Source organism: Limimaricola cinnabarinus (assembly GCF_047631075.1).
GTDB classification, from domain to species: Bacteria; Pseudomonadota; Alphaproteobacteria; order Rhodobacterales; family Rhodobacteraceae; genus Limimaricola; species Limimaricola cinnabarinus.
In genome coordinates this window covers 55,258-110,674 of sequence record NZ_JBLHYX010000011.1, presented here as the reverse complement: position 1 = coordinate 110,674, position 55,417 = coordinate 55,258, and the positions used below count along the sequence as shown (strand labels likewise).

The window sequence follows — 55,417 nt, the reverse complement described above, 5'->3', positions numbered from 1 at the left end:
AGATGCGCGGCATAGGGCGCCACCTTTGCGCGGCCCGCGCCCGCGCCCGCCTCGGTCAGAAGGCCCGACAATTTGCAGCAGGCCGTCGTCTCCTGGGCCAGCGCCGTCATCTGCGCGGCCCAATCGTCGAAGCTGCCATGGGCGATCTCGGGCTTGGCGCCATGGTCGATCACGCAGCGCAGCGCGGGATGGCGCGCCAGAAGCCGGCGCAGACGTGGCAGGTGCCGGGGCAGCACCAGCGCGTCGAAGGTCAGGTCATGGCGGATCATCGCCTCGAAGGCGGGCGACAGATCGGGGCGCAGCATCCAGTCGTCATCGGCGATGTCCTGGATCATCGGGCGCAGGCCGACCAGCTTGGGATGCGCGGCGAGACGCGCGATCTCGTCGGGCGCATCATGCGCCTCGAAATCGACCCAGCCGACCACGCCGCGCACGAAGGCGGTCTTGGTGGCCAGATCCAGCAGGTATCCGGTTTCGGCCAGCGTCGGTGCCGCCTGCACGAGAACGGTGCCGCCGATCCTGTGGCGCGCGAGATGCGGCTCAAGATCGGACGGGCCGAAATCGCGGTGGATCGGGGCGAGATCCGGCGTCAGCCAGCCATAGTCGCCCCGGTCGAGCCGCCAGAAATGCTGATGCGCGTCGATGATCACCCGATGACGCCCTTCTTGAGGATGATGTTGCCGTAGAGACGGCTCTCGCCCGTTTGCACGATGGCGAAGGCCCTGCGTGCGCGCTCGTAGAAGGCAAAGCGCTCCAACCGGCCCAGCGGCGCAGGGTTGTCCGCCGTCGCCTCGACGATCCGCCCGAACGCCTCCACGACGGGCGGAACGGCGGCCGCATCGCCCACCACCTCCATCACCAGCGCGGGCTCGGCCACGAAGCTGTCGAGCGGCAGCACTTTCAGCACCGCCTCCAGCACCTCGGTGGCCGAGATCCCGTCGAGGCGATGACACCGGGCCCCCAACGCCGTGGCGGGGAAATTGGCGTCGGCGATGACGATATCGTCTCCGTGGCCCATGGCCCGAAGGCTCCACAAAAGATCGGGCGACAGGATCGGGGGGATGTCACGCAGCATGGGGCGTCTCCTCGGGCACGGGCGCATCGGCGCGGATCAACCCCTCGCCCTTCAGGTCGGACCAGAGCGCGGGCGGCACCGGCGTTTGCAGGATCTCGACGTTGCGGCGCACCTCGTCCGCGCTGGAAGCGCCGGGGATCACCGATCTGACCGCCGCATGCGCGAGCGGAAACTGCAGCGCCACGGCGATGAGCGGCGTCGCATGGGCGGTGCAAACCGTCTCGATCCGGCGCACCCGCTCCAGCACCGCCTCGGGCGCTGGCGCATAGTCGTAGCGCGCGCCGGGGGCGGCGCCGATGGCGAGAATGCCCGAGTTGTAGGGCCCGCCCAATATGATCCCGACATCGCGCCTTTCGCAGAGCGGCAGGAAGCTGTCGAGCGCGGTCTGCTCCAGAAGCGTGTAGCGCCCGGCCAGCAGGAAGCCGTCGAACTCCGCCTCGCCCAGAAGCCTCTCGCAGATCTGCCAGGCGTTCACGCCCGCGCCGATCGCCGAAATGCGGCCCGCGTCGCGCAGATCGGTCAGCGCGCGGTAGCCGCCCTCGCTGAAGAGCTGGCGCAGGTTCTCGTCCTCGCCCGCCTGCCCATGCGTGCCCGCGTCGAGATCATGCAGGAACAGCATGTCGATCCGGTCGGTGCCGAGCCGGGCGATGCTGTCCTCGAAGCTGCGCATGATGCCGTCATGGGTGTAGTCGAAGACGATGCGCTTTTGCGGCACGTCGACGAAGGCCTCGGGCGTCACCTCCTCGGGGGCGCAATCGATCAGGAGCCGCCCCACCTTGGTCGAAAGCGTCACCTGATCCGGATCGAAGCGCCGCAGCGCCTCGGCCATCCGCATCTCGGAGCGGCCCAGCCCGTATTGCGGGGCCGTGTCGAAATAGCGGATCCCGGCCGCCCAGGCCGCGTCGAGCGTCTCCTGCGCCGCGCGCTCCTCGATCTTGCGGTAGAGATTGCCCAGGGGCGCCCCGCCGAAGCCCAAGCGCGACAGGTGGACCGGCGAGGGCGTGCGCCCGTTCAGCGGTACGGTGTCCTTGCGTGTCATCATGTCCCTTTCAGCTGGGCCGGAAATATTCGGGGTGGTGAAGTTCGAGCGGTTCGATCCTGTGGATCAGCTGGCGCAGGTGGCGCGACATCGCCGCGCGCGCGGCCTCGGCGTCCCGCGCCTCGATCGCCCGCATGATGGCCCCGTGCTCGTCCAGCGTTTCGGCCGGGCGACCCGCCTCGGGCAGGATCAGCATCCGCGCGCGGCGCAGTTGAAACGACATCTGCCCGACCACGAGCGCCACCTTGGGAAAGCCGGTAAATCCGAGGATCAGCTCGTGAAATTCGAGGTCGGCTTCGAAGAAGCCCTGAAAATCGCCATCCTCGACGAGCAGCCCTTGCAGCTTCAGGTTCCGTGACAGCCGGGCGAGCTGAGCGTCGGTCCGGATCTGCGCGACCCGCGCCACCGCCGCCACCTCCACCGCTTCGCGCAGGAAATTCTCTTCGCGCAGTTCGGTCATCGAAAAGCGCGACACGCGGGTGGCCGATTGCGGAATGATGTCGACAAGCCCGTCAGAGGACAGCCGCCCCAACGCCTCGGCCACGGGCGATCGCGAAACGCCGAGCTGCTCGCACAGCGCGCCCTTGCGCAGCACCGTTCCGGGCGCGAGCGACATGTCGAGGATCGCGTCGCGCAGCGTGACATAGACCCGCTGGCCGAGCGGGCCTTCCATGCCGCCGATATCCAGAGCGGGGTCTGCTTTGGGCATTTCGCACCTCCTAGACTGACATGTTAGTTGACAGATAATTTTAGTAAAGCTAGCAATTTCCCTAACGGAAGCTTTGTTCGCCAGCCAGAGGAGGCGCGACGTGAACCAGCCGCCCAGACTGCTGACCCTCCACCCGCAGGACAATGTCGCGATCGCGCTTGGCGACATCGCGCCCGGGGAGACGCAGGGCGCGCCGCGGCTTCTGCAGCCGGTCGGCCAAGGCCACAAGGTCGCCACAGCACCGATCCGGGCGGGCGAGAACGTGCTGCGCTATGGCCAGATCATCGGTCAGGCCAGGGCCGACATCGCCGTGGGCGAGCATGTCCATGTGCACAACCTGGGCATGGGAGAGCACAGCCGCGACTATGCCCATGCCAGCGAGAACGCGCCCCTCGCCCCGAGCTCCGAGGACCGCAGCTTCATGGGCTATCACCGCGCCGACGGGCGGGTCGGCACGCGCAACTACATCGGCATCCTGACTTCGGTGAACTGCTCGGGCTCGGTCGCCCGCTTCATCGCCGAGGCGGCCGAGACCTCCGGCCTGCTCGACGGTCATGACAACATCGACGGCATCGTGCCGATCACCCATGGCACCGGCTGCGGCATGTCGGGCGAGAACGAGGGCTACGCCACGCTGTTCCGCACGCTGTCGGGCTATGCCCAACACCCCAATTTCGGGGGCATCCTGCTGATCGGTCTGGGTTGCGAGGTGATGCAGATCTCCGATCTCGTCGGCGGGCGTCCGATCCGTGCCGACGGGACGCTGCGCTACATGACGATCCAGCACGAGGGCGGCACCCGCAGGACCATCGAAAAGGGGCTTGAGGAGTTGCGGGGCATCGCAACGCTCGCCAACAAAGCGCGCCGCGCCCCCGCCCCCGTCTCGCATCTCACCGTGGGGATGCAATGCGGCGGATCGGACGGCTATTCGGGCATCACCGCCAACCCCGCGCTCGGCATGGCCTCGGACCTGCTGGTGCGCCATGGCGGCACCACCATCCTGTCGGAAACCTCCGAGATCTACGGCGCCGAGCACCTGCTCACCCGCCGCGCGGCTTCGGTCGAGGTGGGCGAAAAGCTGATCGACCGCATCCGCTGGTGGGAGGATTACACCGCGCGCAACCACGGCGAGATGGACAACAATCCCTCGCCCGGCAACAAGCGCGGCGGGCTGACGACGATCCTCGAAAAATCCCTCGGCGCGGTCGCCAAGAGCGGCAGCGCGCCGCTGACGGAGGTCTATCTCTTCGGCGAGAAGATCGACAAACGCGGCTTCGTCTTCATGGACAGCCCCGGCTTCGACCCCTGCTCGGTCACCGGCCAGATCGCCTCGGGCGCCAACCTCATCGTCTTTACTACCGGGCGCGGCTCGGTCTCGGGCTACATGCCCACGCCCTGCATCAAGATCGCGACCAACTCGGACATGTATCGCCGGATGTCGGAGGATATGGACATCAATTGCGGCGACATCGTCAGCGATGGCGTCGGGCTCGACGAGAAGGGCCGCGAGATTTTCGAGATGCTGATCCGCACCGCCTCCGGCGAGCGGACCCGCAGCGAGACGCTGGGCTTCGGCGGGGTCGAATTCGTGCCATGGCAGATCGGCGCGGTGATGTGAGGCGAAGCATGCGGGGGGAGACGCGATGACGCTGGACGGCAGGATCATGTTGCTCGCAGCAGCGGGTCAGGGCATCGGCGCGGCCAGCGCCTCGGTCCCCGATCCGACGCAGGCGGAACAGGAACTCATCGCCCGCCAGCCGATCGGGTGTCTGGCCATGGTCGAGGATCTGACGCCGACCATCATGCATCTCTTGTCGGACGACAGCCGCTTCGTGACGGGGCAGGCCGCGCCGGTCGATGGAGGCCTCACGATCTGATCGGAACGCCAAGGGTTTGGGAGGGCCTGCGCGGATGAGTTACCTGGTCGAGATGAGGGGGATCGAAAAGCGCTTTCCGGGCGTCCACGCGCTCAGGGGCGTCAATTTCGACCTTCGGGCGGGCGAGGTTCACGCCCTGATGGGCGAGAATGGCGCGGGCAAATCGACGTTGATGAAGATCATGTCGGGCATCTATCCGCGCGACGGCGGCGAGATGTTCGTCGATGGCCGCCCCGCTGCTCCCGACAGCCCGCGCGCCGCCCAAAGGCTGGGGATCGGCATCATCCATCAGGAACTGAGCCTGATGAACGATCTGACGGCGGCGCAGAACGTACTGATCGGGCGCGAGCCGCGCCGCAGCTTCGGGCGGCTCGACGAGGCGGCGCTGAACCGGCGCTGCGAGGAGATCTTTGCCCAGCTTCAGCTCAGGATGGACCCGCGCGCCCCCGTCGGCGCCCAGACCATCGCCCGCCAGCAGCTGATCGAGATCGCCAAGGCGCTGTCCTACGATCCGCGCGTGCTGATCATGGACGAGCCGACGGCCGCGCTCAACGACGCCGAGATCGCCGAGCTGTTTCGCGTGATCGACACCCTCAAAACCAAGGGCGTCGGCATCGTCTACATCAGCCACCGCATGGACGAGATCAAGCGTATCGCCGACCGCGTCACCATCCTGCGCGACGGCGCCCATATCGACACGCTCGACGCCGCCCGGACGCCGCTGTCGCGGATCATCCAGCTGATGGTGGGCCGCGAGGTGACGCAAAGCGCGCCGGTGATCCCCGACACCAGCGCGAGCGCGGTGGCGCTCGAGGTGCGCGGCCTGTCGCGCGGCAAGGAGGTGCGCGACGTCAGCTTTTCGGTGCGCAAGGGCGAGATCCTCGGCTTTGCCGGGCTGATGGGCGCGGGCCGGACCGAGGTGGCGCGGATCATCTTCGGGGCCGATCCACGCGACGCGGGCGAGATCCGCGTCGCGGGCAAGGCGGTCGACATCCGCCACCCGCACGCCGCCGTGCAGGCGGGCATCGGCTATCTGTCCGAGGATCGCAAGCATTTCGGCCTCGCCGTCGACATGAGCGTGCGCGCTAATGTCGCCATGGCCGATCTCGGCCGTTTCACCAACCGCGCGGGTGTGCTCGACGAGGCGGCGATGAAGCGCACGGCGCTCGACTATATCGAACGGCTTGGCATCCGCACCCCCTCGGACGAGCAGGCCGTGCGGCTGCTCTCGGGCGGCAACCAGCAGAAGGTCGTCATCGCCAAGTGGCTTCTGCGCGACTGCGACGTGCTGATCTTCGACGAGCCGACGCGCGGCATCGACGTCGGCGCGAAGTCCGAGATCTATGCGCTGCTCGAAGCGCTGGCCGCGCAGGGCCGCGCGATCATCGTGATCTCGTCCGAACTGCCGGAGGTGATGCGTCTCGCGCACCGCATCGCGGTGATGTGCGAGGGGCGGCTGACCGGCATCCTGCCCGGCGGCGCGGAGACCACCCAGGAACACATCATGGAACTGGCCACGCGGCGCGGATCGGCGCTGACCGGCGCGGAGGAGGCGATATGACCACCCTTTCGACCGATGCCCCCAAATCGGCGCTGTCGCGCCTGCTGATGGCGGTCACGCATCAGAAGCTTCTGGCCTTCGCCAGCCTGATCGTCCTCCTGATCGGCTTCTCGATCGCCTCGCCCAACTTCATGCAGACCTCGAACATGATCGCGATCCTGCAGGCGACGTCGGTCAACGGCGTGCTGGCGATCGCGGTGACGCTGGTGATCATCACCGGCGGCATCGATCTCTCGGTCGGCACCATGATGACCTTCACGGCGGTGATCACCGGCGTGGTGCTGACCTTCCTCGGCCTGCCGCTTCTCTTCGGTGTCATGGCCGCGATCGCGACGGGGGCCTTCTGCGGCTCCTGCTCGGGCACATTCGTGGCCAAGATGAAGATCCCGCCCTTCATCGCCACGCTCGGGATGATGCTGATCCTCAAGGGGCTGAGCCTCGTGATCTCGGGCACGCGGCCGATCTACTTCAACGACACGCCCGGTTTTTCGGAGATCTCGCGCGGCTCGGTTTTGGGCGAGGTGTTTCCCGCCCTGCCGCTGCCCAACGGCGTGCTGATCCTCTTCATCGTCGCCGCCGTGGCGGCCTACATCCTCAACCGCACCGTCCTTGGCCGCTACTGCTTCGCGCTGGGGTCGAACGAGGAATCGGTGCGCCTGTCGGGGGTGAACACCGACCGCTGGAAGATCGCCATCTATGCGCTGGCAGGCGCCATCGTCGGCGTGGCGGGGCTGCTCATCGCCTCGCGGCTCAACTCGGCCCAGCCCGCGCTCGGCCTGGGCTACGAGCTCGAGGCCATCGCCGCGGTGGTGATCGGCGGCACCTCGCTCTCGGGCGGGCGCGGCTCGATCCTGGGCTCCCTCATCGGCGCGCTGATCATGGCGGTGCTGACCAACGGGCTGCGCGTGCTGTCGGTCGCGCAGGAATGGCAGACCGTCGTCACCGGCGCGATCATCATCCTGGCGGTCTATGCCGACATGATGCGCCGCAAGCCGTCCTGAGAGGCGGCGCGATACGACCCCGTCCCGCAACGCGGCCGGGCCAATCACCAACGGAGGAGAACACATCATGCTTTCACGTCGCGCACTCATCGGCGCCCTCGGGCTCACCCTCACCCTCGGCGCGGCCCCCGCCGCCCAGGCCCAGGACGGCGAGGTCTTCATTCCCCTGATCTCCAAGGGTTTCCAGCACCAGTTCTGGCAGGCGGTCAAAACCGGCGCCGATCAGGCAGCCGAGGAGATGGGCGTCCGCATCACCTTTGAAGGCCCCGACAACGAGACCATGGTGGACCGCCAGATCGACATGCTCGCCGCGGCACTGGCCAACAACCCCGGCGCCATCGGCTTTGCCGCCCTCGACAGCCAGGCCGCGATCCCGCTGCTGCGTCAGGCCGACGAGGCGGGCATCCCGGTCATCGCCTTCGACAGCGGCGTCGACAGCGACATCCCCGCCACCACCACCACCACCGACAACGTCGCCGCCGCGAGCCTCGCGGCCGACAAGATGGCCGAGATCATCGGCGGGGCGGGCAAGGTCGCCGTCGTCGCGCATGACCAGACGAGCCGCACCGGTATCGACCGCCGCGACGGCTTCCTGAACCGCATGGAGAGCGAATACCCCGAGATCGAGGTGGTGAGCGTGCAATACGGCGCGGGCGACCAGCTGCAATCGACCGAGGTCGCCAAGGCGATCCTCACCGCCAACCCCGATCTGAACGGCATGTTCGGCACCAACGAAGGCTCCGCCATCGGCATCGTCAACGCCGTGCGCGAGATGGGCACCGACGAGGTGACCGTCATCGGCTACGATTCCGGCAAGGCGCAGACCGACGCGATCCGCAGCGGCGAGATGGCCGGCGCGATCACGCAAAACCCGGTCGGCATCGGCTATGAGACCGTGAAGGCCGCCATCGCCGCGATGAACGGCGAGGAGCTGCCCGAGGTGGTCGACACCGGCTTCTACTACTACGACCAGTCGAACATCGACGACGAAGAGATCCAAGCCGTGCTCTACGACTGATCCCGTTCCTCGCGCGGCCCGCTTCGGGCCGCGCGTCGTTTCCCTCCGTAAGACAATGCCACTGACCGCCCGCGCTTTCGAGGCCCTGATCCTCGTATATGCTTCAAGACGAGTTGCATGTCGCAATCCACGCGAGATAGACGACCGGCATTGCCAACGCCCTTTCGCATGTTAGGAAAAACGGGCAACCGGGGGGGCAAGATGAGCGACGGTGATCAGCGACGTGCGACCATTCAGGATCATGCCGCCTTTCTCGAAGGCAGGCATGATTTTCAGGTCGATATCGAAAGGCTCGCCACGAGCGATCTCGTCGGCACCATCCTTGAGACCGTCATGTTCGCCACGAACAGCCGCTTTGCCGCCGTCGCCCGCGTGACGGAGGATCGCTGGGTCGCCTGCCGGACGGTGGACGAGGTGAATTTCGGCATGTCCGAAGGCGACGAGATCGAGATCGGCTCGACCTTCTGCCGGTCGGTGCGCGAGACTTCGGAGCCGGTGCTCTTCAACGACGTGGCCACCGACGAAACCTATCGCAACCACCCCATCGCGACCGGTTTCGGCATCGTCAGCTATGCCTCGATCCCGATCCGCCGCGCCGATGGCAGCTTTTTCGGGACGCTCTGCGCCATCGACACCGAGCCGCGCGACATCAAGCATCCCCGTGCGGTGGCGATGCTGGAGATGTTCGCGAGGATCATCGGCCAAGGGCTGGAAACCGAGGAGCGCCTGGTCGCGCAGGAGCGGCTCGTCGCGCAGGAGCGCGAGATGGCGCGCATCCAGGAAGAGTTCATCGCCGTCCTCGGCCACGATCTTCGCAATCCAGTGGCCGCGCTCGATGCTGGCCTGCGCCAGCTCGACAAGGAGCCGCAGTCCGAAAAGGCGCGCCGCGTCCTGCCGCTCATGCGCGCTTCGCTGCGGCGGGCTAGCGATCTGATCGACAACATCATGCTGCACGCCAAGGCCCGGCTGGGCGGCGGCATCCGGGCACTCGCCACGCCGGACGCGCCGCTCGCCCAAGCCCTCGCCGAGGTCGTCGAGGAGATCCGCGTTGCGGCGCCCGAACATCGGATCGATCTCGCACTCTCGTTCGACCACCCCCTTTGCTGCGATGCGCCGCGCATCGCGCAGGCGGTCTCGAACCTGTTGTCGAACGCGCTGCGTCACGGCACGCCGGGCCACCCGATCGAGGTCCGGGGCGCCATCCGCGACGGCGAGGCGGTGATCACCGTCGCCAATCATGGCAAGCCGATCCCCGAGGATCTGCGCGAAAAGCTGTTCGAGCCCTACCAGCGCGGTGTCGAGACCCGCGGCGAGGGGTTGGGCCTCGGGCTCTACATCGCCGCCTCCATCGCCGCCGCCCATGGCGGCCGGATCGAGCTGCGCTGCGAAGACGGGATCACCAGCTTCGCGCTTCACCTGCCGATCCTGCCGCCGCCCGGCTGAGCGGCCCCGCCCCCGGCTTCAGGCGTCGAAGCGGATCTGCACCTTGATCGCGCGGCCACGGTCGCCGGCCAGCTCGAACCCCGCGCGGGCCTCGTCGAGCCCGACCGTATGTGTCAGCAGCGGGGCGACGTCGATCCGCCCGGCCCGCATCGCGGCCACGCCTTCGGCGAACTCCTCGTGAAAGCGGAAGGAGCCGCGCAGGTCGAGCTCCTTGGTCGTGACCAGCCCCATCGGCAGCGACATGTCCCCGCCCAACCCAAGCTGCACCACCACCCCGCGCGGGCGCATCGCCGCCAGCGCCGGTGCGATGGCCGCCGCCGCTCCGCTGCACTCGAACAACACGTCGAAGCTGCCCTTGCCTTGGGCATAGCCCGACATCGCCTCGGGGTCGGTGCGGCTGTTGATGGTGACATCGGCGCCGATCCGGCGCGCCGTCCCGAGCGTGAAGTCGCTCAGATCGGTCGCCACGATCTCGCCCGCGCCCGCATGGCGCGCGGCAAGGATCGACAAGAGCCCGATCGGCCCGCAGCCGGTCACCAGAACCCGCTTGCCCAACAGCTCGCCCGCCCGGCGCGCGGCGTGCAGCGTCACCGCCAGCGGCTCGGCCATGGCCGCCTCCTCCGGCGTCAGCCCGTTCGCCGGCACGCATTGCGCGGCATCGGCGACAAGCTCCTGCCGGAACGCGCCCTGAACATGCGGAAACGGCATGGCAGAGCCATAAAAGCGCATGTTCTCGCAATGGTTCAGACGGCCCGCATGACATTGCGCGCAGCCGCCGCAGGGCCGCGAGGGCGAGACGGCGACGAGATCGCCGACCGACAGCCCGCGCACATCCGCGCCGCATTCCACGACCCGGCCCGACACCTCGTGTCCGAGGATCATCGGTTCGCGCAGGCGCACCGCGCCAAAGCCGCCATGCGAGAAATAATGCAGGTCCGAACCGCAGATCCCGCCCCGCGCGATCGCCACGCGGACCTGATCCGCGCCGGGCGTCTCACCGGGCCGCTCCTCGATCCGCAGGTCGCCCGCGGCATGGATGACGACGGCCTTCATCGCACGCACCGGCTTGGGCGGCGCTGGCAGGCTCTGGTCAGGGATATGAACGGCTGGTGCATGGGCCCTCTCCTTGGAATGCGCGGGTGTCCGGATCATCCGGCACGCGGCCGGACCCGGTTCGCCCTAGATTGTCATGGACCATTGTTATCGATAACATGGGTCGCGACAACCCTCATGTCCACATTGTCGGGAGAGCCGGATGACCCAAGACAAAGCCTATCTGGAAACCATGTTCGGCCTGCGCGGCCAACGCGCGCTGATCACCGGCTCCTCGCAGGGGATCGGCCTCGCGCTGGCGCGCGGGCTGGCGCAGGCCGGCGCGCAGGTTGTGCTCAACGGTCGCGACGCGGCGCGGTTGGAGCAGGCCCGCGAGACCCTCGCCGCCGAGCTGCCCGAGGCCGAGATCACCACGCTGGTCTTCGACGCGACCCGCCACGACGATGTGCGTGCCGCGATCGACGGGTTCGAGGCGCGCACGGGCACCATCGACATCCTCGTCAACAATGCGGGTATGCAGCACCGCACCCCGCTCGAGGATTTCCCCGCCGATCGCTTCGAGGCACTGCTGCAGACCAATATCGCCTCGGTCTTTCACGTGGGCCAGGCGGTGGCGCGCCACATGATCGGGCGCGGGCGCGGCAAGATCATCAACATCTGCTCGGTGCAGACCGCCCTCGCCCGTCCCGGCATCGCGCCCTATACCGCGACCAAGGGCGCCGTGGCCAACCTCACGAAAGGCATGGCGACCGACTGGGCCCGGCATGGCCTGCAATGCAATGCCATCGCGCCGGGGTATTTCGACACGCCGCTCAACGCCGCGCTGGTCGCCGATCCGGAGTTCTCCGGCTGGCTCGAAAAGCGCACCCCGGCAGGGCGCTGGGGCAAGGTCGATGAGCTGGTCGGCGCCTGCGTGTTCCTGTCCTCCGGGGCGTCGAGCTTCGTCAACGGCCATGTGCTCTATGTCGACGGCGCGATCAGCGTCTCGCTCTGAGCCGGTCCGACCGCAGGAGCCCGACATGACACCCAAGCCCGCCCGCGGCGCGGCGATCCGGATGGCCGACGTCGCCCGCGCGGTCGGGGTCTCGGCGATGACGGTCTCGCGCGCCTTCAAGGGGGATGAAAGCGTTAACCCGCAGACCCGAGACAGGATCCTGCGAAAGGCCGAAGAGCTGGGCTATGTCTTCGACGCGCGGGCCGCGAACCTGCGCCAGAACCGGACCGGCTTCGTCGCCGTCACCGTGCCGGCGCTCAACAGCGCCAATTTCGCCGAGACCGTTCGCGCGCTGACCGAAGGGCTGGCGCGCGAGGGGCTGCAGATCCTCTTGGCCAACACCGAATACGACCCCGTCGAGGAAGAGGCCGCCATCGCGCAGCTCTTGCGCCGCAAGCCCGAGGCGGTGGTGCTGACCGGCGGCCAGCACACGCCGCGCACGCGGCAGATGCTGGCCGCCTCGGGCCTGCCGATCGTGCAGCTTTGGGATCTGCCCGAGAACCCGCTCAATCATGTCGTGGGCTTTTCCAACGCCGCCTCGATCGGCCTGCTGGTCGAACATCTCGTCGCGCGCGGTCGCCGCCGCATCGGCTTTCTGGGTGGCGATTCCGAACGCGATCCGCGCGGGCGGCAGCGCCGGGCGGGCTTTGTCGCGGCGATGGCGCGCCATGGTCTCGGGGCCGACCGGCTGGCCCCGCTGGGCGAGCCGCCGATCGCCATGGCGGCCGGAGCGCAGGCGCTCGACGCACTGCTTGCGCGATATCCCGACACCGACGCCGTGATCGGTGTCTCGGACCTCGTGGCCTTCGGCGCGTTGGCCGAATGCCAGCGGCGCGGGATCGAGGTGCCCGGCGCGCTGGCGCTGGCGGGGTTCGGCAATTACGAGATCGGCGCGGTCTGCGCGCCGCGCCTGACCACCGTCGATGTCCATGCGGGCCGGATCGGCGCCGAGGCCGCGATGCTGGTGGCGGGGCTTTTGAACGGGCAGGCCGCCCACCCGCCCCGGCGCGTCGTCCTTCCGCCCGAATTGATCATCCGCGAAACCACCCCCGCCTTGCGCTGAGCCCGCCGCATGAAGAGGCCCGCCCCCTTGCCGAGGGGGGCGGGCCTACGCTTGCCACGTTCGGGCGTCTCAGTAGATGGCGATCGCCGGGAACATGATCAGCACCGCGACGGCCAGCGCCTGCATCGCGATGAAGGGCAGGAGCGATTTGAAGATGTCGCCGAGCGAGATGTCGGGCGGCGCCACCGATTTGAGGTAGAAGGCGGCCGGACCGAAGGGCGGCGACAGGAAGCTCATCTGCATGTTCATGCAGAACACCACCCCGAACCAGACCGGATCATAGCCCATCGAGGTGATGATCGGCACGAAGATCGGCATGGTCAAAAGCGCGATCCCGACCCAGTCGAGGAACATGCCCAAGATGAACAGCAGCGCCATCATGAACAGCAGCACGATCACCGGCTCGTCCGAGATGCCCGTGATCATCGCCGAGACGAACTTGATCCCGCCCATCAGGTTGAACACGCCCACCAGCGCGGTCGCGCCGATGCCGATCCATACGATCATGCCCACGGTCTGAAGCGTCTGCAGCGCCGCGGCCTTCATCAGCCCGAAGGTGAACTCGCCCCGGATCATCGTCGAAAGCGTGACGCCCAGCACGCCGACGGCCGAAGCCTCGGTCACGCTTGCGATGCCGCCATAGATCGAGCCCAGCACCCCGATCACCACGAGGATCGGCAGGAACAGCCCCTTGGCGAGACGCAGCTTCTCGGCGGTGGAGGCGCGCGGTCCCTCGACCACCGGGGCCACGGCCGGGTTGATGTAGGCGCGGATCAGCACATAGGCCACGTAAAAGCCCGCCAGCATCAGCCCCGGCACGAAGGCCGCGGTGAACAGATCGCCGATCGAGACGTTGGCGGTCAGGCCATAGATGATCAGCACGATCGAGGGCGGCACCATGGTGCCCAATGCCCCGCCCGCGCAGACCACGCCGATGGCGAGGTTCTTGTCATAGCCGAGCCGCAGCATCTGAGGCAGCGCGATCAGCCCCAGGAGCACCACCTCGCCGCCGATGATCCCCGACATCGCCGCGAGGATGACGGCCACGAGGATCGTCTGGATCGCGATACCGCCCCTGAGCCGCCCGCCGAACAGGCGCATCGCGTCGAACAGGTCGCGCGCGATGCCCGATCGGTCGAGGATCGCGGCCATCAGCACGAACATCGGCACCGAGACGAAGACGAAGGAGGAGACGAAGGAATAGACACGGGAGGTAATCAGCGGCACTGCCATCGGGCCGAACCAGCCCAGGGCGAAGACGAGCGCGACCAGAAGCGTGACATAGGCCAGCGGAATCCCGGTGACGAGCAGCACCAGCAGCATGGCGAACATGAGGCCGGTGGCCCCCTCGATCCCCAGGCCTTGGATGGATCCGAAAAACTCCATCACCGGCGCCCCCGCGCATAATTCACCGCGAGGATCGCGAACTGGACCGTCATGATGCCCAGGACGAGCATGAGAAACACCTTGATCGCGCCCGGATAGACCGGGTCCCAGGCGCTGCCCGAGCGCTCCAACCTGAAATCGCCGGCGGGGGTGAAGGCCGCGCGGCTCACCATGATCCAGGCCGCCCAGGTGAACATCGCCGCCGCGAGACCGCAGACGATGGAGATCACCACGTCGAAGGCGCGACGCAGCTTCGGGCCGAGCTGGTCGTAGATCAGCACCACGCGGATATGGCTGTCTCGCGCGGTGCAGTAGAGCCCGCCGAAGACGAAGGCCACGCCCGACAGGAACACGGTCGTCTCATGCGCCCAGATCGTGGGCCGGTTGAAGAAGTAGCGCAGCACCACCTCCTGGATCAGGATCAGCATGGCGATGATGATGCCGATCGCGAAGACGATGCCGACCCGGTCGATGGCGCGGCCGAGCCAGCCCGCCTCGGGGATGGGCCCGCCTTCGTCTCGGGGCGGCGTGATGTCGGTGTGATCTTCTGTCACTGGCCTTGTCCCTCGTTGTCCAAGTTCTTGCAAAGACGCCCGGACCTGACGGTCCGGGCGTCGGTCGGATATGGCCGGGCGGTGCCGGGCCTACTCGGCGATCAGCCCGTTCTCGGTCAGGTAGCCGGTCAGCGTGTCATAGACCTTCTGCGCGTTCTCGGAGCGCGCGGCGACCTTCTCCCATTCGCCCATGGCGATCTGGCGGAACTTGGCGCGCTCCTCCTCGGACCAGTCATGCACGGTGATCTCGCCAGAGGCCTTCGCCTCCTCGACGGCCTCCTGATCGGCCGCCTTGAGCGAGGAGATCTGGTTCTGGGCGAACTGCTTGACCGACTCCTCCATGATCCCTTGGAGATCCTCGGGCAGCTCGTCCCACTTGCCCTCGTTCATCGACACCTCGACCAGCGGCATCGAGTGGAAGCCCGGATAGACCGGGTGCGAGGCCACGTCGTGCATGCCCTGCGCGTGGTTGACCGAGAACACCGAGTAGTCGGCCGCGTCGATCACGCCCTTGTCGAGAGAGGTGAAGACCTCCGAGCCCGGCAGGTTCACAGGGGCCGCACCCGCGGCGGCAAAGACCTGCTGCACCAGCCCCTCTGGCGCGCGCAGCTTGAGCCCCTTGAGATCGTCGACCCCCTCGAGCGGCACGTTCGACACGAAGGCCTCGAGGCCCGGCGTGCTGACGCCGATGAACTCCAGCCCGTAGGGCGACAGAAGTTCGTCCATCAGCGCGTGGCCGCCGCCCTGCTCGATGAAGTCGAACATCTGCTGCGGATCGCCCCAGGCGCCGACCGGGTTGGCGATCAGGCCGAAGGCCGGGTCCTTGCCCGAGAAATACGAGGTGTCGGTGATGTGCCCGTCGAGGATGCCCGCGGCGATCGCGTCCTGCGTCTCGTTATGTGCGACGATCGAGTCGACCGGCAGCAGCTCGACGCTGACGCGGCCATCGGTCATCTCGCCCACGCTCTCGGCCCACTGCTTTTGCAGTTCGAAGTTGGGGTTGCCCGCCGGGTCCGAAGACTGGAAGCGGAAGCTGTAATCCTGCGCGATCGCGGCACCCGACAGGGTGAGCGCCGCGGCGAGGGTGATGGTGAAGGTCTTGGTCATGGTGTCCTCCTCGGGGTGTGTGTCTGCCCGGACCCATCGGGTCCTCCCTGCAGACGGGATGAAAGTGCGGTGAAGGCCGCCTCGAGCACCTCTTCGGGCGAAGGTGCCACGGAGACGCGGATCGCCCCCTCCTCGGGGGCGGGCGGCTCCAGCGTCGCGAACTGGCTGTCGAGCAGCGAGACCGGCATGTAATGCCCCTCGCGCTGCGCCATGCGCCCGCGCAAAAGCGCGTGATCGCCTTCGAGATAGACGATGGGAAACTCTCCCAGCCGCGCGCGCAGCCGGTCGCGGTACACCTGCTTGAGCGCCGAACAGGCCACGACGGCGAAAGGCTCGGTCGTGGCCATGGTCTCGGCCACGGCGTCGAGCCAGCCCCAGCGCAGCGCGTCGGTCAAAGGCTCGCCGCGCGCCATGGCGGCGACGTTTTCCTCGGGATGCAGATCGTCGGCATCGACATAGACGCCGCCCAGACGCTCCGCGAGGCCGCGTGCCACGGTGCTTTTGCCCGCGCCACTCACGCCCATCACCAGAACCGGTTCCTGTCCTTCGCGCATGCCGCCTCCCTTGTCGCAGCCCGCCTCCCCGGCTACGATGACAGCGCTATCATTAGATGACAGCGCTGTCATCCGTCAAGTGGGGGGATCAAAATGGCGAAACGGGTGACCTTGGCCGAAGTCGCGGCGCAGGCGGGGGTCTCGCCGATCACGGTCAGCCGGGCGCTGCGCCGCCCCGACACGGTGCAGCCCGACACCCGCGCGCGCATCGACGCCGCCGTGGCGGCGCTCGGCTACGTGCCCGACCCCGCCGCCCGCACGCTGGCCACCGGCCGCGCCGACGTGATCGGCGTGTTGATCCCCTCGGCCACCAACGCGGTCTTCACCGACGTGCTCTCCGGGCTTTACGAGGAACTCTCCGAGACCCGCTTCGACGTGCAATACGGCATCACCCGCTACGAGCCCGCGACCGAAGAAAAGCTGCTCGGCGTGTTCCTGCGCCAGCGCCCCGCCGGTCTCATCGTCGCGGGCATCGATCAGACCCCGGCGGCGCGGCGGCTGCTCGAACGCGCCGATTGCCCGGTGGTGCAGGTCATGGAGATCGGCCCCGACCCGGTCGACATGATGGTGGGGTTCTCGCATCACGACGCGGCGGCGGCGGCGACCCGGCACCTGATCGCCCAAGGCTACCGCTGTCCGGGATTTCTCGGCGCGCGGATGGACCCGCGCACGCAACGCCGATTCGCGGGGTTTCGCGCCGAGGCCGAGGCAGCAAGCTGCTTCGAGCCCGAGCGCTGCGAGACGACCGAAACCCCTTCGAGCGTCGGCGTCGGAGCGGCGCTCCTGCGCGCCCTGCTCGCTCGGCGGCCCGAAACGGATGCGGTGTTCTGCAACAATGACGATCTTGCCATGGGCGCGCTGTTCGAGGCGATGCGTCTGGGGCGCACCGTGCCGGACCAACTCGGGATCTGCGGCTTCAACGACCTGGAAATGATGCACGCCGCCGAGCCTGCGCTCACTTCGGTGCGCACCAACCGCTTCGAGATGGGGGTGGAGGCAGCGCGGATGATCCGTGCCCGGCTCGAAGGCCATGACCCCGGCCCGGCGCTGGTCGATCTGGGCGCACGGGTGCAGGCGCGACGCAGCACCGGTGGTCCATGCTGAACCGGCGCGCCCCGAGCAGGGCGCGCCGATGCGGTCTCAGTCGTCGAGCGCGCCCTTGGCTTCGCCCTTGAGGTTCTGGCCGTGACCCTTGAGCTTCTGGGCCTTGCCCTCCTCCTGAAGATCCTTGTTGTCCGTGGCCTCGCCGATCTTGTCCTTGGCAGCGCCGACGGTCTTGTTCGCGGCACCCTTGGCCTTGTCTTCGCTCTCGCTCATGTCGTGATCCTCGCTGATGTGGTGCGGGCGGCGGCCCTTCGGTCTCCTGCCCCGCTTGGACACCAAACGCGCCGCCCAGCCATTCGGTCCATCTCTTTCCGTGCGGTGGCCTCCGCCGTCCACCTCAGCGCGCTGAGGGTCCGCACGTGATCCTGCATTTCACTATCCTGATCGCGAAGATTGCAGTTTTGGCATGCCAAAACTTTGACATGTCAGAATTAGCCGGTTAACGATTGGGATGCACCCGGCGTGGTGTAGAGGGAATCAGGGAGGAGACTTGAAGATGCTGATGAAAACGACGGCGCTGCTCGCCACCATCGCGGCCCCCATCATGGCCCCCGTCGCGGTCCTCGCGCAGGAGGCTTATCCGGACGGCACCATCGAGGTGGTCACGCATTCGGGTGCCGGTGGCGGCACCGACACGACCGCTCGCATGATGATCGCCTCGGTCGCGCCGGTGCTTGACACCGACATGGTCATCGCCAGCCGGCAGGGGGGATCGGGCGCGGTGTCGATGGAGTATCTGGATCGGCAGCCCGCCGACGGTCACTCCATCCTCGTCTGGACCACCGGCCACGCCGTGACCCAGGCCAAGAACGGTGCCAGCGGCGCAGAGGGGCTGATCCCGATCGCGCGCGGCACCAATGATCCGCAGGTGCTGATGACCAAATGCGGCGTCCACGAGGATGCACAGGCCTTCCTCGACGCCCAGAAGCAGGAGTCGATGTCCTACGGCGTTACCCATGTCGCCAATATCGACGACGTCTCGGCCTTCATGTTCGCCAAGGCGGCGGGGCTGGCGCAGCCCGACATCATCCCCTTCGAGGGCGGCGGCGACCTGCTGACCAACCTCGTCGGCGGCAATGTCGATATCGCGGTGCTGAACTACGGCGAGGCGGTGGCCCAGATCGACGCGGGCGAGGTCTGCCCGATGGTCGTGATGGGGTCGGAGCGCCTCGCCACGGCGCCCGACACCCCGACCACCGCCGATCTTGGCATCGACGCCGATTTCGCCACCGTGCGCGGCTTTGCGGTCAAGGAGGGCACGCCCGACGCGGTGGTCGAGCAGATCCGCGCGGCGATGATGGAGGGCATGAAATCGCCCGAATATCTCGAATTCCTCGAAAGCCAAGGCCTCGACGAAAGCTCGGTCGCGGATGCCGAGGTCTGGGGCGCGCAGATGGACACGTCGGTCGCGCGGATGCGCGAGGCGCTGGTCGAGCTGGGCTATATCGACGGCTGAGGCGGCCCGCCGGACGGCCGCCCGGGAGGGGCGGCCGTCGCGGTCCATTCACCCCGGGGGAGGAGCACCGTCATGGGGACCCGACTTTCGACAATCCTGCCGCTGATCGCCTGCGCGCTGATCGCGGGCCTCGCCTATGGCTGGTCCTACACCTTCAAGGACGTGCCGCCGATGCTGATCCGGGGCTTTCAGCCGGGTGCGTTTCCGCGGCTGGTGGCGGGCATCATCATCGCGCTGTCGCTCCTTGGCCTGTGGCACGCGTGTCATGCGGGGGACGATCGGCCCGACGCGCTGCCGCGCGAGTTTCATCTCTCGGTGCTGATGCTCGGTCTGTTCGGCGGGCTGGTGCTGCTCGGCGATTTCCTGTTCGCGCTGATGATCGGCTGCGCCGGTCTCGCATGGTGCTGGGGCGAAAGGCGGGTGCCGGTGCTTCTGGCCCTCGGCCTCGTGGCGCCTGTCGTGGTGGTGCTGTTCTTCGACGCCGCCTTTCAGGTCCGCTTTCCGCGCGGCTTTCTCATCAACCTCTATTACGGGTAGGCGCGACATGGGCGATATCCTCTCGGGGCTTCTGGCCCTTGGCGACCCGAAGCTTCTCTTGCTCATCGTCGCCACGACGCTGGCGGGCACGGTGATCGGGGTTCTGCCGGGGCTCAACGCCACCACCGGCGCGGCGCTGATGCTGCCCTTCACCCTGACCATGGACCCGATTTCGGCCACGGTCGTTCTGGCGACCATCTACGGCTCCGCCACCTTCGCGGGCGCGATCACCGCGATTTTGATCAACACGCCGGGCACCTCGGCCTCGGCCACCACCTGCCTCGACGGTTATCCTCTGGCGCTGCGCGGCGAAGCGGGCCGCGCGCTTGGCGTCGCGACCATCGCCTCGACCTTCGGCGGGCTGGTGTCGATCGGGTTTCTCTTCGTCGCAGCCCCGCTGATGGCGCGGCTCGCCTATGATTTCGGCCCGCCCGAATACTTCGCGCTGACGCTGTTCGGCCTGTCGATGCTGGCGACGATCGGCGGCGGCTCGGCGGTCAGGAACCTGATCGCGGGCGCCTTCGGCGTGCTGCTTGCCACGGTCGGGGTCGACCTGCTCACCGGCGTAGAGCGCTACACCTTCGGCACCCATGCGCTCTATGACGGGATCGGTTTCGTGCCGGTGATGATCGGCATCTTCGGCATCGCCGAGCTCTTGCGCCAATCGACCCAGCTCGACCAAGAGCGTCACCTCGTCGCGATGAGCGCGGTCAAGCTGCCCGGCTGGGCCGACATCCGCCGCATCCGCACCACGGTGCTGCGCTCCACCGGCATCGGCACCTTCATCGGCGTGCTGCCCGCCGAGGGCGCGACCATCGCCTCGATGATCTCCTACAACGAGGCGCGGCGCTGGTCGCCGAACCGCGACAATTTCGGCAATGGCGAGATCGAGGGCATCGCCGCCTCGGAGGCGGCCAACAACGCGGCCATCGGCGGCTCGCTGGTGCCGACGCTGGCGCTCGGCATTCCCGGCAGCCCGACCGCGGCGATCATCCTCGCGGGGCTTCTGACCCAAGGGCTGCAGCCCGGCCCGATGCTTTTCGCCGAGCAGGGCGAGTTCCTCGGCGTGATCTTCGCGGCACTTCTGGTCGCCAACCTCCTGTTCATTGCCGTGGGTCTGGGCGGCGCGCCGATCTTCGCGCGGATCACCACCATCCCGGTGCGCATCCTGTGGCCGCTGGTGTTCCTGTTTTCGATCGTCGGCGCCTATGCGATCCGGCAATCGCAGGTCGACGTGATCATCGCGCTCGCCTTCGGGGTGATCGGCCATCTGATGATCCGCCACGGCTTCTCGGTCGTCTCGCTGGCCATCGGGCTGGTGCTGGGCGCCATGGTCGAACAGCGGCTCGGCCAATCGGTCGCGATGTTTCGCGGCGAATGGTGGATGCTCTTCACCCGGCCCATCGCGCTCACCTTCTTCGCGCTGACCCTGCTCGCGCTTTTTGGCGCGCAGGCCACCCACCTCATCCGCAAGATCACACGAAAGGAGATCGCGTCGTGACCAAGATCACCTCGATCCGCACCCGCGTCTGGCACTGGACCGGGCCGACCGTCCCGCCGCAGGGCAATTTCTGCACCAACGCCTCGGACGCGCTCTACGAGAAGGGCGACGCCATGTCCTCGTTCCGGTTTCACCAATGGCTGACCGTCGAGGTGGAATGCGATGACGGCACCGTCGGCATCGGCAACGCGGCACTGGCCCCCACGGTGGTCAAAAAGGCGATCGACGACTGGTACGCGCCGCTGGTGATCGGCGAGGACCCGTTCGACTATGCCTATATCTGGGAAAAGATGTATCGCCGCACCCATGCCTGGGGCCGCAAGGGCATCGGCATGACCGCGATCTCGGCGATCGACATCGCGATCTGGGACGCGATGGGCAAACTCACCGGCAAACCGGTCTTCAAGCTGTTGGGCGGCCGCACCAAGGAAAAGATCCCGGTCTACTACTCCAAGCTCTATGCCCGCGACATCGCCGCGATGCAGGCTGAGGCCGAAGAGGCCATGGCCCATGGCTACACCGCCTACAAGTCGCGCTTTGGCTATGGCCCCAAGGACGGGATGCCGGGCATGCGCGAGAACCTCAAGCGCGTCGAGGCGCTGCGCGAGGTGATCGGCTGGGACAACGACCTCATGCTCGAATGCTACATGGGCTGGACCCTCGACTACGCCAAGCGGATGCTGCCCAAGCTCGCGAAATACGAGCCGCGCTGGCTCGAGGAGCCGGTGATCGCCGACGACGTGGCGGGCTATGCCGAGCTGAACGCCATGAACATCGTGCCGATCTCGGGCGGCGAACACGAGTTCTCGGTGATGGGCTGCGCCGACCTGTTGCGCCGCGGCGCGGTCAGCGTGCTGCAATACGACACCAACCGCGTGGGCGGCATCACCGCGGCCCAGAAGATCAACGCCATCGCCGAGGCGTTCCAGGTGCCGGTGATCCCGCATGCGGGGCAGATGCACAACTATCACCTGAGCATGGCCAACGCGAACTGCCCCATCGCCGAATACTTCCCGGTCTTCGACGTCGAGGTCGGCAACGAGCTGTTCTACTACATCTTCGAGGGCGACCCGGAGGCGAAGGACGGCTTTTTGCAGCTCGACGACGACATGCCGGGTCTGGGCATCTCGATCAGCGACCGGCATCTCCACAACTTCCGGATCGAGGAGTGAACCCATGAGACCCGAAACCCTGACCGGCGCATGGCCGGTCGCCCCCACCCCCTTCAACGCGGATGGCAGTCTCGATTTGCCGGGCATGTCGCGCGTGCTCGACTGCATTGTCGATCAGGGCGCCGACGGCGTCTGCATCCTCGCCAACTTTTCCGAGCAGTTCCTGATCTCGGACGCGGAGCGCGAGACGCTGACGCGGCATTGCCTCGAACACCTCGCAGGCCGGCTGCCGGTGATCGTCACCATTTCGCACTACGCGACACCTATCGTGGTGGAGCGGGCGCGGCTGGCGCGCGATCTCGGCGCCGTCGCGGTGATGATGATGCCGCCCTATCACGGCGCGCTCCTCAAGGGCACGGCCGAGCAATGCTATGAGCAGTTCGCCCGCGTGGGCGAGGTCGGCATCCCGATCATGCTGCAGGACGCGCCGCTCTCGGGCGTCGATCTGCCGGTGCCGCTCCTGGTGCGGATGGCGCGCGAGATCGAGATGGTGCGGCATTTCAAGATCGAATGCACCGGTGCCGCGACCAAGCTGCGCGCGCTCATCGCCCAAGGCGGCGAGGCGATCGTCAGCCCTCTCGATGGTGAGGAGGGGATCACCATGCTCGCCGATCTCGACGCGGGCGCTTCGGGCACCATGTGTTCGGCGATGATCCCCGAACTGATCCGCGAGGTGGTGACGGCGCATCGCGCGGGCGACCGCGAGGGGGCGGTGGCGGGCTACACCCGCATCCTGCCCGCGATCAACCATGAGAACCGGCAATGCGGCTTTCGCGCCGCCAAGGCGGCGATGGTCGAGGGCGGGGTGATCCGCTCGGAGTTCTGCCGCCACCCGGTGCCGCCGCTCGCGCCCGAGACCCGCGCCGAGTTGATCGGCCTGCTGCGGCCGCTCGACCCCATCGTGCTGAGCTGGGGGCGTTGAAAGGAACACGACCATGACCCAAGAAACCGACCTGTCGAAGAGCCTCGCCGAAATGGCGCCGATCTCGGGTCGCAAGACGCTGTGCGACGAGGTGGCCGAGAGGCTGCGCGAGCTGATCCTTCTGGCCAAGCTCGCCCCCGGCGCCCCGATCCGCGAGCGCGACCTCGCCGAGGCGCTGGGGATCAGCCGCACGCCGCTGCGCGAGGCGTTGCGCATCCTCGAGGCCGAGGAGCTGGTGGTCTATTCGCCGACCCGCCGCCCCTTCGTGGCCGACCCCGACCTCGAGACGCTGGAGCAGAACCTCTCGGTTCTGGGCGCGATCGAAGCGCTGGCCGGCGAGCAGGCCTGCCGCAACGCCACAGATGCCGAGATCGCCGAGATCGAGCGGATCTGCCGGGAGATGGTCGAGGGCTCCGAAACCGACGAGCCGCTCACCTTCTTTCGCCGCGACATGGCCTTTCACGAGGCGATCGTGACCGCCAGCCGCAACCGGCCGCTGGCGCAGACCCAGCGGCAATACAACGCCCGGCTCTGGCGGGCGCGCTTCATCTCGTCGCAGCGCAAGCCGGACCGTTCGCGCACGCTGCGCCAGCACGAGGAGGTGGTCCGCGCCCTCAAGGCGCGCGACGCGGCCGCCACGGCGGCGGCGCTGCGCCATCACCTCGAAACCGCGGTGGAGAACATCGCCAAGACCCGATCCGAACAGGCCGAGGAGGGCCGCGAGACATGACACCCCGTATCGGCATCATCCCCGGCGATCCCAGCGGCATCGGCCCCGAGCTGACCGCGAAGCTCATGGCGGCCGAGGGCGTCCGCGAGGCGGCCGAGATCCTGCTGATCGGCGATCGCTGCGTGTTCGAGCAGGGCATGCGTCAGGCGGGCGCGGAGTACGCCCTCGTGCCGGTGGACCCCGAAACGTGGAACGCGCCCCCGGAGGGCGTCGCGTGGCACGAGACCGAGACCATCGCCGCCTCCGAGATCGAGGTCGCGGTCGAGACCGAGGCCTCGGGCCGCTCGGTGCTGGCGACCTTGGACCGGGCGCTGGAGCTGCTGCAGGCCGGGCGGATCGACGCCCTCGTCTTCGCGCCCTTCAACAAGGCGGCGATGCATCTGGCCGGGCTCAACCATGCCGACGAGCTGCACCACATGGGCGAGCGGCTCGGCGTGAGGGGGTATCTGTCTGAGCTCAACGTGCTCGACGGCATGTGGACCTCGCGCACCACCAGTCACATCGCGCTGCGCGACGTGGCCGATACCATTACCGCCGAACGGCTTGGCGACGCGGTCGAGGTGATCGACCGGACGCTGCGGCGCTCGGGCATTGCGCGCCCGCGCATCTCGGTCGCGGCGCTCAACCCGCATGCGGGCGACGGCGGCAATTTCGGCCGCGAGGAGATCGACGTGCTGCGCCCGGCCATCGAGGCGATGCAGAAGCGGCAGATGCCGGTGGACGGGCCATGGCCCTCGGACACGGTGTTTCTCAAGCTGCGCGACGGCGAGATCGATGCGGTGGTGACCATGTATCACGATCAGGGCCAGATCGCGCTCAAGCTCTTGGGCTTCGAGCGGGGCGTCACGGTGCAGGGTGGGCTGCCCTACCCGGTGACGACACCGGCGCATGGCACCGCCTTCGACATCGCGGGACAGGGCACGGCGCGCGTCGCCGCGATGCGGCAGGCCTTCGACATCGCCTGCGACATGGTTGCCAATTGGCAATGAGCCGGGGCCGCGGCCGGTGAGGCCGCAAAGCCCGCCGGCCGCGCCGCCCTTGGCCCCGCGTCGATCAAGGCGCGATCAGCGCGCCATCAGCGCGCCATCCAGCCGCCATCGACATTAATCACCGCGCCGGTGAGATAGGTCGCGGCGGGCGAGCACAGGAAGGCCACGGTGCCACCGATATCCTCCGGCGCGCCCCAACGCCCGGCCGGGATGCGGTCGAGAATGGCGCGCGACCGCTCGGGGTCGTCGCGAAGCGCCTGCGTGTTCGCCGTGGCGATGTAGCCCGGCGCCACCGCGTTGACGGTGATCGCATGCGGCGCCCATTCATTGGCAAGGATCTTGGTCAGCCCCGCCACGCCATGCTTGGACGCGGTGTAGGAGGGCACGCGGATGCCGCCCTGAAACGACAGCAGCGAGGCGATCGAGACCACCGCGCCGGGGCGGCCCCGCGCGATCAGCTCGCGCCCGAAGGCCTGACAGGTGAAGAACACCGCCTTCATGTTGACGTCGACGACATCGTCCCAATCGGCCTCGGTGAAATCGACGCTCTCGGCGCGGCGGATGGTGCCCGCATTGTTGACGAGGATGTCGAAACCCGCCGCGCCGAACACGTCCCGCGCCGCCATCGGATCGGCGAAATCCAAGGTCAGGCTCTCGGCCGCGCCGCCCGCCGCCGCGATCCGTGCGACCGTCTCGTCGCAGCTGCGCCGTCCGGCGCAGACCACATGCGCGCCCTGCCCCGCCAGCGTCACGGCGATGGCGCTTCCGATCCCGGCATTGGCCCCGGTGACGAGCGCCTTGCGACCTTCGAGCGAGAAGAGGCCCGTCATCGCGTGGCCCCCGTCCATGGCGCGGTCCATGACGCGATCTTCAGGCCGGAAGCCCGGGGCGAGAAAGGGTGATCTGGGCGCATGGGGGCTCTTTTGCGTGCTGCCGACCGGGAGTGCCTTATCGGTGCAGACTTGTTTTATTTGTAAAGAAAGTCAATGATCATCGCTAGATTCGAGCCTCGCCAGGGAAAGAAGTACCTGACTGGCTACCCGGAATATCTCGCAGCCATTGGCAAATCCAATCGGCTCCTTACAAGTGATGACCCATATTCGTCCTCAGATCAGTGCAATACCTGAAAATGGAGGACAGGTTTACGAATCTGTTTACAACATGCCGGATCTGACATATCAATTGCAGGATCGGGATCGGCGGGTCGGAGTGACCGCGGCCCTTTCGGCAACCGGGGAGGCGGCGTTGCAGGACATCTCGGCACCACTGCCCGGAACGGAACCGGCGCCGCGAATGGCGGACCTCCTGACGGGCGCGCGGCTCGATCCGGAGGCCAACATCACCTTTCAGGTCTTCGACATCCTGCGCGAATTGATCGTGACGGTCCGGTTGCGTCCCGGTCAACGCATCTCCGAAAAGGAGATCGCCGCCGCTCTCGGGATCAGCAAGACGCCGGTTCGTGAGGCGCTGATCCGGCTCGACGAGGTGAACCTCGTGCGGATCGTTCCGCAAAGCGGCAGCTATGTCACCCGCATCTGCACCGTCCGCTATGCCACCGCCTGCTTCATCCGGCTGCAGCTCGAGATCGGGGCGGTGCGCGACGTGGCGGCGCGGCCGGACCCGCGGCACCGGATCGGGGATCTCGACGAGATCCTCGCCCGGCAGGCCGAGGCGCTGGCCCGGCAGGATGCGGCCGCGTTCCGCGAGCTTGACGAGAGGTTTCATCGCCAGCTCTTCGTTCTGTCGGGCCATGCCGACGCTTGGGCGACGGCGCGGCGCGCGCAGTTCGATCTCAACCGGGTGCGGCTGATCCGTCGCGGGCATCGGATCGTCGGCGGCCCGCGCGTGCTCGGGGAGCATGCCGCGATCGTCGAGGCGATCCGGGCGCGGGACCCGCAACGCGCCGAAGGCGCGATACGGGCGCATATCGGCGCTCCGGACCGGGAGGTCGGCGCGCTGTTCACCGATGAGAGGTTGCGAGGGCTGATCGAGAGGCCGACCGCCAACTGAGAGGTTTCGTCCGCAAGGCCGGACGTCACGACCCGCGCCGGACCCCGGCGCGGACCCCGCAGGCCATGCCCGCGCGGGACACCCGACATGTGCGACCGGGGAGGCTCGCCGCGCCGGGAAAGATCATTTCGATCGGACCGAGATACGTGAAAGGGAGGACACCATGCGTAGAACGACCTTGGCTTCGGCCATTCTCAGCACGACCTGTCTGGCGGGCGCCGTCGCCGCGAATGAAGACTTCAGGATCACCGAGGAGCCGCTCGAGCTCACGATCCACATGCATTGGGACCGCTCGCAGGGTTATGTCGAAAGCTATCCCGTGGAGCAAAAGGCGCGCGAACTGACCGGCATCCACCTCAGGGAGGCGACGGCGGGCAAGAACACCACCGACACACGCGAGGCGATGAACCTGCTGCTGGCGATGGGCGACATGCCCGACATCGTCGGCAGCCAGCTGATCAAGCAGCCGGTCAACGAATACGGGCCGCAAGGCGCGTTCCTGCCGCTGAACGATCTGATCGAGGAGCACGCGCCGCACATCAAGGCGTTCTTCGACGAGCGCCCCGAGCTGCGTCAGGCGATCTCGGCCTTCGACGGCAACATGTACTACATCCCCTATCTGCCCGACGGCAAATACGGCCGCGCCTGGTTCGTGCGCCAGGACTGGCTTGACGCGCTGGGACTGGAGCGGCCCGACAATGTCGATGAGCTTTACGACACGCTCGTCGCCTTTCGCGACGACGATCCCAACGGCAACGGGCGCAAGGACGAGGTGCCGTTCTTCGTGCGCGACTGGGAGGAGCTCATTCGCCTCGTCACGCTGTGGGACGGCCGCTCCTCGGGCTCGGACACGCCGCATGACTTCATGGTCGATGACGAGGGCCGGGTGGTGCATCCCTATGCGCGCGAGAGCTATCGCACGGGGCTGGCCCATATCGCGCGCTGGTACGAGGAGGGGCTGATCGACAAGGAGGTCTTCACGCGCGGCGTCTCGGCGCGCGATCACCTTCTGGGCGAGAATCTCGGCGGCATGACGCATGACTGGTTCGCCTCGACCTCGGGCTACAACGCGGCACTGGCCGACCGGATCGAAGGCTTCGACTTCGTGCCGATGCTGCCGCCCGAAAGCGTCAGCGGCCGCCGGATCGAGGAGCATCGCCGCATCCCGATCAAGCCCGATGGCTGGGCGATCAGCCATTCCAACGACCACCCCGTCGAGACCATCAAGTATTTCGACTTCTGGTTCACCGAAGAGGGCCGCCTGCTGTCGAATTTCGGCGTCGAGGGAGAGCAGTACGAGATGATCGACGGCGAGCCGATCTTCACCGACGCGGTGCTGAACAGCGATCAGCCGGTGAACAGCCAACTCTGGGCGGTCGGCGCGCAGATCAAGAAGGGCTACTGGCAGGACTTCCGCTATGAATGGCAGTGGACCGCGCCCGCCGCGCGCGAGGGAATCGAGCTCTACGACAGCCACGACCTGCTGGTCGACCAGTTCCTCGGCGTTGCCTTCAACAAGGAGGAGCAGGCCGTCTACGACAAGTACTGGCCCTCGATCCAGAGCTACATGCTGGAGCGCCAGCAGGCATGGGTTCTCGGCAATGGCGATGTCGAGGCCGATTGGCACGGCTATCTCGCGACGCTGGACAAGATGGGCTTCGACGAGGTGATCGAGGTCATGAACGCCGCCTATGCGAGGCAATACGGCTGAGCGCCGAGCGCCCTGGCCCGCCGCGATCCCGCTGTCGCGGCGGCCCCCTGCCCGGCCTGCCTGTGCCCCGTCGCGCGGCGCGCCCAAGGCCCCCCATCACATCCGTTCGCCGTCAGGCCATGAGGAGAATAGCATGACAAGAGTTCTGATTTCAGGGACCGGTTTCGCCGGTCGGGGCCACGCGGAGGCGTTTCGGGCGGCGGGGGCCGAGATCGTGGGCGTCGTCGGCCGCACCCGAGAGGTCGTCGAGGAGGTGGCCCGCGAGATGGGCATCCCCCATGCCGGGACCGACTGGCAGGCGGCCTTGGAGACCTGCCGCCCCGACATCGTGTCGATCGCGACGCCGGGCGGCGCGCATTACGAGCCGATCAAGCAGGCCATCGCCTTCGGCGCCCATGTGTTCTGCGACAAGCCGATGACGGCCGATGGCGACACGGCGGCCGAACTGCACGCACTGGCGCAGGAGAAAGGGGTCAAGACCGCCTATGCGGCGAGCTTTCGTTACGCGCCGAGCGTGCTGCACGCCAAGGCGCTGGTCGAGAAGGGCGCGATCGGCGCGCCCACGGAGGTCGAATGCATCTCGCATTTCAACCTCGAGCGCGAGATCCCCTTCGGCTGGTCGCATCGCAGGGCCGATGGCGGCGGCCGCCTCAACAACAACTTCACCCACACGCTGTCGATCGTGACCTCGGTGATCGGCGACGAGATCGTGCAGATCGCGGGCGAGGTGCGCGACGATCTGGGCCGCGCGCCGATCGTCGAAGGCGTGCACAACTTCGCCACGCGGCGCGACTTCATCCCGCGCGATCTCGATGACCCGTCACTCGAATGGGGCGAGAGCGATGTCGAGTGGTCCTATACCGTGATGGCGCGGCTGCGGAGCCGCTTTGCCGATGCGCCGGTATCGGTGTTGTTCAAGCATGGCGGTCTGGTGCCGCGCTTTCGCGAGGATCACATCGTCTTTTACGGCAGCAAGGGGGCGATCTATCTCGAAGGGCATTACGGCAGCGGCGCGCTGCATTTGCATGACGGCAAGGCATGGCAGGAGCAGCCGTTGCCTGCGGAGATTGCCGCCATGGTGCCGGATGTCGCGGGCGAGACCGAACAGTGCTGGCACCACCTCGCGCGCGCGTTCGTCCGCGACATCCGCGGCGAGACGGTCGAGCCCTACCCGACCTTCCGCGAAGGCCGTCAGTATCAGCGGATCATCGACCTGATCCGCGAGAGCGGCAACTGGACCGACGCGCCGGCCCTCGCCTGAGCGACGCCGTGGTGCGGGGCCGGGGATGGCCCTGTCCTTTCAACTCAAGAACCAAGGGGACGGCTCCGCACGACCCGCCCCATCGACGGAGATCCCCAGATGAAGATCACGGATGCCAAGGTGTTCGTCGGCGGCCCCGCCAAGAACTATGTCACGCTCAAGATCATGACCGATCAGGGCGTTTACGGCCTTGGCGACGCCACGCTCAACAACCGCGAGACGTTGCCCGCCAAGTACCTGCAGGACTACCTCATTCCGAACCTGATCGGCATGGACCCGCGCCGCAGCGAGGACATCTGGCAGTTCTTCTATCGCGGCGCCTATTTCCGGCGCGGCCCCATCGCCATGGCGGCCTATGGCGCCATCGACATGGCGCTGTGGGACATCAAGGGCAAGCTCGCGAACCTGCCGGTCTATGACCTCCTGGGCGGCAAGAGCCGCAAGGGCGCGCTCGTCTATGCCCATGCGACGGGCGCCGATCTCGAAGACCTGATGGACAGCATCGCCCACTACACGGAGGCGGGCTACAGGGCCGTGCGCGTGCAATGCGGCATCCCCGGCATGCCGACGGCGAGCTATGCGGTCCCCGAGGAAAAGGGCGCAAAACACTTCATCACCGATTATTCCGGCATCCGGCCCAAGGTCGAAAGCTGGGACAGCGAGAGGTACATGCGCTTCATGCCCGAGGCGTTGATGCGCATCCGCGACCGCTTTGGCCCCGATCTGAAGGTCCTGCATGACGTGCACCACCGTCTCACCCCGCGCGAGGCGGCGGCTTTCGCCAAGGAGGTGGAGCCGACGCGGCTGTTCTGGCTCGAGGACCCGACGCCCGCCGAGGATCAGGACGCGCTGCGGCTCTTGCGGCAGCATTCCACCGTGCCGGTCGCCATCGGCGAGGTCTTCAACTCGATTTACGACTGCAACAAGCTGATCGAGAACGAGCTGATCGATTTCATCCGCATCGCCGCGACCTATGCGGGCGGCATCACCCAGACCCGCCGCATCGTCGATCTCGCGGCGCTGCATCATGTGCGCACCGGTTTTCACGGCGCGCCGAGCCATTCGCCGATCTGCATGGCGGCGCATGCGCATCTCAATGCCTGGGCACCGAATTTCGGCATTCAGGAATACCTCGTCCTCGGCACGCCCGAATGCGACGCGCTGTTTCCGTCAGACCACCGGATGGAGAACGGCATGGTGCATGTCAGCGACGCGCCCGGTCTCGGCGTCGCGTTCGACGAGGAGGAGGCCACGCGCTACGAGTACACGCCCGGCAGCCACCCGGTCGTGCGGCTCGAAGACGGGACGATGTGGAACTACTGAGCCGGGCGCGCCGGTGACGCGGGCCGCATCACCGGTTCCCTGGTATCAGGGCCAGAGCATCCAGCCATAGGCCACGTAGCCCGCCACCAGAACCGCCCCCTCGCGCCGCCCGATCCGTAGACCGGTCGACGCGAAGACCACGAGCAGCAGCGACACCGCGACCATGACCGGCGCGTCGAAGCGCACGATCTCCTGCGGCACGTTGGACGGCGCGATGAGAGCGGTGGTGCCGCCGATCCCGAGAATGTTGTAAATGTTCGAGCCGACGATGTTGCCGAAGGCCACGTCGCCTTGCCGCTTCAGCGCGGCGATCACCGAGGTGACGAGTTCCGGCATCGAGGTTCCGACCGCGACGATCGTCAGGCCGATGATGGTCTCGGAGACGCCGAGGCCCCGGGCGATGGCGACGGCCCCGCTCACCAGAAACGAGCCGCCGACCACGACGAGGGCCAGACCCGCCAGCGCGATGAGCAGCGGCATCGCGAGGCCGTTTCGCGCATGCGGAGGGGCGAGGCCCGGATCGGCCCCGGCGAGGGCCGCGCTCTTGTCATGGATGGCCCCGCCCTCGTTCGCGCGGCGCTCCTGACGGATCACGAACCAGATGTAGCCGACCAGCAGGGTGACCAGCCCCGCGCCCAGGACGCGGCCCATCGGCATCAGCGCGGCCAGCACCGCGAAGGCGACCCCGACCGCGAGCATCACCACCGCGTCCCGGCGCAGCGCCGAGCGGGCGACGACGATCGGGCAGATCAGCGCCGAGACGCCCGCGATCAGCAGGATGTTGGCGATGTTCGACCCTACGACGTTGCCGAAGGCGATGCCCGGAAATCCGCCCAGACCCGCCTGAACCGAGGTCACGAGCTCGGGCATGGAGGTGCCGAAACCCACGAGGGTCAGGCCGATCACGAGAGGCGAGATCCCGATCCGCTCGGCGGCCTGCACCGCGCCGCGCACCAGCAGTTCCCCCCCTGCCACCAGAAGGACAAGCCCCGCCAGAAGCGGGCCCCAGGTTTCGATCATGAACGGTCATCCTTGCGAAAATTCGATGGGCAGTTTCGGGAGAGATGGCGTGGACCCGAAGGCCGCGCAAGCGAGCGCGGGGATTATATTCGTCAAAGTTCTGGCGGGCCTTACTCGGCTGCGAGGCCGCGTTTCCATTCGCCCTTGTAGAGCCGCAGGTGAAACAGCGGGAACTTGACCAGCTCCTCGACCAAAAACAACGCGAAGACCCACGTCACCGACATATCGAGATGCAGGATGAACAGCGCCGTCAGCGGGATGCGCACCAGCCACTGCGCCGCGACGAAGATGTTCATCACGTAAAGCGTGTCGCCGCCCGCGCGCAAAGTCTGGCCGCAGATCGCGTTCGACCCCTTGGGGAAGGGCAGCACCAGAAGCACCGGTAGAAAGCTCAGCAGCGCGGCGGTCGTCTCGGCCTCGAGCCCCGCATAGATCCGGGTAGAGGCGAGGCAGATGACGAGATAGGTCAGTGACACCAGCCCGGCGGCGACGAAGGCCATGCGCCAGGCGCGGCCCAGAAAGGCGTCGATCTCTTCGCTGCCACGGCTGTTGCCCAAGAGCTGCGCGACGAGGATGCCCGTCGATTGTGCCCAGGCGATACCGAAGGTGCCCGCCGCCTGCACCCAAGGCAGGATCAGCGTCATGGCGGCGAACTGGTTCACGCTCATCTTCGCGAACAGCAGCGTGGCGGCGTAATTGGCGACCGCGTTGCTGACGAAGGTGCCCGCGATCGGCATCGAAAAGCTCAGATGCCGCCCGAGCGAACGGCCCCAGCCGCCATGCAGCCAGCCCGGCTCGTCGAGATAGCCGCCGGTTTCGCGGTAGAAGCTCAGACCGAGGTAGAGGCTGCGCGTCGCCGCGCCCAGAACGCTGCCGATCGCGGCACCGGCGACGCCGAGGGCGGGCAGGCCGAAGGCCCCGTGGATCAGCAGGTAGCTTGTGGCGACGTTGATCGGGATCGCGATGAGAAAGCTCTTGAGGGGGATGATCGTCCGGCCGCTGCCGTTGAAGAAGCTGCCGATGCATTGGGCCGCCGCCTCGAACATCACCACCATGAGAAAGATATAGAGGTAGCTCTTGGCCTCATGGGCGATCCACGGCGTATGCGCCATACGCTCCAGCACCCCGCCGCCGAACAGCGCCACGAGAACGACGCCCGTGGCCCCGACGGCGAGGTTGGTCGCCAGACCTGCGTAAAAGCCGGTCTTGAGCGCCACCCTCCGGCCGGAGCCCGCGGCTTGGGCCAGCCGGATCTGCGTGGCGGTGGAAAAGGCCATGATCGTGCCGACGAGCAGGTTGCCGAAGGCCGCCGCCATCCCCATCGCTGCCAGCGCGGGCTCGCCCAGGCCGGAGACGAGATAGGCGTCGATCAGCACGATGGCGTTGACCATCATCGCCTTGAAGGTCAGCGGCCATGCGACGTTGAAAACATCTCGGTTGGAGGGCGTCGTATCGGCGCGTGCGGCGGTGTCGGACATGATGTTCCATCAGGGGCGAAAGGCGCGGGCCGTGGGGGCCGACGCTCGGAGGGATCGCGCGGCGACGGGGGTACCGCCGACGACGAAGGCCCCCTATGGGGGCGCATGTGGCGGCCGGGCGGGGGCCGCGGCTGCGGGCGGCGGAAGAAATCCCGCCGCCCGCCCCGATCCGGGTGTCAGCCGCCGTGCTCGACGTCGAGGTCGAAGAAGGTCACCTGATCGAAATCGCGTTCGGGCCGGTCGCTGGTGTTGTTCTGCGAATAGGCCCCGGCCTTGAAATACATGAAGTCGTCGGCGACCGAGTAGCCGCTCCCGCTCATGTCGTAGGGCTCGGCCGCGATCACTGTGCCGTCGTCGCGGGTGATCGTGACGTGCAGCATCGGGTGGATCACGCCGTCCCGCTCCTCGCCGCGCACCGCGATCTCGTAGGCGAAGGTCTCGTCGAGCGCGATGCCGTCATCGGGGTTCTCGGCGTGGTTGCCGCGCTCGCCGATCATCTCGACGAAGACGTCCGCCTCGTCCACCGCCTCGTGCGCGAAGTAGATCGAGCCGAACTTGTTGCCGGGCAGCTTGCGGTAATAGAGCCGGATCGGCTCGTCGTCCTTGGCGTGGATCTGGCCGATGATGACGCGGCCGACCTTGCCCGCCTCGCCGATCCGGGTGACCTGATTGACCGCCAGCGTGGCGCGCATCACCCCGTCGACGCCGCCCGCCATCGCCTGCGCCTCTTCGGGGGCCGAGGAAAAGACCCAGTTGTTGGCCGTGGGCGTGCCGTCGTCGTTGCGGGTCGGGATGCTCTCGTCGCCGCGGCGGATCATCTCGCGCAGCTCGGAGCGGGCATAGCTCGATCCGGAGGTGGTGACGCCGCCGGGCACGGTGCAGAACACCATGCCGCCCGTCACCGGGTCGGTGTAGAAGTAGCGATCGTCCGAGTAGCCCGCGAGTTTGGCCTCGGAGATCTCGTCGACCTTGCCGTCGCCATCGAGATCGGCGGGCAGGGTCAGCTTCCAGTAGGAGAGATCGAAGTTCTCGCTCGGGGGGACGTCGATGCGCAGGTCGAGGCCGGTCTTGCTCATGTTGGACACCCGCGCCGTGTCGCTGCCATCGTTCAACTCCGCGACCTGGCCCGAGCCGCAGCCATAGGCCTGAACCTCGATCAGGCTGTTCCAGCCGCTGGCCTCGTTGCCCTGCCCCGTGAGGCGCAGGTAGCGCGCCGAGGTCGCGGGGACCTCGAACCGCTCGATCGCGGTGGTCGCCCCGCCGCTCTGGCCGCCCTCGATCAGCGAGGTCCAGCTTTCGCCGTCCTCGGACGCCTCGAGAACGAAACCGGTGCGCCGCTCATCGCCCTTGTAGAAGGCGAGCCCGACCGCACGCAGGGCCTGCGCCGCCCCCAGATCGAGGGTGATCTGCTTGCCCGCGCCCTCGGACGACCAGCGCGAATCCGGGTCGAAATCATTGTCGAAGACCCGCTCGGGGCCGTATTCTGCATCAAAACTGCCGTCATCGCTGGCCGCGACCACCGCCAGCGGCGAAACCTTGTCGCAGTTCTGCGGCGCCTGCGCCATGGCGCCGGCGGGCCACAGCGCCCCCGCGATCAAAAGGGCGGACCCCTTGTGTCTGAGACCTGTCGTGTTCGTCATCGTCGCTCCTCCCCGAGCGTAAAGATGCGCTTGCGCGCAAGAAACTGAAAACAATCGAAAACACCGGGCGCGCGCGGTCAGCCCACGCCCCGCAAACCTCCCTCGGCCTCGTCTTCGGCCTTCGCCATGTCGGGCAGGATCGCGCCGGGCGTGGCCACGACCGATGAGGCGACCTCGTGAGCCAGACGCAGCGCCTCGCTCATCCCGCGCCAGCCGAGCCACGCAGCAAGGAAGGTGCCGTCGAAGGCGTCCCCCGCCCCGGTGGTGTCGATCACATGCGCAGCGCGATCAAAGACCGGCTCCGGCCCGGACTGCCGCGGCACCAGAAGCCGCGGACCTTCCGCGCCGCGCTTGAGCACGCAAAGCGACATGCCGTAGCCGCGCAGGCGGCGTAGCGCATCGGCCTCGGTGCCGCCGAAGAGCGCCGTCTCGTCGTCGATCGAAGGAAAGCCGATATCGGTGATCGACCAGGCCCGCGCGACCGCCTCGCGCGCGGCCCCGACGCTTTCCCACAGGCGCGGGCGGTAGTTGCTGTCAAAGCAGATCGTCACCCCTTCCGCGCGCATCTCCTGTAGCCGGTCGATCAGCGCGGCGCGGATCGCAGGCGACAGGATCGCCAGCGTGATCGCCGAGAGAAAGACGTGGCTGGCCCCATCGAGCGCCGAGAAATCGGGCGCATCATCCGCGCCGAACATCCGCCGCGCCGCCGAGGCGTCGCGCCAGTAGGCAAAGCTGCGCTCGCCTGCCTCGTCGGTCTCGATCGCGTAGAGGCCGGGGCCGCGCGCGGGATCGCGGCGAACCCGGTCGCAGCCCACGCCATGGGCGCGGGCGAACGTCTCGATCCGGTACGAGAACCGGTCGCGCCCCAGCGCCGTCACCAGCTCGACCCGCGCTGGCGGCGGCAGCGCCCGGCGCATGTAGATCGCGGCGTTGAGCACATCGCCCGCCACGCCGAGCCGGGCGGTGTCCTCGGCCTCCGGCACCGACAGCTCGATCATCGGCTCCCCGACGAAAAGGACGACGGGCGGCTTCATGGCCGGGGGGCTCCGCGCATCTCGGCGGGCAGCAGCGCGGCGGGGATGTTCTGGAAGCAGACCGGGCGCAAAAAGCGGCGGATCGACAGGGTGCCGACCGATGTGGCGCCGAAGTTGGTCGAGGCGGGGTAGGGCCCGCCATGCACCATCGCGTCGGCCACCTCGACCCCGGTGGGGAAGCCGTTGGCCAGCACGCGGCCCGCCTTGCGTTCCAGCACGGGCATGAGCGGCGCGGTGGCCTCGGCGTCCTCCTCCTCGATCTGCAGCGTGACGGTGAGCTGGCCTTCGAGGCCTTGGGCCACGGCGCGCATCTCGTCCACGCTCTCGGCCAGCACCACGACGCCCAAGGGGCCGAAGGCCTCCTCGTGCAGCGTCGTGTCGGCGAGCCAGTCGGCCGCGCGGGTCACGAAGAGGGCGGGTGCCGCGTGACGCAGATCGCTCTCTCGCGCGATGCGCGTCTCGGCCCGGCCATTGGCGACCATCGCCTCGCGCGCGGCGCGAAACGCCGCGGCGATGCCCGGCGTCAGCATCGGCTGGTCGGGGGCGGCGTCGAGCGCCTCCTGGGCCGCGTCGATGAAGCTTTCGGCGCGGTCGCCCGCGGGCAGCACCACGACGCCGGGATTGGTGCAGAACTGCCCCGCCCCCATCAGCAGCGACGCGGCCCAGCCGGACGCGATCTCGCCGCCCCGCGCGGCCAGCGCGCGCGGCATCACGAAGACCGGATTGATCGAGCCCAGCTCTCCGAAAAAGGGGATCGGGTCGGGGCGCCGCGCGCAAAGATCGAACAGCGCGCGGCCACCCGCGAGCGAGCCGGTAAAGCCCACCGCGCGGATCAGCGGGTGGCGCACCAGCGCCTCGCCCACGGCGCGGTTGCCGCCCTGGATCTGGCTGAAGACGCCCCTGTGCAACCCCTCGGCCTGCCTTGCTGCATCGACGGCTTGGGCCACGATGTCGGCGACGCCGGGATGGGCCGAGTGGCCCTTGACCACCACCGGGCAACCGGCGGCCAGGGCGGCGGCCGTGTCGCCCCCCGCCGAGGAGAAGGCGAGCGGGAAGTTCGAGGCGCCGAACACGGCGACGGGGCCGATCGGGCGCTGCATCATCCGCAGTTCGGGGCGCGGCAGCGGCTGACGCTCGGGCAGGGCCGCGTCATGCCGCAGATCGCGATGCTTTCCAGCCTCGACATGATCGGCAAAGAGGCCCAGCTGCGCCACGGTGCGGCCCCGCTCGCCATTGAGGCGCGCCTCGGGCAGGCCGGTCTCGCGCATGCCGATCTCGGTGATCTCGGCCCCGCGCGCCTCGATCTCCCGGCCGATGCGGCGCAAGAAGGCGGCGCGCTGCGCGCCGCTGGTGGCGGAATAGCTCTCGAAGGCGGCCTCGGCTGCCTCGCAGGCGCGCTCCACGAGGTCGGGGTTGCCCGCCTGAAAGGTCTCGGGCGCGCCGTCGATTGGCTGGTTCTCGAAGGTCGCGCTGCCGTCGAGCCAATCTCCGGCGATCAGGTGCTGTCTCTTGAGCATGGATGCTCCTCTCGAAGGTCGTCGGCGGGCCGCCCCGCGCGCGGGATGCGGGCGGGCGGTGTGATGTCGGGGGGCGCGCGGACCGCGCCGTATCGGGGGCGGCGCTTGGGGTCCGTGAGGTTCTGACGGGGCCGCCCGTGGGAGGCGGCCCGGGGGAGGATCAGGAGAAGAGCATGCCGCCGTTGATGTCGACATTGGCCCCGGTGATGAAGGCCGCCGCGGGCGAGGCGAGGAAGACGGCGAGATCGGCCACCTCCTCGGAGGTGCCCTCGCGCTTGAGCGGTGTGTTGCCCGCCACCATTTTGCGCACCTCGGGCTTGGTGAAGATGTTGTGGAAATCGGTGTCGATCATGCCGGGGCAGAGCGCATTGACGCGGATGTCGGGGGCCAGCTCCTTGGCCATGCCGCGGGTCATGGTCATGATCGCGCCCTTGGCCGCGCCATAAGCCAGCGCGCCGCCGCCGCCGCCGTCGCGGCCTGCCTGGGAGGCCATGTTCACGATCGACCCGCCCTCGGTCATGTGCGGCAGCGCCGCCTGCACCAGCAGGACCGCCGAGGTGACGTTGATATCCATCACTGCCTGCCAATGCTCGACCGTCAGCTCGGGGATGGTCTTGCGCGCGATCAGACCGCCGGTGATCGGCATGACCACGTGGATCACGCCGTAGGCCTCGGCGGCGGCGGCGACGAAGGCCTTGACCTGTTCGGGATCGGTCATGTCGCCCTGCATGGCGAAGGCACGGCCGCCCATCTCCTCGATCTCGCGGACGGCGGATTGCGCGCCGTCGCCGCTCTTGTAGTAGTTGATCGCCACGTTGGCGCCCGCCTTGGCGAGGCGGATGGCGCAGGCGCGGCCGATGTCGCGGCCACCGCCGGTGACGATCGCGGTTTTTCCGGTGAGATCCATGTCGTGTTCCTTGGATATGAATGGGTTGGCACCGCCCGGACCCCCAGGGCCCCGGGCGGCGAAGGTGTCAGGTGCGGGCGAGCTTCTTCACCACGCGCTTGAAGGTGCGCTCCTCGGCGTCGGTGAAGTAGAGGTCGCAGTCATAGCCCTGATCGTCGAGGAAGTGGAAAATGCGGCGCGGCGCGTCGAGCCTGTAGGGCACGAGCAGCGTCGCGATCCGGTGGCGCGTCGCCTCGGGAAACCGCGCGGTGAGGCAGGTGCTCACCGGCAGACCTTCGTATTCCTTCGGATCGACGCCCGGAAAGCCGGTCTCCTGGCTGAGCTGCGGCATCCCTGCCTCGGACCAGACGACCTGACCGTAAAAGCCCGCCTTCTTGCCGGTGTAGCGGAACGAGGCCTGGCCGAGATCGTAGGCGCCGTTGGCGTGCAGCAGCCAGTCGATCGAAACGGGCGTTTCGGCGTCGATGCTGTCGATGATGACAAAGTAGCTGTCATGGACGAAATGCACCTCGCGGCTGACGCTCGTCACCTCCGGGCTCAGCGATCGGTAGGCGGCGGTGGCGTCGCCGTGGATATAGATCTCCTCGCCGCGGTCCTCGGCGGTGATGATCCGGCCCGTCGCCGCCATGGCGCGCGCCTTGTCCTTGTCGGCGTATTGCCCCTTGCCGTTGATCAGGATCGCGTTCTTGGAGCGCGTCTGACGCCGCCAGCCTTGGTGCATGGTCGAGTTGAAGGCGACGTAGTGCCCCGACTGGATCGCCAGATCCTCGCCATACGCCGAGAGGCAGAAGGCGTTCTGATCGCCATGGCTGTGGCTGATCGAGCCGAAGGGCGATGCCTTCATCACGAATTGCAGGTGCCGGTCGGGGTCGTCCATCCGGCTCTGGATCGCGACCCAGCCGATGCCCTTGAACCAGCGCAGCCGGTCGTTCGGCCCCGGAGCGGCACCCTCGACCTGCGGCCAGTCGTGGCGATACATCAGGTCGTCGAAGTTGAGGTCCCACCAGCCGTAATTGTAGAAGGCGCCTTCGGTGCCCGGGTCGTTGCGGCAGATCTCGTCGAAATACCACTGATAGGCCGGGTTGCCGGTGACGCCCGCATATTGGCGCAGGTTGTAGCCAATCTTGAGACAGGGCAGATCGCCCATGGTGCTGTCGTCGCCGAAGGTGGCGCGGCGGGTGTCGGGCGCCTTGGTGTAGAGCGGGAAATCCCCGGTCTTCTGGAAGAAGGGCCGCTCGTAAAGGTTCAGCCCCGTGAAGGATTTCAGCAGGTTGGCCGCCTCGGTCAGGTAGGCCATGCCGGTCATCCAGTAATGCGGCCCCTCGGCCCAGCCGCCATCCGTGTCGCCCCATGGCGAATAGACGGTCCAGAGGAACTCGATCGAGTAGTCGAGCCAGTCGCGCGCCTCGGGCTCCTCGTCGAGGAGCGCGATGCAGGCGGGCACCAGCACCGCCGAGACCGAGCGCACCGCGTGGCTGTCATAGGGAAAGAGGTGAATATGCGCGTGGCGGATCACATGATCGGCCACCTCGCGGGTGCGCACCAGGAGCGCCTGACGCACCCGTGCCTCTTCGTCCTCGTCGAGCCTGTCGCGCAGCCAGTCATAGCCCCAGGCCAGCGCCACGGCGACGCGGAAGGCCCATTCGTCGGTATAGCCGCGCGAGGTGGTGCCAGCGGGGTCCCAATCGGCGGCCGAGAGCAGCCACTCCTTGGAGCGGGCGAGCATGGCCTCGTCTTCGAGCACCTTGCCCGCGACGGCGAGGTGGCGGATCGCGTAGATCAGCTCCTGACAGTCGATGTAGGTCTGCCGCCAGATCGGCGCGGTGCGGGTGTTGTCGGGGTAGGGCGCGGGCTCGGCCATGATTTCGCGGTCGAGCCAGGGGGCGACCGACTTGTCGAAGAACTTTTGCCAGTTGCAGTGTTCGGGGTCGGCGGCAACGTCCTTACGGAAGGCTTTCAGCTCCTTCGGCCCCAGCCAGAGGCGCGGATGCGCCATGTCGGCCTTGGCGTAGCGGTCGGCACGCGAGGGCAGCGGCGTCTCGGGCAGGCCCTCGGGCATATCGAAAACGCGCGAGGTGCTCCAGCGGGTGGCGGGGCGCTTGGCGCCTTCGTCCCACACCGCGTAGGACCAGTGCCAGCGCCCCGGCGCCAGCGGCGCGTCGGGCGTCAGGAAATTGAGCGGCAGATCGGTGAAGACCCGCGTCTGCGCATCGGCATATTCGGGGTCGGTCGAGACGCGCAGCACGTAGCGCGCCGCCTCGTCCACCACCGGCAGCCATGTGAAGCGCGGCGGGTTCTCGGCGATCTCGGCGCCCTCCTCGGGGGCGTAGCGGATGTTGAGCCGGCCGGCGGCGGGTTCATCGAGATAGGCGGTCTGGGGTTCGGCGGTCATGGTGGCCATGCGCTTGCATCCTTGGTCGAATGTGGGATCGGGCGGGGCGCCGGGGGGCCGCGATCGGCCCCCCGGAACCGGGGCGTCAGCTGTCGTACTGGCGCTCATAGGCGGAGTTCATCACCTCGAGCACGTCGCTCAGCCCGCGCTTGTCGAGCTGGGACATGTACTCGTCCCAATCGGCCTCGATATCGCCGGTGCCGAGGATCCAGGCCTGCTGGCGTTCGAGCATGTAGGTCTGGATCGAGGGCCAGTAGCGATCATAGACCGCCTGCTCTTCCTCGTTGAGCGACACGCCAAGGAATTGGTCGATCAAGAGGTCGTTCTGCTCGTAAAGCTCGATGCCCTCACGCGCGGCGTCGGATGTCCATTGCAGCTCGTAGGCATAGTCCATGTAGTAGCCGCGCGGGATGCCCGCCCCGATCTCCCACATCTGGCTGTTGACAGGCTGATCGGCGGTCAGCACCGCGTCGGTGAACACCGGCTCGCCGTCGACAAGCTCGTAATGCTCACCCTCGACGCCGAAGTTCGACAGGCGGCGGCCCTCCTCGGTGAACCAGAAGTCGAAATACTTGATCGTCTCGACGGGGTTCTCGTTTGCATAGCTGATGGCCCAGCCATCGGGCTTGAGCGGGGTGCGGCGATGCTCCTCGATGCGCTTGCCGCTGATGCTTTCGGGCGGCAGCATCGGCGCGAAATCAAAGCCCGGCACCTTTTCCTGAAGCGACTCGTTGTAGCCCGCGGTCGAGGCGAACCAGTCATGGGTGATGCCGCCCAAGTTCTCCGACAGCAGGTATTCGCGCGCGCTGGTGCCGCGGGTGAAGACCTCCGGGTCGATCAGCCCCTCCTCGTACCACTTGGCGATGTTCTTGATGCCCTCGCGGTAGCCCTCGGTGGCGTAGGGGTGTTTGACCTCACCGTTGTCGACGTAGAAATCGTGATAGGTGTCAGAGCCCGTCGAGCGGCCGTCCCACAGGGTGACGAAGCGGATCAGCTCCTCCCAGTGGCGCAGGAAGATCGGGACCTCGTCCTTCTGGCCGTTGCCGTTGGGGTCCTGATCGCGGAACGCCACCAGCACCTGATAGAGATCCTCGACCGTATCGGGCCGCTCCAGCCCCAACGCGTCGAGCCAGTCCTGACGCACGAACCACGCGCGGCCGAATTCACCGTCGGGCAGGTAGGGCACGTAGTAGATGTTGCCGTCCCACGAAGCCATGGCGTCGCGCAGCTCGGGGCGCGCGTCGAGCACGGCCTGAATGTTGGGGGCATGCTCGGCGATCAGGTCGTCCAGCGGCAGGAAGGCGCCCTCGGGGCCGTACTGGTTGACCGGGTCCTTGATCCGGTTGCCGCCGACGATGTCGGGCAGGTCGCCCTGCGCCAGAAGCAGGTTCATCGCCTCGTTGTGGTCGGGCGTGTTGCGGCCCGCAGTGGCGTCCTTGAGGTGGATGCCGGTCATCTCGCGCGCCGCCTGCTCGACCGGATAGTCCTCCTCGTAGCCCTGGTTGCGGGGCCAGTGGAAGTGGACGGTGAGTTCGAGCGGCTCCTCGACGATCCTGAGATGCTCTTCGGCGAAGCCCGGCTGGGCCAGCATGGTGGTGGCCAGGAACGCGGCGGACAATGTGGATTTACGCATGGTTCTCCTCCCAAATCGCGTGTTTGTCTTGCGGGTCATTCCTTCACGCCTCCCAGAAGGATGCCCTTGTTGAAGTACTTCTGGACCCACGGGTAGATCAGCAGGACCGGAATGATGGAGCAGACGATGATCGCCGCCGTGACCGTCTCGACCGAATAGGCCGCGCTGATCAGGGTGCTGGTGAACTCCTCGTCGTCCGACAGCTCGGCGATGAGCTGGCGCAGGTAGACCTGCAGCGGGATCTTGTCCTCGCTCTGCAAGAGCACCATCGCCCAGAAGAAGCCGTTCCAGCGCGCCACGATGCAAAACAGGGTGATCGTGGCGATCGCCGGCTTCGACAGCGGCACATAGACCTTCCACAGCACCTGGAACTCGTTGGCGCCGTCCATCCGCGCCGCCTCCTCGAACGACGACGGGATGGATTCGAAGAAGTTGCGCAGCAGGATGATGTTGAAGGCGTTGAGCGCGAAGCCGATGATGATGCCGAAATAGCTGTCGAGCAGTCCGAGGTCCCGCATGTTCAGGAAGAACGGGATGAGGCCTGCGTTGAACCACATCGTGAAGGCCACGAAGAGGTTCCAGAAGCGCCGCCCGATCAGCTGCGGGCGCGACAGCGCATAGGCGCCGGGGATGATGATCAGCAGGCTCACCGCCGTGCCGCCGAAGGTGTAGATGAAGGTGTTGGCGTAGGAGCGCCAGAACTCCGGCTCGCTCAGCACCCTCTCATAGGCCGCGATGGTGAAGTTCACCGGGGTCAGCACCACCGTTCCGGCGGCGGCCGCGAAGCCCGAGCTGAACGAGACGGCGGCGATGTAGAGGAACGGGTAGAGCGTCGCGATGGTGAACAGCCCCACCAGCACCATGTTGGCGATGACGAACCATTTGTCGCCGCGGGAATAGAGATTCATGTTGGCCATTGGCTTGTCCTCCTCACCACAGCGACGTGCGCGACACGCGCTTGGAGATGGTGTTGGCGGTCATCACCAGAACGAAGGCGACGACGGCGTTGAACAGGCCGGCCGCGGCGGCGAGATCGTATTGCCCCTGCTGCAGACCCTGGCGGTAGATGAAGGTGTTGATCACGTCCGCCGTCTCGTAGGTGGCGGGCTGGTAGAGCAGGATGATCAGCTCGAAGCCCACTTCGAGCAGGTTGCCGATGCGGATGATCAGCATGATGATGATCGTCGGCAGGATCGAGGGCAGCGTCACCTTCCACACCATCTGCCAGCGGCTGGCGCCGTCCACCACCGCGCTTTCGTAAAGCGAGGGGTTCACGCCGGCGATGGCCGCGAGATAGACGATCGACTGGAAGCCCGCCTCCTGCCAGATCCCCGATCCGATGAAGATGGGCCGGAACCATTCGGGCTTGGTCAGGAAGTAGACCGGGTCCATGCCGAGCCATTCGAGCACCGTGTTTACGATCCCCGCCGAAGGCGAGAAGGCGGTGATCACGATCCCGGCGATGATCACCGTCGAGATGAAATGCGGCAGGTAGACGATGGTCTGCGCGGCGCGCTTGTAGGTCTGGCTCAGGATCTCGTTGAACATCAAGGCGAGGATGATCGGCGCCGGAAAGCCGAACAGCAGCGTGAAGAAGCTGATGATCACGGTGTTGCGGATCGCGCGCAGGAATTGGTCGTTCTCGAACAAGGTGCGGAAATGCTCGAAGCCGATCCACGGGCTGCCGTCGATGCCGCGGAAGATCGAGTAGTCCTTGAAGGCGATCTGCAGCCCGTACATGGGTTTGTAGAGGAACAGCGCGAACTACAGGATCGTCGGCAGCAGCAGCACGTAGATCTGCCATTCGCGCTTGAAATGATCGCCGAGCCGGGCGGCGCGGCGGCGGGCCCGGTCGCGCAGCGCCTCTCGCGCCTCGACGACCAGCTCTTCGGTCGAAGGACCGATATGCTCTTGCTGGCTCATGCCGCCACCCCCATCCGGGCGGCTCCCAGCACCCGGCCGGTGTCGTGGTCGAAGACCTTGATCCGCTCGGGCGCCACGTGGAAGGCCTCGACCCCCGCGAGATGCGCGGTGTCGCCGCCGGTCTCGGCCTTGATGACGAAGGGCACCTCGCCGATCGAGCTGTGCAGAAGCGCCTCCGAGCCCAGCGTCTCGATCAGGTCGAGCTCGACCGGCACGGTGGAGGCGCCGGGCATCGGCTCGATCGAGGCGTGCTCGGGGCGGATGCCGATGATGACCTTGCGGCCTTGGGCATGGCGCAGACTTTCGAGCGCGGGCAACGCGATCCGCGCGCCGTTGGCGACGGCCACAGGGCCGCGCTCGCCGGCCTCGACCACCGCCTCGAACTGGTTCATCGGCGGCGAGCCGATGAAGCCCGCGACGAAGGTGTTCACCGGATCGTTGAAGAGCTCCATCGGCGTGCCGATCTGCTCGATCCGACCGTCGCGCATCACCACGATGCGGTCCGCGAGCGTCATCGCCTCGACCTGGTCATGGGTGACATAGACCGAAGTGACGCCGAGCCGCTTGTGCAGCCGCTTGATCTCGGCGCGCATCTGGGTGCGCAGCTTGGCGTCGAGGTTCGACAGAGGCTCGTCGAACAGGAACACCTCAGGGTGGCGCACGATGGCGCGGCCCATGGCGACGCGCTGGCGCTGTCCGCCCGAGAGATCGGCGGGGCGGCGGTCGAGATAGGGGGTGAGCCCGAGGATGCCCGCGACCTCCTCGACCGAGGAGGAGATCTCGGCTTTGGGCGTGCGGCGGATGCGCAGCCCGAAGGCAATGTTGTCGGCGACGCTCAGATGCGGGTAGAGCGCGTAGTTCTGGAACACCATCGCCACATCGCGGTCCTTGGGCGCGACGCGGTTCACGACCCGGTCGCCGATCCGGCAAGTGCCGCCCGAAATCTCCTCGAGGCCCGCGATCATGCGCAGCGTCGTGGACTTGCCGCAGCCCGAGGGCCCGACCAGCACGACGAATTCCTTCGGTGCGATTTCCAGATCGATGCCGTGGACGACTTCGAGCGCGCCGTAGCGTTTGACGATTCTTTCGAGACTTACGCCTGACATGGTCCCCTCCCTTTCGGCCCCGACGTGGAAGCACTGGCGATATGACTACCGGATTCGTAACGCCCGATCAATACAAATATTGACAACTGAGCGGCGGAAGGGCAATCAACTCTTAACAAGCTCGCGCTCAGGCTGTGGCGTGGCCTCCCGTATTCAAATGGGAGCGCCGCCCATACCCCATATTCATTGTAGTATTGGGGCCGTCATGCGAAGCGAGGCTTGGACGCGGCCGGGATTTTACAAGCTCCGGCCACGATGGCCGGGATCGGGCCGTGATTTGTTCGGCCCCCGCCGGGGCCGCGATGTGACGCTCCGCGCCGCGACGGCGCGCGGCGATCTGCCACGAGAGAGGAGATGATGATGATGCAGGTGAACAGCGATACCCCGGGGGCCTGGATGACGTCCGGACCCGGCGCGCAGCGGCGCATCCTGTGCGAAAGCGCGGAGCTGATGATGGTGGAGTTCCGCTTCGAAAAGGACGGGCGCGGCCTGCCGCACTACCATCCGCATGTGCAGACGACCTATGTGACCTCGGGACTGTTCCGGTTCACGGTGTCGGGCGAGACGCGCGATCTCGGCCCCGGCGACGCGATGCTGATCCCGTCGGATGCCGAGCATTCCTGCCTGTGCCTCGAGGAGGGTGTGCTGATCGACTCCTTCACGCCGCGCCGCGACGATTTCATGGAGGCGCACGGCCTGCCGATGCGCTGAACACGACGGGCCCCCGCGATGCGGGGGCCCTGTCCTGCCGTCGATCGGATGGTCCCTTGGCTCAGCCTTGGCCGATATCGCCGTCGAAAACGCGGCGCCGCGCGCTTTCGATATGGCCGCGCATCGCGCGCCGCGCCGCCTCGGCATCGCGCGCCGAGATCGCCTCGAAGATGGCGTCGTGCTCGGCCTGCACCAAGGCCAGACGCTCCTGCGACTTGGTGAGCGACAGGTTGCGGGTGAGGTTGAGGCCGGTGAGGATGTTGGCCTTCATCGAGTTGCGCGCCGACATGAAGTAGTGGTTGTCGGAGGCCGCGCAGACGGCGGCGTGGAACGCCTCGTCGGCATCGACGCCAAGCTCGCCGGTGCGCACGCAGCGGTCGAGCTCCTCCAGCGCCGCCTGGATCTGCCGCAGCTCGCGTTCGGAGCGGCGCTGTGCCGCGAGATAGGCCGCCTCGCCCTCGATCGCGGCGCGAAACTCGAAGGTGCGCTGGATATCGGCGATCGAGCCGATCGGCGCGAAGTCGAGCACCGCCTCCTCGGGCTTGCGCCGCACGAACGAGCCGGAGCCCTGGCGCGACACCACGACCCCGTCCTCGCGCAGCTGCTTGAGCGCCTGCCGGAGCACCGGGCGCGACACGCCCATCTCCACGCTCAGCTCGTGCTCGGTGGGAAGCTTCTCGCCCACCGGGAAATCGCCGCGCACGATCTTGGCAAGCACGTTCTCGTAGACCGTGTCGGCCAATGTCCGGTCACGGGTTTCGCGGGCGGCCCGGACCGGGGCCGCCGCCTGCGGGAACTCTATCGCCCGTTTGCCTGTCGCCATGCGCTGTACTTCCCCTGTGTGGCCGGATCGGTCGGCGGGTAGAGACCGAAGGTCGAGGCGCCCTTTTGCACCTCCTCCATCACGAAGTCCTCGAAGGAGGTCATCTCGATGGCCTCCTCGGCCACTTCGTCGGCCATGTGCCTCGGTATGCATACAACCCCTTCATTGTCCCCGACAATGACGTCGCCAGGGAAAACCGACACGCCGCCGCAGGCGATCGGGTCGTTGACCGCCACGGCGTGGTGCTTGGTGAGGTTGGTGGGCGCGCTGGGGCGCGAATGATAGGCGGGCATCTCGAGCTGCGCGATCTCGGGCGTGTCGCGGAAACCGCCATCGGTGACGATCCCGGCGCAGCCGAGCTGCTGCAGCCGCGTCGCCAGGATGCAGCCCGCCGAGGCCGCCGTCGCGTCGCCGCGCGAGTCGATCACGAAGACCGCGCCGTCGGGGCATTCCTCGACGCCCTTGCGCTGCGCGTTCTCGCGGTCGGCAAAGCTCTCGATCACGTCGAGATCCTCGCGCGCCGGGATGTAGCGCAGCGTGTAGGCCAGCCCGACCATGTTGCGTCCCGAGCGAAGTCGCTGCGGCCCCTGAAGGTAGATGTTGCGCAAACCGCGCTTGAACAGCGCGGTCGTCAAGGTTGCCGTGCTGACCTGCATCAGCCTCGCATGGGTCTGCGCCCCGAGCGCCGTCATCTCCATCGTCCCCTCCTGCCCGTCCCGTGACGGCTCTGCTTGATGTCGAGGTCAGGCTAGCCGGGCGGCTGTACCTTGTCAAGATTTGTAATGGCTACTTTTACAAGACGTACGGCATGAAGCGTGAGACCTTAGCACACAAACCCTAATTATAGGCCATTTCGCCGCCGTTTCACATCAATGTTGCTTTTTTTTGTAATCGCATCTACGAATCAAGTCTTACAAGGTTGAGGGAGGAAGACGACATGTTCATGAGAGGCATCCTGCTGGGCTGCGCGGCGGCCATGGCGATAACGGGCGGTTCGGTCGCGGCCGAGGAATGGCGCGGCTGGAACATCCATGTTATAGACATCATAGAACTGACTGCGTGAGTGAGTGGGCTTATTTTGTTGCTCGATGCCGGTCTCCTTATACCTGTCTCGATTTATACCAGCCCATAGTGGGACATCTCGACTGCCTGATCGCCGGTCGATGAAGATTTATACCATCTTTTTGGGCGACCTCAGTCGGCGCGGCTGAACGCGCGCGAAATCGCCAGGCGCCGCCGGCAGAGCTCAATTTTGACGTCAGGAAGGCTCTGTTGAACGCGCGCGAAATCGCCAGGCGCCGCCGGCAGAGCTCAATTTTGACGTCAGGAAGGCTCTGTTGCGCAAACAGGCTGACTGGATTCATCTCTCGGAAGCTGCATGATAACGTGCGCGCATGAGCAGCAGACCCAAGCCGCCGAGCTACAAGACCAGGAACTGGCCTGACTACAACGCGGCGCTGAAGAAGCGTGGCTCCCTGACGCTCTGGTTCGATCCCGACATGGTCTGGACGCCGCCCCCGAGCGGCAAGAGGGGCCGCCAGCAGAGCTACAGCGACGCCGCCATTCAGGTCTGCCTGACGATGAAATCGCTGTTCGGCATGGCGCTCCGCCAGACGACGGGCTTCGTCGAGAGCCTTTTGCAGCTGATCGGCCTGGACTGGTCGGTGCCGGACTTCAGCACCCTGTGCCGACGCCAGAAGGCGCTGGCCGTGAACATCCCCTATCGCGGCTCAACGGGGCCGCTGCATCTGCTGATCGACAGCACCGGGATCAAGGCCGAAGGGGAAGGCGAATGGCACGCGCGTAAGCACGGCGGGCCGAAGCGACGCCTGTGGCGCAAGATCCACCTCGGGATCGACGAGGAAACGCTGGAGGTCCGGGCGGTCGAGATCACGGGGAGCCATGTCGGCGATGCCCCCATGCTTCCTGAACTGCTGGACCAGATCCCCGGCAACCAAGACATCGGCTCGGTCACGGCAGACGGCGCCTACGATACGCGCAAGTGCCATGACGCCGTCGCTGATCGGGGGGCGCATGCGGTCATCCCGCCGCGCAAGAACGCGAAGCCTTGGAAGCCCGGCACCGCTGGGGCGATCGCCCGCAACGAAGCTCTCAGAGCGTCAAAGTATCTGGGCCGATCTCTGTGGCGCCATTGGAGTGGGTATCACCGCCGAAGCCGCGTCGAGACGAAGATGCATTGTGTGAAGCTGCTGGGCCAAAGCCTCATGGCCCGGGACTTCGATCGTCAGGTCGCCGAGCTCCAGATCCGCATTGCCGTGCTCAACGGCTTCACCGCGCTCGGCATACCTGTAACAGAGGCCGTAGGATAAGTCCGTCTGGGGAAAGGGGCACCTCGGCCATCACCCGTTTTGCGCATGTATGGATGCCCCCGTTGGTGCAAGTGGTTTTTGAACGGCGCAGGCGTGTGATCGGGTGCGGTCATGTATCAGGCCTCCCTATGCGGCGCTGATGTGGCCGCGGGCCGGTATGGCGATGCGCGGATCAGAAGCATATCAACAAACCGAGCTCGATGGCTCCTGCACAAAGACTGCTTTCTCTGACCCGGATCTGGTCGATCCTTTGCCCTTACTGTTCAGTGACCTCCTCACACCCCCGACGTGCCGGGACGACGTGGCAAGCGTCGAGCGCTTACGCCATCATCGCCGCCGGGTTCCGGTAATCCTCTTGCTTTGTCATCATGGCCCAGAGGCCACGCGCCATCTTGTTGGCCAGCGCGATCGCGGCGACCATGCGTGGCTTGCGGGTCAGCAGGCGCTTCAGCCAGCCATTGTTCGGAGTATCAAACCGCTCGACCGCTTGGAGCACCGCCATTGCGCCGGAGACCAGAAGCGTGCGGATGTCGCGCTGGCCCATCTTCGACGTCTTGCCCAGTCGTTGTTTGCCGCCGGTCGAATGCTGCTTCGGCACGAGACCGAGCCAAGCGGCAAAATCGCGCCCCCGCCGAAACGTCGCCAGATCAGGAGCGAAGGTTTCGATGGCAAGAGCTGTCACCGGGCCCACGCCCGGCATGGTTTGGGCGCGTCGCGCCAAGCCGTCTTCTTTGGCCGCGCTTTTTACCTTCCCGTCTATATCCGCAATCCGAGCATTCAGGCCCTCGATCTGTTCCAGATACATCCGGCCGAGTTCGCGAACGTCTTGGAGCAGCGCCGGGTCATCATCCTCGATCGCATCGGCGAGGCGTTTGAAGTGCGCAGGCCCTCTGGCAGCAACCAGGCCATGCTCGGCAAGATGCCCGCGTAGAGCGTTGATCAATTGGGTGCGCTGGCCGACGAACATCTGCCGGGTGCGGAACAGCATCGCTCGTGCCTGCTGCGCTTCCGACTTCAACGCGACAAAGCGCATGGTGGGGCGCGTGGCCGCCTCTACGATCGCTTCGGCATCCGCCGCGTCGTTCTTTTGGCGCTTGACGAACGGCTTCACGTAGATCGGCGGGATCAGGCGGACTTCATGCCCCAGCTTTTCGAACTCGCGACCCCAGCCGTGCGCCGTCGCGCAGGCCTCCATGGCGATGACGCACCTTGGATGCCGTGACACGAAGGCAATCAATTGAGGACGCGAAAGCTTCTTGCGGAAGACGACCGAACCGTCGTCGCATGCTCCGTGCAATTGGAAAACACGCTTTGCCAGATCGATACCGATGAGGGTAGCTTCGGACATGGATGCTCTCTCCTTCCGTGATGGCGTTACACACATCACAGTGGCACATTGCGATGCCGTCAGGAGGGGGCATCCACGCCATCAACAAAGCCGGTCCAGATCAGGAAAAGCTGCGCGAATTGCGGCGCCGAGGTCACCGGCGCGCCGATGCTGCGGCCGATCCCGGCCATCAGCACGGCGGCCACCGTGCCGATGAGCGCGAGCAGCGCCAGCGCCTGCTCGATCCCGTCATAGAGTTTCCAGATGGTCATGCTCGCCCTCCCCCGGCGCGGCAGGTTTTCGGCCCCGGCGCCATGGCGCCGGGGCCGCCGGTTCACTCCGCCGAGGGCAGGTAGGGGGCCAGCGCCTCGCGCGCCTCGACCAGGCCGACCTTCTCGTAGACCACGTCGACGCGGTCGCGGAACGGCGCGATGTCGACCTCGTTGAATTCGACGCCCGCCGCTTCCATCTCGGCCTGCACCTCGGCCAACTTGGCCACCGTCTCGCGCGTGGCCTCCTCGCCTGCGGCCTTCAGCTCTTCGGTGACGATCGCCTGCAGATCCTCGGGCAGTTCGGCGAACCAGCTTTCGGACGTGGCGAGCCCGGTGTAGAGCTGGATGTGGTTGGTGAAGGCGACGTTGTTCGACACCTCGTGCAGCTTGATGCCGTAGGCCCCGGTGAGCTGCGCCTCCGCCCCGTCCACCGCGCCGAGTTGCAGCGCCGAATAGACCTCGGACCATGCCATCGGAGCGGGTGTCGCACCCATCGCCTCGACCGTGGCGACCCAGCCCGGCGCGTCGATGGTCCGCACCCGGACGCCGCCCAGATCCTCGGGCGTCTCGACCTTGTCTTGGGTGAACATCTGCCGCGTGCCCTGGAACCAGTTGTAATTCAAAAGCCGGATGCCCGACTCCTCGGCAAGCTGGCCCACCCACTCCTCATAGACCGGGCTATCGGTGATCGCGGCGTATTCGGTGTAGTCATTGACCAGATAAGGAGCCGCGAGAATGCCCAGCTCGGGCAGGAAGGGCGCGAGCCGGCCGGCATCGACAAGCGCCGCGATCGGCGCGCCGGAGCGGATCTGTTCGAGCACGTCATTGTCCTCGCCAAGCTGCGAGGAGGGGTAGATCGTCACCTCCATGCGGCCTTCGGAGCGTTCCTCGATCCGGGCCTCGGCGCCCTGCATCGCGATGACCAGCGGGTCCTGCAATGTCTGGGACGTCGAGAGGTTCAGCGAATAGTCCTGCGCCGTGGCGACCCCCGCCGACAGGGCGGCGATCGTGGCGAGCGCGGTGGTGATGTGGTGGTTCATGTAAGGTCCTCCTCCTTGTGAACATCCTGGTCTCGCGGCGCGTCCTGACGCCCGAGCGGCCAAAGCCCGGCGCGCGCCCCTTCGGTCAGGAACAGCGCGACGTGATAGAGCAGCCGGCTCAGCGCCTCGGGCCAGAGCACCCGGCCCTGCCCGTCGAGGCGGTTGACCCAGAACGGGTCCGGCCCTTCCGCGACGTATCGCGCGAAGATCAGCCCGAGCAGCGCATTGGCCCGCCCGGCATGATCCGGGTCGCCGGTTTCGGCATGCAGATCGGCATGAAGCTTGCCCGCCTCGGTCAGCGGCCAGAGCAGGTGATCGGGCTCGGTCACGGTGCCATCGGCCGAAACCGCGTCATAGGGCGCACCGGCGAGCGGCCCGTCCGGGCGCAGACCATGCGCCTCGACGAAACGCTGCATCCGCGCGGCTGCCCCGACCACCGCCGGATCACCGCCCATGGCCGCGAAACGGCGCAGCAGCCAAGCCCATTCATACTGGTGCCCCGGCTCGCGGCGTCGGCCATCGGCCGTGTCGATCGGGGCGAGGTCGTGGCCCGTGAACTCGCGGATCGCGCCGGTCTCGGGGTCGAGGAAGTGCCGCAGTCCGACCTTGACCAGCCCGGCGGCGCGGTCGTGCCAGATCGCCTCGCCGGTCATCTCATGGGCCTGCAACAGCGCCTCGATCATGTGCATATGCGGGTTCTGCGCCCGCAGATCCCCTTGCCGCGGCCCGCGCGCCGCCATCTCGTCATTTTCCCACAGCGCGCCGGTCCCGGGATCGGTCAGCCGCGTCGAGATGAAATCCCAGCACGCCTCGATGCGCCCTTCGGGCACCGCTTCGGGTGCGGCGCGGCGCAGCGTGACCAGCGCGAGCAGGGCAAAGGACTGGTCATAGCTCCGCCGCACCGCGTGTTCGGGGGTGTCGCTCGGCGCGCCCGAGGCCAGCGCCGCGATGCGGTAGCCGCCATCCTTGTCGCGCAGCGCCGTATCGAGATAGCGGTGGATCGCGATGGCGGCGTCGCGCATCCATGGCGCGCCGGTCGCGAGGTGCAGATGCGCGAAGGTGAAGACCAGCCGCGCTTGGGTCAGCGTCGTGCGTTTGGGCGAGGCCGCGGGTTTGCCCGGCGCGTCGAGCCGCTCGGCCACCGCGCCGCCATTATCCTGCGCCACCGCCAACCATCGCGGCAGGGCGTCGAACACGAACGCATCGACGCGCCGCGCCGCGCCCGTCGCATTGAGCGCCCGTTCAGCGGTCATGGCGCTCTCCCTCGGCGGCGTCCCGGTGCCAGGCCCGGGCATCCGGCAGGTCGATGATCGCGCCATGCGCCGCGATCACCCGCGCGGCCATCGCGGTTCCGGCCCGCGCGGCCTCGACCGGCGCCGTCCCCCGCAGCCGGGCCGCGAGATAGCCGCCGTTGAAGCTGTCGCCCGCGCCGGTGGCATCGACCGGCGGTCCCGCCTCGGGCACCGGCACCCGCATCAGCCCGGCCTCGGCCAGCACCGTCACCGGCCCCGCCCCGTCCTTGACCGCCACCTCGCCGGCCCCGGCGGCGGCATAGCGTTCGGCGCAGGCGGCGGGATCGGCGTCGCCGAACCAGCGCGCCTCGTCGTCGAAGCTCGGCAGAACGATGTCGGACAGCGCCGCGGCGGCGGTGATCGCGTCGCGCATCTCGGCCTCGTCCGACCAAAGCGCGGGTCGGATATTGGAATCGAAGGCGATGCGCGCCCCGCCCTGTCTCGCGTCGCGCAGCGCGTCGAGCAGCCGCGCCCAGCCCTCGGGCGGAAGGATTGCCAGCGTGATCCCGGACAGGTAGATCATCCGCGCTTCCGCCGTTGCTGCGCGCAGCGCCGCCGCGTCATCGGCGAAACCGCGCGCCGCCGAGCTTTCGCGCCAATAGGTGAAGGCGCGGTCGCCGTCCTTCTGCTCGATCATGTAGAGACCGGGCCGCCGGTCGGAGAGGCGCCGGATCGCGCCGGTGTCGATACCGGCATGGTCGAGAAATCCGACGATCCGGTCGGAAAACCCGTCGGTCCCCAGAGCGGTGAAATAGCCGACCGGCCCGTCGGCCGGATCGAGACCGGCGCGCGCGTACCAAAGCGTGTTGAGCGTGTCCCCGGCAAAGCCCATGCGCCAGCAGCCCTCCTCGCCACCCGACATCTCGATCATGCATTCCCCGATTGCGAGCAATTGCATCATGCCGCCTCCCCTGCGATAGCGGCGACCATGCCCCGCGCCAGCATGTCGCGCAGGATCCGTGCCGCCTGCGTCTCGAACGCGCCACCGAGAAGCGCCTCCGGCGTCAGCCCCGGCAGCCGCAACAGCCCGGCGACAAGTGCCTGCGTATCGTTGCGCGCCGCCTCCACGACGGCGGCGATTTCGGCTTCGCGCGGGTCGCGCAGCGCATGGCTCGCGCCCGCTTCGCCACGGCCCATGCAGTAGCGCGCCCAGGCTGCGGTGGCGAAGGCGAAGGGGCGCATATCCTGCCCCGCCCTCTGCGCGTCGCAGGCCGGGGCGAAGATGCGCTGCGGCAGCTTCTGGCTGCCATCCATCGCGATCTGATAGGTCTCGTGCGCGATCGCCGGGTTGGCGAAGCGCGCGGCAAGCTCATCGCCATAAGCATCGAGGTCGATGCCGGGCAGCGGGTCGAGCGTCGCGGCCGCCGCCGCGATGTGCCGCCGCGCCAGCACCGAGAGCGCGGGATCGGCCATCGCGCCCCGCACCAGCGCATGCCCCGCGATGAACCCGGCATAGGCGATCAGCGAATGCGCGCCATTAAGCATCCGCAGCTTCATCCGCTCATAGGGCGCGACATCATCGACGAAGATCGCGCCGCCCGCCGCCCAGTCGGGGCGGCCCTGCGCAAAGCGATCCTCGATCACCCATTGGCAGAAGGGCTCGGTCTCGATCGCGGCTGCATCCTTGACCCCGGTGAGCCGCGCGGCGAGCGTCAGCGTCGCCTCGGTCGCCGCGGGCGTGATCCGGTCCACCATGGAGGAGGGAAACGCCACCTCGGCGGCAATCCATTTGGCGAGGTCGGGATCGACCCGACGGGCAAAGCCCACCACGCCACCACGCAGCAACGCACCGTTCTCCGGCAGGTTATCGCAGCACAGCACG

General features: G+C 67.2%; 54 protein-coding genes (2 of these 54 running past the window's edge). 23 read left to right on the top strand and 31 right to left on the bottom strand.

The genetic code is table 11. From position 1 onward, the window contains the following. The 4 genes in view from ACJASC_RS10940 to ACJASC_RS10925 are tightly spaced (at most 10 nt apart) and all read right to left on the bottom strand, a layout consistent with a single transcriptional unit that may run on beyond the window. Positions 1-650, bottom strand: partial view of an amidohydrolase family protein gene (locus tag ACJASC_RS10940; protein WP_415145964.1) — the 5' portion only. Its footprint begins 169 nt before the window's first position; only the first 650 of its 819 coding nucleotides appear in the window; the start codon lies at positions 648-650; its stop codon lies off the left edge, out of view. Next, on the bottom strand, positions 647-1,075 hold the full coding sequence (locus ACJASC_RS10935; protein ID WP_415145962.1) for an RbsD/FucU family protein: 429 nt from the start codon (positions 1,073-1,075) through the stop codon (positions 647-649). Before ACJASC_RS10935 ends, ACJASC_RS10940 begins: the two co-directional genes overlap by 4 nt. Further along, positions 1,065-2,114 carry an aldo/keto reductase gene (locus tag ACJASC_RS10930; protein WP_415145989.1) on the bottom strand — a complete coding sequence of 350 codons (1,050 nt, stop codon included), beginning with the start codon at positions 2,112-2,114 and terminating at the stop codon, positions 1,065-1,067. Before ACJASC_RS10930 ends, ACJASC_RS10935 begins: the two co-directional genes overlap by 11 nt. Positions 2,115-2,124: 10 nt before the next feature. Then, positions 2,125-2,823 carry a GntR family transcriptional regulator gene (locus ACJASC_RS10925; protein WP_415145960.1) on the bottom strand — a complete coding sequence of 233 codons (699 nt, stop codon included), beginning with the start codon at positions 2,821-2,823 and terminating at the stop codon, positions 2,125-2,127. 100 nt (positions 2,824-2,923) lie between these two features. On the opposite strand from ACJASC_RS10925, the gene ACJASC_RS10920 reads away from it, so the two are divergent. The 6 genes from ACJASC_RS10920 (at position 2,924) to ACJASC_RS10895 (ending at position 9,723) form a co-directional block, all read left to right on the top strand. Beyond that, a complete protein-coding gene (locus tag ACJASC_RS10920) occupies positions 2,924-4,441 on the top strand; it encodes a UxaA family hydrolase (protein WP_415145958.1) in 1,518 nt (505 codons plus the stop codon). Positions 4,442-4,466: 25 nt separating this feature from the next. Then, positions 4,467-4,700, top strand: a complete 234-nt coding sequence (locus ACJASC_RS10915; protein WP_415145956.1) for an SDR family oxidoreductase — start codon at positions 4,467-4,469, stop codon at positions 4,698-4,700. A gap of 52 nt (positions 4,701-4,752) precedes the next feature. Further along, positions 4,753-6,261, top strand: a complete 1,509-nt coding sequence (locus ACJASC_RS10910) for a sugar ABC transporter ATP-binding protein (RefSeq protein WP_415145954.1) — start codon at positions 4,753-4,755, stop codon at positions 6,259-6,261. Beyond that, entirely contained in the window at positions 6,258-7,262 is a 1,005-nt protein-coding gene (locus tag ACJASC_RS10905; RefSeq protein ID WP_021694589.1) for an ABC transporter permease, read from the top strand. The genes ACJASC_RS10910 and ACJASC_RS10905 overlap by 4 nt, the downstream gene beginning before the upstream one ends. A 67-nt stretch (positions 7,263-7,329) precedes the next feature. Then, complete coding sequence (locus ACJASC_RS10900) at positions 7,330-8,280, top strand: ABC transporter substrate-binding protein (protein ID WP_415145952.1); 951 nt, start codon at positions 7,330-7,332, stop codon at positions 8,278-8,280. A gap of 201 nt (positions 8,281-8,481) precedes the next feature. Beyond that, positions 8,482-9,723, top strand: a complete 1,242-nt coding sequence (locus tag ACJASC_RS10895) for a GAF domain-containing sensor histidine kinase (RefSeq protein WP_415145950.1) — start codon at positions 8,482-8,484, stop codon at positions 9,721-9,723. An 18-nt stretch (positions 9,724-9,741) separates the two neighbouring features. Here the strand turns inward: ACJASC_RS10895 and ACJASC_RS10890 are convergent, their stop codons facing one another. After that, entirely contained in the window at positions 9,742-10,776 is a 1,035-nt protein-coding gene (locus ACJASC_RS10890) for an L-idonate 5-dehydrogenase (protein WP_415145987.1), read from the bottom strand. A 202-nt stretch (positions 10,777-10,978) separates the two neighbouring features. Between ACJASC_RS10890 and ACJASC_RS10885 the strand changes: the two genes are divergently transcribed. Together ACJASC_RS10885 and ACJASC_RS10880 are read left to right on the top strand one after the other, a co-directional pair. Beyond that, positions 10,979-11,770 carry an SDR family oxidoreductase gene (locus ACJASC_RS10885; RefSeq protein WP_415145948.1) on the top strand — a complete coding sequence of 264 codons (792 nt, stop codon included), beginning with the start codon at positions 10,979-10,981 and terminating at the stop codon, positions 11,768-11,770. A 25-nt stretch (positions 11,771-11,795) separates the two neighbouring features. Next, positions 11,796-12,833: a LacI family DNA-binding transcriptional regulator gene (locus ACJASC_RS10880; protein WP_415145946.1), complete on the top strand. Its 1,038-nt coding sequence runs from the start codon at positions 11,796-11,798 to the stop codon at positions 12,831-12,833. Positions 12,834-12,902: 69 nt separating this feature from the next. On the opposite strand, the gene ACJASC_RS10875 is transcribed toward ACJASC_RS10880, so the two are convergent. From ACJASC_RS10875 to ACJASC_RS10860, 4 genes are all read right to left on the bottom strand, one after another. Further along, positions 12,903-14,219 carry a TRAP transporter large permease gene (locus tag ACJASC_RS10875; RefSeq protein ID WP_021694583.1) on the bottom strand — a complete coding sequence of 439 codons (1,317 nt, stop codon included), beginning with the start codon at positions 14,217-14,219 and terminating at the stop codon, positions 12,903-12,905. Next, positions 14,219-14,773, bottom strand: a complete 555-nt coding sequence (locus tag ACJASC_RS10870; protein ID WP_415145944.1) for a TRAP transporter small permease subunit — start codon at positions 14,771-14,773, stop codon at positions 14,219-14,221. Before ACJASC_RS10870 ends, ACJASC_RS10875 begins: the two co-directional genes overlap by 1 nt. Before the next feature lie 90 nt (positions 14,774-14,863). Further along, positions 14,864-15,880 (bottom strand): TRAP transporter substrate-binding protein, encoded by a 1,017-nt coding sequence (locus ACJASC_RS10865; RefSeq protein ID WP_415145942.1) that lies wholly within the window; start codon positions 15,878-15,880, stop codon positions 14,864-14,866. Continuing rightward, the gene (locus ACJASC_RS10860) at positions 15,877-16,434 is read right to left on the bottom strand and encodes a gluconokinase (RefSeq protein WP_415145940.1); all 558 of its coding nucleotides are present in this window, start codon (positions 16,432-16,434) and stop codon (positions 15,877-15,879) included. Before ACJASC_RS10860 ends, ACJASC_RS10865 begins: the two co-directional genes overlap by 4 nt. Positions 16,435-16,527: 93 nt before the next feature. On the opposite strand from ACJASC_RS10860, the gene gntR reads away from it, so the two are divergent. Then, positions 16,528-17,538 carry an HTH-type transcriptional regulator GntR gene (gene gntR / locus ACJASC_RS10855; RefSeq protein ID WP_415145938.1) on the top strand — a complete coding sequence of 337 codons (1,011 nt, stop codon included), beginning with the start codon at positions 16,528-16,530 and terminating at the stop codon, positions 17,536-17,538. A 36-nt stretch (positions 17,539-17,574) separates the two neighbouring features. On the opposite strand, the gene ACJASC_RS10850 is transcribed toward gntR, so the two are convergent. After that, on the bottom strand, positions 17,575-17,751 hold the full coding sequence (locus ACJASC_RS10850) for a CsbD family protein (RefSeq protein WP_415145936.1): 177 nt from the start codon (positions 17,749-17,751) through the stop codon (positions 17,575-17,577). A gap of 283 nt (positions 17,752-18,034) precedes the next feature. Here ACJASC_RS10850 and ACJASC_RS10845 point away from each other — a divergent pair, with 283 nt between their 5' ends. The 7 genes from ACJASC_RS10845 to ACJASC_RS10815 all read left to right on the top strand — a co-directional run bounded on the left by ACJASC_RS10845 (position 18,035) and on the right by ACJASC_RS10815 (position 24,845). Further along, positions 18,035-18,994, top strand: coding sequence for a Bug family tripartite tricarboxylate transporter substrate binding protein (locus ACJASC_RS10845; protein ID WP_415145934.1), 960 nt, complete (start codon positions 18,035-18,037; stop codon positions 18,992-18,994). A 72-nt stretch (positions 18,995-19,066) separates the two neighbouring features. Beyond that, entirely contained in the window at positions 19,067-19,531 is a 465-nt protein-coding gene (locus ACJASC_RS10840) for a tripartite tricarboxylate transporter TctB family protein (protein ID WP_415145932.1), read from the top strand. A gap of 7 nt (positions 19,532-19,538) precedes the next feature. Continuing rightward, positions 19,539-21,032: a tripartite tricarboxylate transporter permease gene (locus ACJASC_RS10835; RefSeq protein WP_021694575.1), complete on the top strand. Its 1,494-nt coding sequence runs from the start codon at positions 19,539-19,541 to the stop codon at positions 21,030-21,032. Further along, complete coding sequence (locus tag ACJASC_RS10830) at positions 21,029-22,204, top strand: L-rhamnonate dehydratase (RefSeq protein WP_415145929.1); 1,176 nt, start codon at positions 21,029-21,031, stop codon at positions 22,202-22,204. Before ACJASC_RS10835 ends, ACJASC_RS10830 begins: the two co-directional genes overlap by 4 nt. Before the next feature lie 4 nt (positions 22,205-22,208). Further along, on the top strand, positions 22,209-23,126 hold the full coding sequence (locus tag ACJASC_RS10825) for a dihydrodipicolinate synthase family protein (protein ID WP_415145927.1): 918 nt from the start codon (positions 22,209-22,211) through the stop codon (positions 23,124-23,126). Positions 23,127-23,139: 13 nt separating this feature from the next. Further along, positions 23,140-23,856 carry a GntR family transcriptional regulator gene (locus ACJASC_RS10820; protein ID WP_415145925.1) on the top strand — a complete coding sequence of 239 codons (717 nt, stop codon included), beginning with the start codon at positions 23,140-23,142 and terminating at the stop codon, positions 23,854-23,856. Beyond that, positions 23,853-24,845, top strand: coding sequence for a 4-hydroxythreonine-4-phosphate dehydrogenase PdxA (locus ACJASC_RS10815; RefSeq protein ID WP_415145923.1), 993 nt, complete (start codon positions 23,853-23,855; stop codon positions 24,843-24,845). The genes ACJASC_RS10820 and ACJASC_RS10815 overlap by 4 nt, the downstream gene beginning before the upstream one ends. Positions 24,846-24,931: 86 nt before the next feature. Here the strand turns inward: ACJASC_RS10815 and kduD are convergent, their stop codons facing one another. Further along, positions 24,932-25,675: a 2-dehydro-3-deoxy-D-gluconate 5-dehydrogenase KduD gene (kduD, locus tag ACJASC_RS10810; RefSeq protein WP_415145985.1), complete on the bottom strand. Its 744-nt coding sequence runs from the start codon at positions 25,673-25,675 to the stop codon at positions 24,932-24,934. 463 nt (positions 25,676-26,138) lie between these two features. Between kduD and ACJASC_RS10805 the strand changes: the two genes are divergently transcribed. From ACJASC_RS10805 to manD, 4 genes are all read left to right on the top strand, one after another. Beyond that, positions 26,139-26,855, top strand: coding sequence for a GntR family transcriptional regulator (locus ACJASC_RS10805; protein ID WP_415145921.1), 717 nt, complete (start codon positions 26,139-26,141; stop codon positions 26,853-26,855). A gap of 163 nt (positions 26,856-27,018) precedes the next feature. Then, the gene (locus ACJASC_RS10800; RefSeq protein ID WP_415145919.1) at positions 27,019-28,566 is read left to right on the top strand and encodes a type 2 periplasmic-binding domain-containing protein; all 1,548 of its coding nucleotides are present in this window, start codon (positions 27,019-27,021) and stop codon (positions 28,564-28,566) included. Between the two features lie 133 nt (positions 28,567-28,699). Then, a complete protein-coding gene (locus tag ACJASC_RS10795; protein ID WP_415145917.1) occupies positions 28,700-29,827 on the top strand; it encodes a Gfo/Idh/MocA family protein in 1,128 nt (375 codons plus the stop codon). A 99-nt stretch (positions 29,828-29,926) separates the two neighbouring features. Further along, positions 29,927-31,150 carry a D-mannonate dehydratase ManD gene (gene manD, locus ACJASC_RS10790; protein ID WP_415145915.1) on the top strand — a complete coding sequence of 408 codons (1,224 nt, stop codon included), beginning with the start codon at positions 29,927-29,929 and terminating at the stop codon, positions 31,148-31,150. A 45-nt stretch (positions 31,151-31,195) separates the two neighbouring features. Here the strand turns inward: manD and ACJASC_RS10785 are convergent, their stop codons facing one another. The 12 genes from ACJASC_RS10785 to ACJASC_RS10730 form a co-directional block, all read right to left on the bottom strand. Beyond that, on the bottom strand, positions 31,196-32,170 hold the full coding sequence (locus ACJASC_RS10785) for a calcium/sodium antiporter (RefSeq protein WP_415145913.1): 975 nt from the start codon (positions 32,168-32,170) through the stop codon (positions 31,196-31,198). A 110-nt stretch (positions 32,171-32,280) separates the two neighbouring features. Further along, entirely contained in the window at positions 32,281-33,648 is a 1,368-nt protein-coding gene (locus tag ACJASC_RS10780) for an MATE family efflux transporter (protein ID WP_415145911.1), read from the bottom strand. Between the two features lie 176 nt (positions 33,649-33,824). Further along, the gene (locus ACJASC_RS10775; RefSeq protein WP_415145909.1) at positions 33,825-35,288 is read right to left on the bottom strand and encodes a polysaccharide lyase family 7 protein; all 1,464 of its coding nucleotides are present in this window, start codon (positions 35,286-35,288) and stop codon (positions 33,825-33,827) included. 77 nt (positions 35,289-35,365) lie between these two features. Next, complete coding sequence (locus ACJASC_RS10770) at positions 35,366-36,322, bottom strand: sugar kinase (protein ID WP_415145907.1); 957 nt, start codon at positions 36,320-36,322, stop codon at positions 35,366-35,368. Beyond that, entirely contained in the window at positions 36,319-37,839 is a 1,521-nt protein-coding gene (locus ACJASC_RS10765; protein ID WP_415145905.1) for an aldehyde dehydrogenase (NADP(+)), read from the bottom strand. The genes ACJASC_RS10770 and ACJASC_RS10765 overlap by 4 nt, the downstream gene beginning before the upstream one ends. 160 nt (positions 37,840-37,999) lie before the next feature. Further along, on the bottom strand, positions 38,000-38,746 hold the full coding sequence (locus ACJASC_RS10760; protein ID WP_415145903.1) for an SDR family NAD(P)-dependent oxidoreductase: 747 nt from the start codon (positions 38,744-38,746) through the stop codon (positions 38,000-38,002). Between the two features lie 67 nt (positions 38,747-38,813). Further along, positions 38,814-41,147 carry a DUF4962 domain-containing protein gene (locus ACJASC_RS10755; protein ID WP_415145901.1) on the bottom strand — a complete coding sequence of 778 codons (2,334 nt, stop codon included), beginning with the start codon at positions 41,145-41,147 and terminating at the stop codon, positions 38,814-38,816. 76 nt (positions 41,148-41,223) lie between these two features. Then, a complete protein-coding gene (locus tag ACJASC_RS10750; RefSeq protein ID WP_415145899.1) occupies positions 41,224-42,771 on the bottom strand; it encodes an extracellular solute-binding protein in 1,548 nt (515 codons plus the stop codon). A 35-nt stretch (positions 42,772-42,806) separates the two neighbouring features. Further along, positions 42,807-43,688: a carbohydrate ABC transporter permease gene (locus tag ACJASC_RS10745; RefSeq protein WP_021695275.1), complete on the bottom strand. Its 882-nt coding sequence runs from the start codon at positions 43,686-43,688 to the stop codon at positions 42,807-42,809. Between the two features lie 13 nt (positions 43,689-43,701). Next, a complete protein-coding gene (locus ACJASC_RS10740) occupies positions 43,702-44,511 on the bottom strand; it encodes an ABC transporter permease (RefSeq protein WP_415145896.1) in 810 nt (269 codons plus the stop codon). A 24-nt stretch (positions 44,512-44,535) separates the two neighbouring features. Continuing rightward, on the bottom strand, positions 44,536-44,694 hold the full coding sequence (locus ACJASC_RS10735) for a hypothetical protein (RefSeq protein ID WP_415145894.1): 159 nt from the start codon (positions 44,692-44,694) through the stop codon (positions 44,536-44,538). Next, the gene (locus ACJASC_RS10730; RefSeq protein ID WP_415145892.1) at positions 44,691-45,800 is read right to left on the bottom strand and encodes an ABC transporter ATP-binding protein; all 1,110 of its coding nucleotides are present in this window, start codon (positions 45,798-45,800) and stop codon (positions 44,691-44,693) included. The genes ACJASC_RS10735 and ACJASC_RS10730 overlap by 4 nt, the downstream gene beginning before the upstream one ends. A gap of 363 nt (positions 45,801-46,163) precedes the next feature. Between ACJASC_RS10730 and ACJASC_RS10725 the strand changes: the two genes are divergently transcribed. Continuing rightward, positions 46,164-46,511 carry a cupin domain-containing protein gene (locus ACJASC_RS10725; protein ID WP_415145983.1) on the top strand — a complete coding sequence of 116 codons (348 nt, stop codon included), beginning with the start codon at positions 46,164-46,166 and terminating at the stop codon, positions 46,509-46,511. Between the two features lie 61 nt (positions 46,512-46,572). Here ACJASC_RS10725 and ACJASC_RS10720 read toward each other — a convergent pair whose 3' ends face one another. Next, positions 46,573-47,334, bottom strand: a complete 762-nt coding sequence (locus ACJASC_RS10720) for a FadR/GntR family transcriptional regulator (RefSeq protein ID WP_415145890.1) — start codon at positions 47,332-47,334, stop codon at positions 46,573-46,575. Next, positions 47,310-48,032 (bottom strand): ribonuclease activity regulator RraA, encoded by a 723-nt coding sequence (locus ACJASC_RS10715; protein WP_021695524.1) that lies wholly within the window; start codon positions 48,030-48,032, stop codon positions 47,310-47,312. Before ACJASC_RS10715 ends, ACJASC_RS10720 begins: the two co-directional genes overlap by 25 nt. Before the next feature lie 239 nt (positions 48,033-48,271). Between ACJASC_RS10715 and ACJASC_RS10710 the strand changes: the two genes are divergently transcribed. Together ACJASC_RS10710 and ACJASC_RS10705 are read left to right on the top strand one after the other, a co-directional pair. Beyond that, positions 48,272-48,397 carry a hypothetical protein gene (locus ACJASC_RS10710; RefSeq protein WP_415145888.1) on the top strand — a complete coding sequence of 42 codons (126 nt, stop codon included), beginning with the start codon at positions 48,272-48,274 and terminating at the stop codon, positions 48,395-48,397. A gap of 331 nt (positions 48,398-48,728) precedes the next feature. Beyond that, positions 48,729-49,664: an IS5 family transposase gene (locus ACJASC_RS10705; RefSeq protein ID WP_415145886.1), complete on the top strand. Its 936-nt coding sequence runs from the start codon at positions 48,729-48,731 to the stop codon at positions 49,662-49,664. A gap of 319 nt (positions 49,665-49,983) precedes the next feature. On the opposite strand, the gene ACJASC_RS10700 is transcribed toward ACJASC_RS10705, so the two are convergent. The 6 genes from ACJASC_RS10700 to ACJASC_RS10675 form a co-directional block, all read right to left on the bottom strand. Then, a complete protein-coding gene (locus tag ACJASC_RS10700) occupies positions 49,984-51,012 on the bottom strand; it encodes an IS110 family RNA-guided transposase (protein ID WP_415145884.1) in 1,029 nt (342 codons plus the stop codon). A gap of 59 nt (positions 51,013-51,071) precedes the next feature. Further along, entirely contained in the window at positions 51,072-51,263 is a 192-nt protein-coding gene (locus tag ACJASC_RS10695) for a hypothetical protein (RefSeq protein WP_415145882.1), read from the bottom strand. Between the two features lie 62 nt (positions 51,264-51,325). Next, positions 51,326-52,303: a C4-dicarboxylate TRAP transporter substrate-binding protein gene (locus ACJASC_RS10690; RefSeq protein ID WP_415145880.1), complete on the bottom strand. Its 978-nt coding sequence runs from the start codon at positions 52,301-52,303 to the stop codon at positions 51,326-51,328. Beyond that, a complete protein-coding gene (locus ACJASC_RS10685) occupies positions 52,300-53,556 on the bottom strand; it encodes an AGE family epimerase/isomerase (protein ID WP_415145878.1) in 1,257 nt (418 codons plus the stop codon). The genes ACJASC_RS10690 and ACJASC_RS10685 overlap by 4 nt, the downstream gene beginning before the upstream one ends. Further along, complete coding sequence (locus ACJASC_RS10680; RefSeq protein WP_415145876.1) at positions 53,546-54,493, bottom strand: sugar kinase; 948 nt, start codon at positions 54,491-54,493, stop codon at positions 53,546-53,548. The genes ACJASC_RS10685 and ACJASC_RS10680 overlap by 11 nt, the downstream gene beginning before the upstream one ends. Then, positions 54,493-55,417 carry the 3' portion of a mannitol dehydrogenase family protein gene (locus ACJASC_RS10675; protein WP_415145874.1) on the bottom strand. The gene runs 542 nt beyond the window's last position, so the window shows 925 of its 1,467 coding nt (coding positions 543-1,467); its start codon lies beyond the right edge, outside the window; it ends in the stop codon at positions 54,493-54,495. Before ACJASC_RS10675 ends, ACJASC_RS10680 begins: the two co-directional genes overlap by 1 nt.

Excerpts from the sequence above, each read along its gene's own strand:
- ACJASC_RS10925 (WP_415145960.1), bottom strand. The coding sequence starts at position 2,823 with ATGCCCAAAGCAGACCCCGCTCTGGATATCGGCGGCATGGAAGGCCCG.
- ACJASC_RS10745 (WP_021695275.1), bottom strand. The coding sequence starts at position 43,688 with ATGGCCAACATGAATCTCTATTCCCGCGGCGACAAATGGTTCGTCATC.
- ACJASC_RS10735 (WP_415145894.1), bottom strand. The coding sequence starts at position 44,694 with ATGAGCCAGCAAGAGCATATCGGTCCTTCGACCGAAGAGCTGGTCGTC.
- ACJASC_RS10690 (WP_415145880.1), bottom strand. The coding sequence starts at position 52,303 with ATGAACCACCACATCACCACCGCGCTCGCCACGATCGCCGCCCTGTCG.
- ACJASC_RS10825 (WP_415145927.1), top strand. The coding sequence starts at position 22,209 with ATGAGACCCGAAACCCTGACCGGCGCATGGCCGGTCGCCCCCACCCCC.
- ACJASC_RS10755 (WP_415145901.1), bottom strand. The coding sequence starts at position 41,147 with ATGGCCACCATGACCGCCGAACCCCAGACCGCCTATCTCGATGAACCC.
- ACJASC_RS10835 (WP_021694575.1), top strand. The coding sequence starts at position 19,539 with ATGGGCGATATCCTCTCGGGGCTTCTGGCCCTTGGCGACCCGAAGCTT.
- ACJASC_RS10880 (WP_415145946.1), top strand. The coding sequence starts at position 11,796 with ATGACACCCAAGCCCGCCCGCGGCGCGGCGATCCGGATGGCCGACGTC.
- ACJASC_RS10800 (WP_415145919.1), top strand. The coding sequence starts at position 27,019 with ATGCGTAGAACGACCTTGGCTTCGGCCATTCTCAGCACGACCTGTCTG.
- ACJASC_RS10930 (WP_415145989.1), bottom strand. The coding sequence starts at position 2,114 with ATGACACGCAAGGACACCGTACCGCTGAACGGGCGCACGCCCTCGCCG.
- ACJASC_RS10890 (WP_415145987.1), bottom strand. The coding sequence starts at position 10,776 with ATGAAGGCCGTCGTCATCCATGCCGCGGGCGACCTGCGGATCGAGGAG.
- ACJASC_RS10730 (WP_415145892.1), bottom strand. The coding sequence starts at position 45,800 with ATGTCAGGCGTAAGTCTCGAAAGAATCGTCAAACGCTACGGCGCGCTC.
- gntR (WP_415145938.1), top strand. The coding sequence starts at position 16,528 with ATGGCGAAACGGGTGACCTTGGCCGAAGTCGCGGCGCAGGCGGGGGTC.
- ACJASC_RS10700 (WP_415145884.1), bottom strand. The coding sequence starts at position 51,012 with ATGTCCGAAGCTACCCTCATCGGTATCGATCTGGCAAAGCGTGTTTTC.
- ACJASC_RS10860 (WP_415145940.1), bottom strand. The coding sequence starts at position 16,434 with ATGCGCGAAGGACAGGAACCGGTTCTGGTGATGGGCGTGAGTGGCGCG.
- ACJASC_RS10840 (WP_415145932.1), top strand. The coding sequence starts at position 19,067 with ATGGGGACCCGACTTTCGACAATCCTGCCGCTGATCGCCTGCGCGCTG.
- ACJASC_RS10850 (WP_415145936.1), bottom strand. The coding sequence starts at position 17,751 with ATGAGCGAGAGCGAAGACAAGGCCAAGGGTGCCGCGAACAAGACCGTC.
- ACJASC_RS10785 (WP_415145913.1), bottom strand. The coding sequence starts at position 32,170 with ATGATCGAAACCTGGGGCCCGCTTCTGGCGGGGCTTGTCCTTCTGGTG.
- ACJASC_RS10725 (WP_415145983.1), top strand. The coding sequence starts at position 46,164 with ATGCAGGTGAACAGCGATACCCCGGGGGCCTGGATGACGTCCGGACCC.
- ACJASC_RS10935 (WP_415145962.1), bottom strand. The coding sequence starts at position 1,075 with ATGCTGCGTGACATCCCCCCGATCCTGTCGCCCGATCTTTTGTGGAGC.
- ACJASC_RS10710 (WP_415145888.1), top strand. The coding sequence starts at position 48,272 with ATGTTCATGAGAGGCATCCTGCTGGGCTGCGCGGCGGCCATGGCGATA.
- manD (WP_415145915.1), top strand. The coding sequence starts at position 29,927 with ATGAAGATCACGGATGCCAAGGTGTTCGTCGGCGGCCCCGCCAAGAAC.
- ACJASC_RS10865 (WP_415145942.1), bottom strand. The coding sequence starts at position 15,880 with ATGACCAAGACCTTCACCATCACCCTCGCCGCGGCGCTCACCCTGTCG.
- ACJASC_RS10720 (WP_415145890.1), bottom strand. The coding sequence starts at position 47,334 with ATGGCGACAGGCAAACGGGCGATAGAGTTCCCGCAGGCGGCGGCCCCG.
- ACJASC_RS10795 (WP_415145917.1), top strand. The coding sequence starts at position 28,700 with ATGACAAGAGTTCTGATTTCAGGGACCGGTTTCGCCGGTCGGGGCCAC.
- ACJASC_RS10765 (WP_415145905.1), bottom strand. The coding sequence starts at position 37,839 with ATGCTCAAGAGACAGCACCTGATCGCCGGAGATTGGCTCGACGGCAGC.
- kduD (WP_415145985.1), bottom strand. The coding sequence starts at position 25,675 with ATGACGGGCCTCTTCTCGCTCGAAGGTCGCAAGGCGCTCGTCACCGGG.
- ACJASC_RS10910 (WP_415145954.1), top strand. The coding sequence starts at position 4,753 with ATGAGGGGGATCGAAAAGCGCTTTCCGGGCGTCCACGCGCTCAGGGGC.
- ACJASC_RS10750 (WP_415145899.1), bottom strand. The coding sequence starts at position 42,771 with ATGCGTAAATCCACATTGTCCGCCGCGTTCCTGGCCACCACCATGCTG.
- ACJASC_RS10845 (WP_415145934.1), top strand. The coding sequence starts at position 18,035 with ATGCTGATGAAAACGACGGCGCTGCTCGCCACCATCGCGGCCCCCATC.
- ACJASC_RS10680 (WP_415145876.1), bottom strand. The coding sequence starts at position 54,493 with ATGCAATTGCTCGCAATCGGGGAATGCATGATCGAGATGTCGGGTGGC.
- ACJASC_RS10905 (WP_021694589.1), top strand. The coding sequence starts at position 6,258 with ATGACCACCCTTTCGACCGATGCCCCCAAATCGGCGCTGTCGCGCCTG.
- ACJASC_RS10780 (WP_415145911.1), bottom strand. The coding sequence starts at position 33,648 with ATGTCCGACACCGCCGCACGCGCCGATACGACGCCCTCCAACCGAGAT.
- ACJASC_RS10770 (WP_415145907.1), bottom strand. The coding sequence starts at position 36,322 with ATGAAGCCGCCCGTCGTCCTTTTCGTCGGGGAGCCGATGATCGAGCTG.
- ACJASC_RS10815 (WP_415145923.1), top strand. The coding sequence starts at position 23,853 with ATGACACCCCGTATCGGCATCATCCCCGGCGATCCCAGCGGCATCGGC.
- ACJASC_RS10805 (WP_415145921.1), top strand. The coding sequence starts at position 26,139 with ATGGCGGACCTCCTGACGGGCGCGCGGCTCGATCCGGAGGCCAACATC.
- ACJASC_RS10915 (WP_415145956.1), top strand. The coding sequence starts at position 4,467 with ATGACGCTGGACGGCAGGATCATGTTGCTCGCAGCAGCGGGTCAGGGC.
- ACJASC_RS10775 (WP_415145909.1), bottom strand. The coding sequence starts at position 35,288 with ATGACGAACACGACAGGTCTCAGACACAAGGGGTCCGCCCTTTTGATC.
- ACJASC_RS10875 (WP_021694583.1), bottom strand. The coding sequence starts at position 14,219 with ATGGAGTTTTTCGGATCCATCCAAGGCCTGGGGATCGAGGGGGCCACC.
- ACJASC_RS10685 (WP_415145878.1), bottom strand. The coding sequence starts at position 53,556 with ATGACCGCTGAACGGGCGCTCAATGCGACGGGCGCGGCGCGGCGCGTC.
- ACJASC_RS10820 (WP_415145925.1), top strand. The coding sequence starts at position 23,140 with ATGACCCAAGAAACCGACCTGTCGAAGAGCCTCGCCGAAATGGCGCCG.
- ACJASC_RS10695 (WP_415145882.1), bottom strand. The coding sequence starts at position 51,263 with ATGACCATCTGGAAACTCTATGACGGGATCGAGCAGGCGCTGGCGCTG.
- ACJASC_RS10900 (WP_415145952.1), top strand. The coding sequence starts at position 7,330 with ATGCTTTCACGTCGCGCACTCATCGGCGCCCTCGGGCTCACCCTCACC.
- ACJASC_RS10715 (WP_021695524.1), bottom strand. The coding sequence starts at position 48,032 with ATGGAGATGACGGCGCTCGGGGCGCAGACCCATGCGAGGCTGATGCAG.
- ACJASC_RS10760 (WP_415145903.1), bottom strand. The coding sequence starts at position 38,746 with ATGGATCTCACCGGAAAAACCGCGATCGTCACCGGCGGTGGCCGCGAC.
- ACJASC_RS10885 (WP_415145948.1), top strand. The coding sequence starts at position 10,979 with ATGACCCAAGACAAAGCCTATCTGGAAACCATGTTCGGCCTGCGCGGC.
- ACJASC_RS10895 (WP_415145950.1), top strand. The coding sequence starts at position 8,482 with ATGAGCGACGGTGATCAGCGACGTGCGACCATTCAGGATCATGCCGCC.
- ACJASC_RS10740 (WP_415145896.1), bottom strand. The coding sequence starts at position 44,511 with ATGTACGGGCTGCAGATCGCCTTCAAGGACTACTCGATCTTCCGCGGC.
- ACJASC_RS10705 (WP_415145886.1), top strand. The coding sequence starts at position 48,729 with ATGAGCAGCAGACCCAAGCCGCCGAGCTACAAGACCAGGAACTGGCCT.